At 41.0% G+C, this 46,716-nt stretch carries 41 protein-coding genes and 1 tRNA gene; 24 read left to right on the top strand and 18 right to left on the bottom strand.

Annotated elements, in window-relative coordinates; all coding sequences use genetic code 11:
* Window positions 1-11 precede the first annotated feature (11 nt).
* Window positions 12-87, top strand: a tRNA-Gly gene (locus AN393_RS15840).
* 440 nt (window positions 88-527) lie between these two features.
* Here the strand turns inward: AN393_RS15840 and AN393_RS15845 are convergent.
* The 3 genes from AN393_RS15845 to AN393_RS15855 form a co-directional block, all read right to left on the bottom strand.
* Complete coding sequence (locus tag AN393_RS15845; RefSeq protein ID WP_055016391.1) at window positions 528-956, bottom strand: secondary thiamine-phosphate synthase enzyme YjbQ; 429 nt, start codon at window positions 954-956, stop codon at window positions 528-530.
* Entirely contained in the window at window positions 953-1,420 is a 468-nt protein-coding gene (locus AN393_RS15850; RefSeq protein WP_055016392.1) for a chemotaxis protein CheX, read from the bottom strand. Before AN393_RS15850 ends, AN393_RS15845 begins: the two co-directional genes overlap by 4 nt.
* Window positions 1,421-1,492: 72 nt before the next feature.
* The gene (locus AN393_RS15855) at window positions 1,493-1,927 is read right to left on the bottom strand and encodes a transcriptional repressor (protein ID WP_055016425.1); all 435 of its coding nucleotides are present in this window, start codon (window positions 1,925-1,927) and stop codon (window positions 1,493-1,495) included.
* A gap of 94 nt (window positions 1,928-2,021) precedes the next feature.
* Between AN393_RS15855 and AN393_RS15860 the strand changes: the two genes are divergently transcribed.
* The 8 genes from AN393_RS15860 to AN393_RS15895 all read left to right on the top strand — a co-directional run bounded on the left by AN393_RS15860 (window position 2,022) and on the right by AN393_RS15895 (window position 7,560).
* Complete coding sequence (locus AN393_RS15860; RefSeq protein WP_055016393.1) at window positions 2,022-2,642, top strand: MarC family protein; 621 nt, start codon at window positions 2,022-2,024, stop codon at window positions 2,640-2,642.
* An 81-nt stretch (window positions 2,643-2,723) separates the two neighbouring features.
* A complete protein-coding gene (gene dusA, locus AN393_RS15865) occupies window positions 2,724-3,713 on the top strand; it encodes a tRNA dihydrouridine(20/20a) synthase DusA (protein ID WP_268796327.1) in 990 nt (329 codons plus the stop codon).
* A gap of 241 nt (window positions 3,714-3,954) precedes the next feature.
* Complete coding sequence (locus tag AN393_RS15870; protein ID WP_055016394.1) at window positions 3,955-4,647, top strand: PspA/IM30 family protein; 693 nt, start codon at window positions 3,955-3,957, stop codon at window positions 4,645-4,647.
* 10 nt (window positions 4,648-4,657) lie between these two features.
* Entirely contained in the window at window positions 4,658-4,864 is a 207-nt protein-coding gene (locus AN393_RS15875; RefSeq protein WP_055016395.1) for a PspC domain-containing protein, read from the top strand.
* Window positions 4,865-4,873: 9 nt separating this feature from the next.
* Window positions 4,874-5,200: a hypothetical protein gene (locus tag AN393_RS15880; protein WP_055016396.1), complete on the top strand. Its 327-nt coding sequence runs from the start codon at window positions 4,874-4,876 to the stop codon at window positions 5,198-5,200.
* 78 nt (window positions 5,201-5,278) lie between these two features.
* Complete coding sequence (locus AN393_RS15885) at window positions 5,279-5,791, top strand: copper chaperone PCu(A)C (protein ID WP_055018586.1); 513 nt, start codon at window positions 5,279-5,281, stop codon at window positions 5,789-5,791.
* A gap of 8 nt (window positions 5,792-5,799) precedes the next feature.
* Entirely contained in the window at window positions 5,800-6,786 is a 987-nt protein-coding gene (locus AN393_RS15890; RefSeq protein WP_055016398.1) for a DUF2333 family protein, read from the top strand.
* A 3-nt stretch (window positions 6,787-6,789) separates the two neighbouring features.
* Entirely contained in the window at window positions 6,790-7,560 is a 771-nt protein-coding gene (locus AN393_RS15895; RefSeq protein ID WP_055016399.1) for a TIGR04219 family outer membrane beta-barrel protein, read from the top strand.
* A gap of 24 nt (window positions 7,561-7,584) precedes the next feature.
* On the opposite strand, the gene AN393_RS15900 is transcribed toward AN393_RS15895, so the two are convergent.
* Complete coding sequence (locus AN393_RS15900) at window positions 7,585-8,472, bottom strand: TIGR03899 family protein (protein WP_055016400.1); 888 nt, start codon at window positions 8,470-8,472, stop codon at window positions 7,585-7,587.
* Window positions 8,441-9,022 (bottom strand): SRPBCC family protein, encoded by a 582-nt coding sequence (locus AN393_RS15905; RefSeq protein ID WP_082422765.1) that lies wholly within the window; start codon window positions 9,020-9,022, stop codon window positions 8,441-8,443. The genes AN393_RS15900 and AN393_RS15905 overlap by 32 nt, the downstream gene beginning before the upstream one ends.
* Window positions 9,023-9,164: 142 nt before the next feature.
* Here AN393_RS15905 and AN393_RS15910 point away from each other — a divergent pair, with 142 nt between their 5' ends.
* Together AN393_RS15910 and AN393_RS15915 are read left to right on the top strand one after the other, a co-directional pair.
* On the top strand, window positions 9,165-11,366 hold the full coding sequence (locus AN393_RS15910) for an EAL domain-containing protein (protein ID WP_055016401.1): 2,202 nt from the start codon (window positions 9,165-9,167) through the stop codon (window positions 11,364-11,366).
* Window positions 11,367-11,475: 109 nt separating this feature from the next.
* Window positions 11,476-13,662, top strand: a complete 2,187-nt coding sequence (locus tag AN393_RS15915; protein WP_055016428.1) for a YgiQ family radical SAM protein — start codon at window positions 11,476-11,478, stop codon at window positions 13,660-13,662.
* A gap of 79 nt (window positions 13,663-13,741) precedes the next feature.
* On the opposite strand, the gene AN393_RS15920 is transcribed toward AN393_RS15915, so the two are convergent.
* The 7 genes from AN393_RS15920 to lptD form a co-directional block, all read right to left on the bottom strand.
* Window positions 13,742-15,757 (bottom strand): methyl-accepting chemotaxis protein, encoded by a 2,016-nt coding sequence (locus AN393_RS15920; RefSeq protein WP_055016402.1) that lies wholly within the window; start codon window positions 15,755-15,757, stop codon window positions 13,742-13,744.
* Between the two features lie 112 nt (window positions 15,758-15,869).
* Window positions 15,870-16,688 carry a symmetrical bis(5'-nucleosyl)-tetraphosphatase gene (locus AN393_RS15925; RefSeq protein WP_055016403.1) on the bottom strand — a complete coding sequence of 273 codons (819 nt, stop codon included), beginning with the start codon at window positions 16,686-16,688 and terminating at the stop codon, window positions 15,870-15,872.
* An 11-nt stretch (window positions 16,689-16,699) separates the two neighbouring features.
* Complete coding sequence (gene apaG / locus AN393_RS15930; RefSeq protein ID WP_055016404.1) at window positions 16,700-17,089, bottom strand: Co2+/Mg2+ efflux protein ApaG; 390 nt, start codon at window positions 17,087-17,089, stop codon at window positions 16,700-16,702.
* Complete coding sequence (gene rsmA / locus AN393_RS15935; protein WP_004585856.1) at window positions 17,073-17,879, bottom strand: 16S rRNA (adenine(1518)-N(6)/adenine(1519)-N(6))-dimethyltransferase RsmA; 807 nt, start codon at window positions 17,877-17,879, stop codon at window positions 17,073-17,075. Before rsmA ends, apaG begins: the two co-directional genes overlap by 17 nt.
* Window positions 17,876-18,868: a 4-hydroxythreonine-4-phosphate dehydrogenase PdxA gene (gene pdxA, locus AN393_RS15940; protein WP_055016405.1), complete on the bottom strand. Its 993-nt coding sequence runs from the start codon at window positions 18,866-18,868 to the stop codon at window positions 17,876-17,878. Before pdxA ends, rsmA begins: the two co-directional genes overlap by 4 nt.
* Window positions 18,869-18,870: 2 nt before the next feature.
* Window positions 18,871-20,166 (bottom strand): peptidylprolyl isomerase SurA, encoded by a 1,296-nt coding sequence (gene surA / locus AN393_RS15945; RefSeq protein WP_055018587.1) that lies wholly within the window; start codon window positions 20,164-20,166, stop codon window positions 18,871-18,873.
* Between the two features lie 92 nt (window positions 20,167-20,258).
* Window positions 20,259-22,511, bottom strand: coding sequence for an LPS assembly protein LptD (gene lptD / locus AN393_RS15950; protein ID WP_055016407.1), 2,253 nt, complete (start codon window positions 22,509-22,511; stop codon window positions 20,259-20,261).
* A 101-nt stretch (window positions 22,512-22,612) separates the two neighbouring features.
* On the opposite strand from lptD, the gene AN393_RS15955 reads away from it, so the two are divergent.
* From AN393_RS15955 to djlA, 3 genes are read left to right on the top strand one after another with little or no spacing between them, the layout of a single operon-like run.
* Window positions 22,613-23,614, top strand: coding sequence for an aminoglycoside phosphotransferase family protein (locus tag AN393_RS15955; RefSeq protein WP_055018588.1), 1,002 nt, complete (start codon window positions 22,613-22,615; stop codon window positions 23,612-23,614).
* A complete protein-coding gene (murU, locus tag AN393_RS15960) occupies window positions 23,611-24,273 on the top strand; it encodes an N-acetylmuramate alpha-1-phosphate uridylyltransferase MurU (protein ID WP_055016409.1) in 663 nt (220 codons plus the stop codon). Before AN393_RS15955 ends, murU begins: the two co-directional genes overlap by 4 nt.
* A gap of 17 nt (window positions 24,274-24,290) precedes the next feature.
* On the top strand, window positions 24,291-25,151 hold the full coding sequence (gene djlA / locus AN393_RS15965; protein WP_055016410.1) for a co-chaperone DjlA: 861 nt from the start codon (window positions 24,291-24,293) through the stop codon (window positions 25,149-25,151).
* Here djlA and AN393_RS15970 read toward each other — a convergent pair.
* Together AN393_RS15970 and rluA are read right to left on the bottom strand one after the other, a co-directional pair.
* Window positions 25,134-26,084, bottom strand: coding sequence for a DUF3530 family protein (locus AN393_RS15970; RefSeq protein ID WP_082422764.1), 951 nt, complete (start codon window positions 26,082-26,084; stop codon window positions 25,134-25,136). The genes djlA and AN393_RS15970 overlap by 18 nt on opposite strands.
* A gap of 81 nt (window positions 26,085-26,165) precedes the next feature.
* Window positions 26,166-26,819 (bottom strand): bifunctional tRNA pseudouridine(32) synthase/23S rRNA pseudouridine(746) synthase RluA, encoded by a 654-nt coding sequence (gene rluA / locus AN393_RS15975; RefSeq protein WP_055016411.1) that lies wholly within the window; start codon window positions 26,817-26,819, stop codon window positions 26,166-26,168.
* A gap of 136 nt (window positions 26,820-26,955) precedes the next feature.
* Between rluA and AN393_RS15980 the strand changes: the two genes are divergently transcribed.
* Together AN393_RS15980 and AN393_RS15985 are read left to right on the top strand one after the other, a co-directional pair.
* Entirely contained in the window at window positions 26,956-27,183 is a 228-nt protein-coding gene (locus AN393_RS15980; RefSeq protein WP_055018589.1) for a hypothetical protein, read from the top strand.
* Window positions 27,183-27,470, top strand: a complete 288-nt coding sequence (locus AN393_RS15985; RefSeq protein ID WP_055018590.1) for a type II toxin-antitoxin system RelE/ParE family toxin — start codon at window positions 27,183-27,185, stop codon at window positions 27,468-27,470. Before AN393_RS15980 ends, AN393_RS15985 begins: the two co-directional genes overlap by 1 nt.
* Window positions 27,471-27,575: 105 nt before the next feature.
* Here AN393_RS15985 and rapA read toward each other — a convergent pair whose 3' ends face one another.
* Window positions 27,576-30,470, bottom strand: a complete 2,895-nt coding sequence (gene rapA, locus AN393_RS15990; RefSeq protein WP_055018591.1) for an RNA polymerase-associated protein RapA — start codon at window positions 30,468-30,470, stop codon at window positions 27,576-27,578.
* Window positions 30,471-30,776: 306 nt separating this feature from the next.
* Between rapA and AN393_RS15995 the strand changes: the two genes are divergently transcribed.
* From AN393_RS15995 to AN393_RS16005, 3 genes are all read left to right on the top strand, one after another.
* Window positions 30,777-32,174 (top strand): PhoH family protein, encoded by a 1,398-nt coding sequence (locus tag AN393_RS15995; protein WP_055016415.1) that lies wholly within the window; start codon window positions 30,777-30,779, stop codon window positions 32,172-32,174.
* 66 nt (window positions 32,175-32,240) lie between these two features.
* Window positions 32,241-36,032, top strand: coding sequence for a PAS domain-containing hybrid sensor histidine kinase/response regulator (locus AN393_RS16000; RefSeq protein WP_055018592.1), 3,792 nt, complete (start codon window positions 32,241-32,243; stop codon window positions 36,030-36,032).
* On the top strand, window positions 36,016-36,921 hold the full coding sequence (locus AN393_RS16005) for a diguanylate cyclase (protein ID WP_055016417.1): 906 nt from the start codon (window positions 36,016-36,018) through the stop codon (window positions 36,919-36,921). The genes AN393_RS16000 and AN393_RS16005 overlap by 17 nt, the downstream gene beginning before the upstream one ends.
* Before the next feature lie 90 nt (window positions 36,922-37,011).
* On the opposite strand, the gene AN393_RS16010 is transcribed toward AN393_RS16005, so the two are convergent.
* Window positions 37,012-37,392 carry a DUF3192 domain-containing protein gene (locus AN393_RS16010; protein WP_055016418.1) on the bottom strand — a complete coding sequence of 127 codons (381 nt, stop codon included), beginning with the start codon at window positions 37,390-37,392 and terminating at the stop codon, window positions 37,012-37,014.
* Window positions 37,393-37,606: 214 nt separating this feature from the next.
* Window positions 37,607-38,551 (bottom strand): D-2-hydroxyacid dehydrogenase, encoded by a 945-nt coding sequence (locus tag AN393_RS16015; RefSeq protein WP_055018593.1) that lies wholly within the window; start codon window positions 38,549-38,551, stop codon window positions 37,607-37,609.
* A gap of 429 nt (window positions 38,552-38,980) precedes the next feature.
* On the opposite strand from AN393_RS16015, the gene AN393_RS16020 reads away from it, so the two are divergent.
* Both AN393_RS16020 and AN393_RS16025 read left to right on the top strand, forming a co-directional pair.
* Window positions 38,981-40,120, top strand: a complete 1,140-nt coding sequence (locus AN393_RS16020) for a 1-acyl-sn-glycerol-3-phosphate acyltransferase (protein WP_055018599.1) — start codon at window positions 38,981-38,983, stop codon at window positions 40,118-40,120.
* 102 nt (window positions 40,121-40,222) lie between these two features.
* Window positions 40,223-40,468, top strand: coding sequence for a DUF1289 domain-containing protein (locus tag AN393_RS16025; RefSeq protein WP_055016420.1), 246 nt, complete (start codon window positions 40,223-40,225; stop codon window positions 40,466-40,468).
* Window positions 40,469-40,483: 15 nt separating this feature from the next.
* On the opposite strand, the gene AN393_RS16030 is transcribed toward AN393_RS16025, so the two are convergent.
* A complete protein-coding gene (locus AN393_RS16030) occupies window positions 40,484-41,182 on the bottom strand; it encodes an ABC transporter substrate-binding protein (RefSeq protein ID WP_055018594.1) in 699 nt (232 codons plus the stop codon).
* A gap of 157 nt (window positions 41,183-41,339) precedes the next feature.
* Between AN393_RS16030 and AN393_RS16035 the strand changes: the two genes are divergently transcribed.
* From AN393_RS16035 to AN393_RS16045, 3 genes are read left to right on the top strand one after another with little or no spacing between them, the layout of a single operon-like run.
* A complete protein-coding gene (locus AN393_RS16035) occupies window positions 41,340-41,543 on the top strand; it encodes a DUF3283 family protein (protein ID WP_055016422.1) in 204 nt (67 codons plus the stop codon).
* A gap of 1 nt (window position 41,544) precedes the next feature.
* Complete coding sequence (locus AN393_RS16040; RefSeq protein WP_055016423.1) at window positions 41,545-41,946, top strand: GNAT family N-acetyltransferase; 402 nt, start codon at window positions 41,545-41,547, stop codon at window positions 41,944-41,946.
* Between the two features lie 20 nt (window positions 41,947-41,966).
* A complete protein-coding gene (locus tag AN393_RS16045; RefSeq protein ID WP_055018595.1) occupies window positions 41,967-46,469 on the top strand; it encodes an EAL domain-containing protein in 4,503 nt (1,500 codons plus the stop codon).
* Window positions 46,470-46,716 lie beyond the last annotated feature (247 nt).

Raw genomic sequence — 46,716 nt, forward strand, 5'->3', positions numbered from 1 at the left:
CTAACTATAAAGCGGCACTAGCTCAGTTGGTAGAGCGCGACCTTGCCAAGGTCGAGGTCACGAGTTCGAGCCTCGTGTGCCGCTCCAATCTCTCTAAATACCCCACTAAAACAAAAACGTCTTAAAACAATATTTTTATCTTACCTACGCAATTTATTCATAATGGTTATATTGCATTGAGCTTTTAATCTAGCAGTACAAAAAATAATTAAAGAATGACAATGAGCAATAATACTTAATCATTTTGCGGTGCTAAACGTGCCACTACCAAAGTTAAAAAGACCTCATTTACGGCTGCATGGATGCAGAAGGTAGAGCAATGCAGGAACAATTGCCGAGAACGACTAAATAGCAAATTTTAGCCTAGCTATAGATATACTTTTTACCTAAAAATAGCTTAGTTGTTTTACGTAAGGTCCTATGAAGCCATTAAATATGCGTGGCAACATGCCGCCGCGCGGTATAAAGAATTTTAAATAATGCGAAGTGACGCGGGTAAAAGTAAGGGAGGGGAGGTCAATACAAGGTTAAAAGGTTTCGCCTTGCAAGGTCGCTATAATACGTCTTGCACCGCCAGCGTCACGATGCTCGCCTAAGTAAATACCTTGCCATGTACCTAGCGCTAAACGTCCGTTGCTGATAGGGATACTTAGCTCGCACCCTAGCGTGCTGGTTTTTATATGGGCTGGCATGTCATCGTCGCCTTCGTAATCATGGCGGTAATAAGACTGGCGCTCAGGTACAAAATGGTTGAAGTGGCTTTCCATATCCATGCGCACTGTTGGATCGGCGTTTTCGTTTATGGTTAAACTTGCCGAGGTGTGTTGAATAAATAAATGCAATAGGCCTACTTTATAGTTAGTAAGCTCATTTAATTGGGCAAGAATTTCATCGTCAATTAGATGAAATCCTCGGGCGCGCGGTTTTAAGGTTATTTGAGTTTGTTGCCAGCTCATAATTTATCAAAGCTAACTTCTATATTCGCATCACCCGCATCGCAGCTAAATGGCATAATTATTTTTTTGCCTTTACTTTTATGTGTGATGATGTGGCCTTTACCAGCGACAACAATCGGAGTTGCCATATCGAAATCATAGCCTTTTTCGCCGAGTAAATTTTTAGCGCCGCCAGTTACCATATTAGTAATTTCCCCAACCATATCAGTTACTTCATCATCAATACCGTCAGGGCGCTCACCAAGCATGCGTTCCATAATGGTTAGGGCTAAGTTTTCATCAAAGGTAATTGAAAATGAGCCACGTGTTTGCGCGCCCACCATGCCAATTAAACCTGAAACATCTCCACAGGCGACTTCGTCTGTTTTGATACGCGGTTTACCTGGTTTTAACTCGGTTTGTGCCATTGTAGATAACACATTGATCAAAGAAGATAAAAATGGATTAATGAACTCAACATTCATGTTAGGTACTCTTAAAATTGGTGCTAAAGTGGCTATCTGTATATGAGTATAGCTTTAAAACAAACTTTGGGTTTAGCTTCTACAAGACTCACACTTACCATGTGCTTCAATAGTTTGTCCTGATACAACAAAACCGCTTTCTGCTGCTAAGTTGTTCAGTTCGTGAGAAATAACGGTAGAGTGCAGCTCTTTTACAAAACCACAAGTGTCACAAATTAATAGCTGCACAGGATGAATATGATCAAAGTGATGACAAAGCATAAATGCATTGGTGCTTTCTATTTTGTGAATAAACCCCAGCTCTGATAAAAAGTCTAGTGCACGATAAATCGTTGCAGGTTTTGCGCCTGACTCTGTCATTTTTAATTGCTCGAGTAAATCGTATGCACCTACGCCACCTTGCGCGCTGGCTAACAAACGAAAAACTTTTTCGCGGATTGGCGTAAAACGCGCGCCGCGGTTGTCACAAACTTGTTTTGCTTTACTTACGAGTGATTCTATATTCATCATTCTCTTATCCTTACGCTACCGTGATATACTAACATACTGTGTTGTACTTGCAGCGTTTTTATTAAACACTTTTTATCTAGGAAGCCCATTAATGCATGAATTAATAGCTATATTTATTTTCTTTTTTGCGGTGATAGACCCGATAGGTACAGTGCCTGTATTTATTGCTGTGACACGCGGGGAGGATGAAAAGTTTAAACGAAAAGTTGTTTTCAAAGCGGTAGGCGTATCTGCAGTGGTTTTACTGTTTTTTGTTATAGCTGGCGAGCAACTGTTAAATGCAATTGAAATACCGCTCTCGGCGTTTCAAATAGCCGGTGGCATTGTATTGCTTATTTTTGCGCTTTCAATGATTTTTGGCGAAAGTAAGCCCGAGTCTGAAATTAAAAGTGTACGTGACAGCACAGAAACCGCTATTTTTCCGTTAGCAATTCCCTCTATAGCTAGTCCTGGTGCTATGCTAGGCGCTGTACTGATGACGCGCAACGAAGAATATACGTGGGTTGAGCAAGTTACTACATCGTCGATGATGCTGGCTGTACTTGTTGTTGTACTTGTACTTTTGTTACTCGCAAATCACGTGCATAAGTTAATCGGCGACAGTGGCGCAAGCATTATAAGTAGAATCATGGGGTTAATTTTAAGCTCCGTGGCTGTGACAAATATACTCAATGGTATTGCGCATTATTTTGGTTTACAAATATACAGCTAACATTGATGCTAATTAGGCTTTTGTGTAGAATACAGCGCCTTTTTATGGGCGCATTTACTTATAATCCCCGAGGCTTTTACATTGCAAAAACGCACATCAGGTAACCCTACGTTAAACAGGCGCTTTTCAGTTGCCCCCATGTTAGATTGGACAGATCGTCATTGCCGTACTTTTCATCGTAAGATGACTAAGCACGCTGTTTTATACACTGAGATGATCACCACAGGGGCTATTTTATTTGGGCGTGGCGATTACTTACACTTTAATCAACACGAAGGGCCGGTTGCTTTGCAACTGGGTGGCTCAGACCCCGATGCGCTTGCTAAATGTGCAAAACTTGCGGGTGAGCGTGGCTACGATGAAATTAACCTAAATGTAGGCTGCCCATCAGATAGGGTACAAAACGGGCGCTTTGGTGCTTGCTTAATGGCTGAGCCTGATCTGGTTGCACAATGTGTTGCAGCAATGAAAAGCGAAGTAGATATTCCGGTTACGGTAAAAACGCGCATTGGTATTGATGAACAAGACTCGTATGAGTTTTTATGCGCGTTAATTGAAGCTAGCCATAAAGTTGGCTGTGATGACTTTATTATTCATGCCCGTAAAGCGTGGTTGAATGGCTTAAGTCCTAAAGAAAACCGTGAAGTCCCGCCGCTTGATTACCCACGTGTTTATCAGCTAAAAAAAGACTACCCACAGCTCGATTTAAGTATTAACGGCGGTGTTAAAACGATTGAAGAAAGCCTTGCGCATTTAGCGCACATAGACGGCGTTATGATTGGCCGCGAAGCATATAGCAACCCATTTATGCTTAATGAAGTGGATGAAAAAATTTACGGTGAGGTGGCTAATACCCAAACGCGTCACGATGTGGTGCGTGCTATGTACGATTACATCGAAGAAGAAATGCGTTTAGGTGCTAATTTTTGGCATATAGCACGTCATATGTTGGGGATTTTTCAGGGGCAGCCTGGGGCGCGCGGATTTAGACGTCACCTTTCAGAAAATGGCCATGGTAAACAGGCTGATTTGTCGGTTATGGATAAAGCATTGAGTTTTGTACCCGAATAAACTTAAGCCGTATAAATTTTAAATTAAGCCACTTTTTAGTGGCTTTTTTGATCCTAAAATTTAGTCAAAAGATCAAAATATTAGTTAATTACACTTTTCTATGTTCAGCTTATGGTCACTTGCAATGACACCTTTTAAATTTTAAGTGTATGTTTTGAAAGTATAATATTTATTTTTTAAGAGTTTGGCATAACTCTTGGAATCGTCTTGTTGTTATCAATTAAAACAATGGGACAAAACAATGAGTGTATTTAATCGCGTAAATGACGTTATCAAATCAAATATAGCAGCCATGCTAGATAAAGCTGAAGACCCTGAAAAGCTTCTCAACCTTATGTTAAGTGAAATGCAAGAGGCATTAAATGAGTGCAGAAGCACTGCTGCTGCCTTACTGTGTGAAGAAAAAACGCTTAAACGCCAAATCGCACAAAAACAAAAAGATTTAACCTCATGGCAAACAAAGGCAGAGCTTGCCGTTGCTAAAAACCGTGATGATTTAGCCAAGTCTGCCTTGTTAGAAAAACAACAAGTACACGACAAAATTGCTGAAAAAAGCACGCAGCTAGATGAGCTTAAAGAGTCGATAAAGAAAATTACAGCGGATTGTGAACGTTTACAACAAAAAATGGCGCACGCTAAAACTAAACAAGCGCAATTAATAAAACGCCACGATATTGTTGTTGCACGTGAAAAAGTGAATATGCAATTACACAGCGACAATGTTGCCAATGCCTTGTCTCGCTTTGAAATGATAGAGCAAAAAGTGGAAGGCATAGAGGCACAAGTTGATGCTTATGAACTTACACATACGGCACGTTCAACCGCTGAGCAAATAGCGTCTTTAGAAAAAAATGAAAAAATAGATGCAGAGCTGGCTCGTTTAAAAGCCAGTGTTAAACATAATAATATCAATACAACAGTGCCAAACGCCTAGGGAGTTGAGTATGAATAACTTTAAAACACAGCGTGGTTGGTACAAAGACTCGCTTAATAAAAAAATATCGGGCGTTTGTAGTGGTTTAGCGCGTCGCCTTGATTTTCCGGTGTGGTCAACACGCTTAGTGACTATTTTATTATTTATAAGTTTTCCGTTTGCAGTGGCGCTTGGTTACTTTATAGCTCATTGTTGCCTTGAAGAGCGGGCGTATTAGGAGAGGGATATGAAAACCTTAGCAATATGTGTTGTTGTTTATGTATTACTTTTTACTGATGCGGTGTCGTTAATACATTTTGATTCATGGCAGTTCCCGTTGTGGATTGCAGATATGAGCTGGGTAGGACTAGAGTTGGCCGGCGTATTAGTTGCCATTATTGCTGTAGTAGCTGTTATGGCTTTAATAACCATGGGGTTAATTGGCGCAGGGGTTGTTGCATTAGTTGGCACCATTTTGGCGCTGTTATTTGGCTCGGTAATGATAGCGTGGCCTTTATTATTTGTAGCTGTACTGTGTTGGTTGGTGCTCGATAACAAAAAAGTAACCTCTTGAGCCTTAATTTAACTGACTATTATTAGTTAACTATGTTAAATTTAAAGTGAAATTTATGCTTTCACAAGGAACAAAGCGATGATGAAGCAGTGCTTTTTTATGGCCTCGGCGTTAATGTTTAATGTGTTTTCGTCATCGGTTGCTGCACATGCTGGGCACAGCCACGATACAGACGAAGTTAAACTTGAAGTAAGCCATGCGCAAGTAAGAGCGTTTTTGCCTGGCAGTAAATCGAGTGTTGGCTATTTAACAATTTCTAACCACGGTGGCGGTGTTGCTAAATTAACCAAAGCAACCATTGAAGGTTTAGGCAGAGTGGAGATTCATGAGCATACACATGTCAATGGTATGATGAAAATGCAACAAGTTAACGCTGTTACCATTAAGGGCCATGAAAGCTTAAGCTTTCAGCCTGGTGGTTACCATTTAATGGTATTTGATCCACAAGAACCACTAAAAGTAGGGCAAGAACGTAAACTCACGCTATATTTTAGTGACGGTAATCGCTTGTTTACTAATGCTCAGGTGGTCTCACTTGAAGCGCAAGCCGCGAATTCTAAGCCATCTAAAAAACAACACGCTCATCACTAGGAGGATAAATGTCGCAACACAAAGGAAAAATAGCTGGTGCATTGATTGCGCTGCTTATTATTTTTTACGCTATTGCTGTTTATTGGAGTATTGAGCCGGCACGCTTTAACGTGGTTACTCATGCAAAAGAGACGGCACAAGCGCGTAGTGAAAAAATGGTAACGGGCTACACAACAACCACAACACTCATTACTGTTGCTAGCACTTTACTTGATAAGCAAGGTGGCTATTTATCAAACGATGTAATGCCCCCAAGTGTGATAATGGATGATATGCCTGCATGGGAATATGGCGCGCTTGAAATGGTGCGTGATTTAGCCCTATCTATGCGTAAAGATTTTAGCCGTTCGCAGTCGCAATCAACCGAACATGAAGCGCTTAAAAAAGCGCAGCCGCAGTTTAATATTAGCTCTGAGGCATGGGCTTGGCCAAGTGCCGAGGGAGAGTACCAAAAGGGAATTGACTATTTAGTAGTATACCGCTCACAAATTGCTAACGAGCATGAGCGAGATAGTCAATTTTACTCACGTGCAGATAACCTACGTAGCTGGTTAAAAGAAGCCGAAAAGCGTTTAGGTAGTTTAAGCCAGCGTTTAAGTGCAAGTGTTGGCCAAGACAAGGTAAATACTGATTTAGCAGGTAACTCATCTAACACGCAGGCAACCTATTCACCACTTCAGCAACAAGTAAGGACGTCGTGGTGGGAAATAGACGATGTATTTTACGAGTCGCGTGGTGCAACGTGGGCGTTATTACACTTTTTACAAGCGGTTGAATACGACTTTGCAGATGTACTTGAAAAGAAAAACGCCCGTGTAAGCTTACAGCAAATTATACGTGAGCTTGAGGCAACACAAGAAACCGTGTGGAGCCCAATGATTTTAAATGGGAATGGCTTTGGCTTTGTAGCAAATCATTCTTTAGTAATGGCAAATTATATTTCAAGAGCCAATGCGGCTTTAATCGAACTTAGCGAACTACTAGCTCAAGGATAAAAAATGAAAAAGTATTGTTTAGCAGCTGCCCTTTCCATGGCATGTTTAGCCCCTGCAGCACAGGCAGACACTTTATTAGGTTTATATGTAGGTGTTGATGGCTGGCAGTCAGATAATGACGGTCAGTTTTCTTACAAAGATAACGCACCACAAGATTTTAATTTTGAAGACGAAACTTTTATTAGCTACTATGCGGCGCTAGAACACCCAGTGCCATTAGTTCCTAACCTAAAGCTTAAATATACAGAGCTTGAACTTAATGGTTCTGCAACCCTTACTGATACGTTTAGCTTTAATGGCTCAGATTATGTGGTTGGTACAACGGCAAACACATTAAGTGATTTAACTCATATTGATTACATTCTTTATTACGAAATTTTTGATAACGATTTAATTTCAATTGATTTAGGCTTAAACGCAAAGCAGTTTGACGGTGACGTTGTTGTCACTGGTACTACTCAGCAAGGTGGTACTAACTTCTCTGAAACTGTTGATTTTTCAGGCTTTGTACCACTTGCGTACGGCCGCGCTGAAGCAGGCTTACCCTTTACAGGTTTAAGTGTGTTTTTTGAAGGCAGCTTTTTAGCTATCGACGATAGCAAAGTACAAGACTATCAAGTAGGCGTAGCGTATGAACTTATTGATAACCTGGCTGTAGATGTTGCAGTTAAAGCGGGTTACCGTTCAATGACGCTTGAGCTTGATGATGTTGACGATATTAATACCGATATTGACGCATCAGGCCCATTTGCGGGTATTCAGGTTCACTTTTAATTAGTGAGCTTATAACGTGGTGTGCTATTTATTAGCATGCCACGTTAAATCAAACTCACCCTCCAGTGCATTATTAATTAATTGCTTATACACCTTATTTATAGGGTAGTTTATGAGTTTAGAAAGCTCATCGCCAGTTTGCGTAAACTTATAATAGCTTAATACCAAGTCACTGCTTTTAGCTTTTAATGTCACTTTTTGCGATAAAAACGACAGGGTGAGTTCTTGGCCTGCTTTTAATACGGCCGATTCTATCTCTTTTCTGTAGAGTAAATTAAGATCCATAAGCGTTAGAATATCAGGAAAGCTGATCCCCGTTTTTCCTAAATTAAGCGACACCTTATTACCTTTTCGTAACAAGTCAAAAAGCGATGGTTTTTTATAAAACCCTAATAAAATAAAGTGGCTGTCATCTTTTGCGTTGTAGCTGCTCAGCGATACACATTTTTGTAATGCATCTGCTTCACGTTGGGTCATGTGTTTGAGTGTTTGTAAGCTTTTTATAGAAAAAGTACCTGGGTTGAGTGTCTCACCAGTTAAAATTTTAGCCCACAATGTTTGCATTGACTCGTTAGAGGTGTCTTCACATAGGGCAATAAAGCGCTCAATCCAGTCGGCATCGGGTTGCTTATTACTTGCCACGTCGGGGCAAAATTCCATGGCTTTAGCTAAAATGGTTTCTATGTTTTGTTGCTGTTTTATAAGCAGTAAATCTTGGCGCTTTTGGGCGCGCGCTAAAATAGGGTTATCACTATTTATGTGATAAAGCGGGTTTAGATCGCCTTTCGAACCGTAACTTTGATTTGTACTTGGTTGCCCGGTATTGCTGGTTATTTTTTTTACAGGGTAGCCAAGTAAAGACTCAATTATATTAGCAAGATTAATTCTCGCTTGGGCTGATTTTACTGTCATTTGTATCCAGCTGAGTTTTTTGGTCGCGTAATTGCGCCACTGTTTGTAAGTTATTTAAGCCAAGCGACACCGTATTGTTTAATACGTACTCGCTTAAAATCGATAGATAACCTGAGATTAGCGGGGCGTTTGTTTGGCCATTAATTTTACAAGTTACATTTACCCTATCTTCTACTTCGTTAAAGGTAATTTCACCTTCAATAATATGTTCATTTTTTAAAAGCGCATTAAAGGTCATTCTATTTTTTGAAAGCGAAGTAATGGTCATTTCACCGTATCCCCAATCGCTTTGCCACGATTGATGCGCGCCTATACCTCTGATGGGCTCGCCGAGCGCAAAACGAATGCTTGGGTCTACTTTGCCCCAAGGTGACCATGTATGCCATAGGCTAAAGTCTGACACGAGCGATTTAACAGTTTCTACTTTGGCATTTATTTGTATGCTTTTATTGACGCTGTAATTTTGCGGAAGCGTTAAACCAATCAAAATAGCCGCTAAAATTAACAATGAGAGCGTTTTTATTAGGGTTTTAAAAAATTTAATATGCACACCTTTCACGAGTTTTTTAGTTTGAAATATAACAACTTTTTATTAATCGACTATAGTATGAATTAGCCTATAAACCAAAAAATATATTTTTAGTACATAGGTATGAGGTTATTTAAGCATTAAAACTGATAAAGGGAAGATAATGTCGTCAGAACAAAGCGATTTTTTATTTTTAGCGCCAGACAGCGAAGAAGAAATAACCCCAGAGGTATCTGACTTTTGGGATGTTTTGATCGTTGATGACGATCCTGAAATACATTCAGTGACTAAGCTCGCGTTGTCGGGCGTAGAGTTTTGGGGAGCAGGGCTACGTTTTCATGATGCATATTCCGGCAGCGAAGCCATCGAAATACTCAAAAACAATAATACAATATCTGTCATTTTTTTAGATGTAGTGATGGAATCTGATGATGCGGGTTTACAAGTTGTTAAGCGTGTACGCGAAGAGCTTAATAATCAACATGTACGAATTATTTTACGTACAGGCCAAGCGGGTAACACCCCAGAAGAAAAAGTAATTCGCGAATACGACATTAACGACTATAAAACAAAAACCGAGCTGACCCGTTCAAAGCTTGTGACATCGCTCATTACAGCGATACGCTCGTACGAGCAAGTATGCAAGCTTGAGTATCAAAGTGATGCGATGAACACTATTGTTTCGGCATCAAAGTCTATTTTAGGTCTCACCGATATTAAAGTACTGTGCAAAGAAATTATTAAACACTTAGGCATTATTTTAGAGTCCCAGCAGGTTGGGCTAGTGTGCAGTAAACTTGATGGCGAAAACCATATACAGGTGCTTGGAGGAAGCGGTCATTATGAAAGCTACTTTGGTGAAAAGCTTATTAATGTAGACAGTATGGCCTTAGAGCAAGTTGAGCAATGTTTTGAAACTGCAAAGCATACACAAAGCGACTCAAGCATGACCTTTATTGTAAAAAGTAAGCATCGTCAGGCTGCCATTTATTTAGCGTGTGAGCATAAACCAAGTGAAGCACAGCTACAATTTGCAGAGATTTTTCTTACTAATGTGAGTGTAGCCCTTGATAACGTTAGGCTGTTTGTAAAGCTTAGGGATGCAGCCTACAAAGATGTACTTACAGGTATTTCTAACCGTACTAATTTTATAGAGCGGGTGGAGCGTTATCAAAAACCACATGTGAATGACTATGTTTTTGTATTAATTGATATAATTGGTTTTGCAGATATCAATAATGGCTTAGGGCAAGAAATTGGCAACCATTTACTCATTGAAATCGTAAAAAGGCTTAAAGACGCTTACCCCGACGCAAAGCTACTATCACGTATTGGTGCGGATGTTTTCGGCTTTATTATTCGCCAAACAGAATTTAATCTCGAACAATTTAACGATGTACTGAATGTACCTTTTAAAGCTGGTGAGCATATTTTGCCCATCGATTTTAGAATTGGTTTATGTCAGCAGCAAGACTTTCAAAGCACAGGTTTAGACACACTCAAAGTTGCTTATATTGCGCTTAATCAAGCTAAAAAGCTTAAATGCAAAGAAGGGGTTTACTACGAAGTTGATATGCAAGATAAAATGGCCTGGCGCTTAGGTATTATTAGGCAGTTACGCCATGACTTTGCCAGAGAAAAGTTACAGGTTTGGTATCAGCCGCAACTTTCCCTCGATAATTTATCGTTAATTGGTTGCGAAGCCTTACTGCGTTGGCCATCAGAAGATGGCTCGTTTATATCGCCAGCTGTGTTTGTGCCATTAGCAGAGGACGCCGGTTTAATTGTTGATATTGGCCAATGGGTGTTAGAGCAAGCATGTCAGCAGCAAAAACGTTTAGAAGCGTTGGGTGAAGAAATTTGCATTGCTGTAAACGTATCTGTGCCGCAATTTAAGGTAAAGGGCTACGCGACAACAGTAAAAAACACTTTACAAAAGTATGACGTTAAACCTTGTAATATCGAATTAGAAGTCACTGAAAGTGTGGTGATGGATGAACTAGAAACCGTGATCAATACCTTAAAAGAGTTAAAAGAGTTAGGCGTTGAAGTAGCGATTGATGACTTTGGAACGGGCTTTTCTTCGTTGAGTTACTTACAAAGCTTACCGCTTGATAGACTTAAAATTGACCGCGCTTTTGTAAAAGACTTGCCCGATAACGACACCGGCGCTATTGCTGCTTTGGTGGTGTCGCTTGGCGCTAAATTAGGTCTGAAAACAATTGCTGAAGGTGTAGAAACACAGCAACAGGCAGAGTTTTTAAAAAACTTAGGGTGCGATGAAGTACAAGGTTTTATGTATGCTAAGCCCATGCCCGAGCAAGAACTGTTAGAGTTTATAAAAGAGCGAAATAAAAAAGACTAATATAAACAGATCACATACTAACAAGGCGCGATATACGCAGGTAATGTTGTATAAATAAGCAATGTATTAGGATATAATTCGCGCCTTTTGTTATTCAATGGCCAAAATTATGAGCTCTCTTAAAGCTGAACGCGCGCTATTCTCATACCCAAAATATTGGGCAGAGTGTTATGGCACTGCACCATTTTTACCTACAACTCGCGAAGAAATGGACGCACTCGGCTGGGATAGCTGCGATATTATTATAATCAGCGGTGATGCTTATGTGGATCATCCTAGTTTTGGTATGGCAGTGATTGGCCGTGTACTTGAAGCACAAGGCTTTAGAGTCGGTATTATTGCTCAGCCAGACTGGCAATCAAAAGATGCCTTTATGGCACTTGGTAAGCCGAATCTATTTTTTGGTGTAACCGCCGGTAATATGGATTCGATGATCAACCGTTACACGGCTGAAAAACGCATGCGCCATGACGATGCCTACACGCCAGGTAATGTAGGTGGCAAGCGCCCTGACCGTGCGGTGATGATTTACTCTCAGCGTTTACGCGAAGCATACAAAGGCGTGCCCATTGTGATTGGTGGTATTGAAGCAAGCCTGCGTCGTATTGCTCATTACGACTATTGGCAAGAAAAAGTGCGTCGTAGTATTTTATTTGACTCTAAAGCCGATATCCTTATTTATGGTAATGCAGAGCGCCCGCTTGTAGAAGTGGCCCACCGTATAGCCGCTGGCGAAACTATGGATACAATTCAGGATATTCGTGGCACAGCCGTTATTCGTAAAGAGCCAATACCGGGTTGGCGTGGCAGTGATTCAACTGCGATTGATAAAATAGGCAAAATAGATCCAATCCCTAATCCTTATGGCGCAGATGATGTAGGGTGTAGTAAATCAGAGTTTAAACAAGCCGGTATTGATTTAAAAGCTGAGGCTGCTAAACCTATTACTATTCAGCCAGCGCGCCCTAAACCGTGGGAAAAAACCTACGTTAAACTGCCTGCATTTGAGCAAGTCAGTGTTAATAAGCCTTTGTATGCCCACGCATCACGAATTTTGCACCAAGAGACAAACCCAGGCTGTGCCCGGGCATTATTTCAGCGCCATGGCGATCGCTATATTTGGGTAAACCCGCCTGCATTTCCGCTCGAAACCCATGAAATGGATGATGTATTTGGCTTACCTTATCAGCGTATACCGCACCCAAGTTATGGGGATGCAAAAATACCCGCTTACGATATGATTAAAACGTCAGTTAATATTATGCGTGGTTGTTTTGGCGGTTGTTCGTTCTGCTCTATCACCGAGCATGAAGGGCGTATTATTCAAAGTCGTTCGCAAGAGTCGATTATTGATGAAATAGAACAGATTCGAGATAAAGTGCCTGGTTTTACCGGGGTTATTTCTGACTTAGGCGGCCCAACAGCAAATATGTATAAGCTGCGCTGTACGAGTAAAAAAGCAGAAAGCACTTGTAGGCGGCTTTCATGTGTTTATCCTGATATTTGTAAACACATGGATACAGACCATACACCTACTATCGATTTGTATAAAAAAGCCCGTGAAGTGAAAGGTATTAAAAAGATTTTAATAGCCTCAGGCGTTCGTTACGATTTAGCCGTACAAGATCCGCGCTACGTTAAAGAGTTGGTGACACATCATGTGGGGGGCTATTTAAAAATTGCGCCAGAACATACGGAGGATGGTCCTTTATCTAAAATGATGAAGCCGGGCATGGGGGCTTACGATCAATTTAAAGAACTATTTGATAAGTACTCAAAAGAGGCTGGTAAAAAGCAGTATTTAATCCCGTATTTTATTTCTGCTCACCCAGGTACAAAAGACGAAGACATGGTTAACATGGCACTGTGGCTTAAATCTAATGACTTTAAGTTAGACCAAGTGCAAAACTTTTATCCATCACCTATGGCTAATGCGACCACTATTTATCATACAGAAATGAACTCACTGCGTAATATTAAAAATAACAAAGAGCAAGTGCCTGTACCAAAGGGAGCTCGTCAGCGTCGCTTACATAAAGCAATACTGCGCTATCACGATCCATCGGGTTGGCCAATGATCCGCGAGGCATTGCGTAGTATGGGGAAAGCCAATTTAATTGGTAAAGGCCCAAATTGCTTGGTGCCAGAAGAAGGCCGCGATGAAAAAGCACACAAAGGTGCAGGTAAAGGTAGAGGAGGGCGCCCAGCCTTAACGCGCCATACTGGCTTTAGCCAATTTAAAAAGGCTAACACTAAACCTAAAGTGGGCGGGAATCGCCAACGTGCTGCTAGGTAAGCGTTAAAATAAAAAACCCGATACTGTTACTCAGTATCGGGTTTTTTATTGCTCTGATTTTGGCGTAATACGATTGGTATTACACCTTAAAGTTTTCTACCGAGATTCTTAACTCTTCAGCGAGTTTAGCCACTTCTGAGCTTGAAATGTTGGTTTGGTTTGCGCCTTCTGCAGTTTGCTCTGCAATAGCAACAATTGATTCTAAACGTTCACTAATTTCTTGTGATACTTGTTGCTGCTCTTGCGCTGCGGTCGATATTTCTTCGCTTACGTCGTGCGCTTGCGATACGGCAAGTGTAATAGAGTCTAATGCGCTGCTTGCTAAATCGCTCTGCTCAACACACGATACCGCTTGCTGCTTACCTTTATCCATTGCTGTTACAGCCGCTTCTGCGCCACTTTGAAGCGATTCAATCATCGACTGTATCTCTTGGGTCGACTCTTGCGTTTTGCTTGCCAGTGAGCGTACTTCATCCGCTACTACCGCAAAACCTCGGCCATATTCACCGGCACGTGCCGCTTCAATTGCAGCGTTAAGTGCTAATAGGTTGGTTTGCTCAGCAATACCGCGTATAACATCTAAAATACTGCCTATAGAGGCGCTATCTTGATGAAGTTTATTAATAACACCGGCTGCATCGTCAACCTCGCGAGCAAGTTGCTCAATAGTCGCTTTGTTTTGATGAGAAATACCTTTTACGCGCTCAGCTTCTTTGTCAGCATTTTTAATTTCATCAAGGGCTTGTTGTGCGCTATTACTAACTGTTTGTGACGTGCTGCTCATTTCTGTTGTGGCAGTTGCCGCTTGTTCTACTTGGGCTTGTTGATTTCGGATAGCTTGGCTTGATTCACCGGTAATAGCCGATGTTTGCTCAGAGGCTGCTGCTAATTGAGTTGAGCGTGAAATAATACCCTTAATTAAGCTTCGTAGGCTATCTATTAAGGTGTTGCAGCTTCTTGATAGCTCGCCGAATTCATCTTTGGCAGAGTCATCTAAGCGTTGGGTCATATCACCGCTGGCCACAATATCTAAAATTCGATTCACTTCAGCCAGTGGCTTGGTAATTCTATTAACGGTAAGAATCGCTATTGCAATTGCAATCAACGTCGCGATGATCATTCCTGCCCACGTCCACAAAGTAGCTGAATCAACATCCTCACGGACGCCTTCTTGTAATTTGTAAGCGACAGCACTTGTCTGCGTGACTAAATCGTCAATTTGCGACAGGGCCATTGTGGTTGCCTGCTCTGACTGCGCAAGTTCTTTTTCGGTTAGTGCAATGGCGTCAATAAGACGTTGCTTGTTAGCTGCTAGGCTATTATTTCCACTTATATTTTCTACTAACGTATCAACGTACTCTTGTAAATCACTATATAAATCGTTGTTGTCTTGCTCTATAGCAGGCTTTATTAAAGCTAAGGTACGAATGACCTCTTCCAGATAGTAAGCCTGTTCATTTTTAACAATATCTAAGGTGTTCGTTGTTTTTACAGTAAGCATATCGGTACTGTTGCTAACTACCGACATAAAGTTGTTTTCTAGGTTATTAGCAGCTTGATAAGCGCGGGGGTGATTTTGCTCAAAGTTATCAATGTCAGTAATATCGAGCACAACTGAATTAGCATCTTCCGCAGCAATCTCTATTGTTTCTAGTTGTGCTATAAGGGTTTTATTTAGTGCTAGCTGCTTGTCTTTATCAGCCAATAAGTTTTCTACTGTACTTAAAAAGCTTAGGTAGGTTTTTTCTACTGCTTGGCTTTTTTGGCTCAGTGATGCATCGTTTTTTACTACGCGTTGCAGTTCAGCATGAAGTGAATCAAATTTGTCTTTTTGCTCAAGTACTTTTTGTTTTATAGGGGTGAGCTGTGCGCTTGAGGTGGTATAAAAACTGGCTTGAGCTGCTTTACTCATTAAAATAAATTCAGCTTGTAGCTCTGAGCTTTTATTTAGTGCAGGAAGTGATAACTGGTTTACCTGCTGAGTAGAGCGGTCAATGCTCGCAATTTTTATTAAAGAGTTACCACCAATGATTATGAGTAATAAGGTGATAAATATAAAACCACACCAAATACGTTGGCTTACTGTCAGATTCATACGGATTTCCAATTAAAGTACTTCAATCACATCTTATCGGCTTTTTAACCAATAAGTTAAGCAATTAATTTCTATTAATTTAAATTTAACATATGTAGTGGGTTTTTACAGTTTATTTAGGTAAATGCGCAGGTTTTTCTACTATTTTTTGCTTAGTTTGTAAGTCCATCATTGTTAAAGCCCCGCCCCATACGCATCCAGTATCAAGCGCGTGCACATGACTCAGCTGAGTAACCCCTTCAAGAGCGGCCCAATGGCCAAAAATCAAGTTTTTTTCTAATGCTTTTATATTAGGATGTTCAAACCAAGCTGTTAACGATTTATTGTCGTTAATTGCACCTTTCGCATTAAGCTCTAACGTGTTGTTACTGGTTAAAAAGCGCATACGGGTAAAATAGTTAACTATGTACCTAAACTTATCAAAGTCGTTTAAATCGTCATCCCACAGAGCAGGGTGTGGCTGATACATTTTTTTAAAAAAGTGGGCAGCATTAGCTGATTGATAACAACGCTTAGCAAACTGTGCATGCTTAAGTGCGGTTTTTATAGACCAGTCAGGGTTTAATCCTGCATGCGATATAAAGCTGCGGTGCTGCGCTAAATAAAGTGCAAGCGGTTGGGTTTGCAAATAGGCGATATAGTGAGGCAGTTTTTTACTATTAAAAATAGCATCGAGTTTGTCTTTTGGATTTATCGGCTTATTAAGGTAATGGCAGGCAATCATGTGTAAATCATGATTGCCTAACGTTACACTCATACTGTCTTGATGGCGGTAAATGTAATCTAGGCAAGCCAGCGAGTCAGGGCCACGTGCGACTATGTCGCCAACTAAATAAAGGTGATCTTTACTTGGGTTAAAATCAACCCGTTTTAGTAAGCGACTAAACTCTTCAAAGCAGCCTTGTAAATCACCAATTGCGTAATCAGCCATTGTGCTTTTTACTAATGTAAAATATTAGGACACGCTAAACGGAATACGTTTATAGGTGCCTCAAACTCAGAGCCAAACTCATTGCGCAATGTGTAGTGCCCCTGCATTGTACCTACGGGGGTGTCTAATATTGCGCCACTGGTGTATTTATAAGTTTCGCCAGGACCTATCACAGGGGTTTCGCCCACAACGCCTTCGCCCTCCACTTCAACTTCTTTGCCGTTGGCATCGGTAATTAACCAATAGCGACTTAAAAGCGTGGCACTGCAAAGGCTGTGGTTTTTAATTGTCACTGAGTAGGCAAAAACATATTTATCTAGCTCAGGCTGAGATTGCCCTTCAACATAAAAAGTCTCTACAGAGACCTTTACAGGAGAGCCAATATTACTGCTTGTTGTCATAAATCCAATTAGCTATATCAATAAATTGTTGTAATGTTAGGCTTTCAGCGCGCAAGGTAATATCTATACCAATGCTAGTAAGCTCATCAGCGGTGAGTAAATTGCCTAAGCTGTTACGCAGTGTTTTACGGCGCTGATTAAACGCTTCTAAACACACGGTGTTTAAAATTTTCACGCTTTTAGCGGTTCGTTGTTCGGCTTTTTTGGGAATAAGACGAATAACTGCTGAGTCTACTTTAGGAGCTGGTTTAAAACATTCTGGTGGAACTTCAACCACAGGCATTGCGTGGCAGTAATATTGTGTCATCACACTTAAGCGGCCAAATGTTTTGCTGCCTGGACCTGCAACCATACGTTTTACAACTTCTTTTTGCAGCATAAAGTGCATGTGCTCAATATGATCAGCAAACTCAAAAAGATGAAACAGTAATGGCGTAGAAATATTGTAAGGCAGGTTACCAAACACTTTTAATTTTTTGTCATCGCGTACAAGGCTTGCAAAGTCAAACTTCATTGCATCGCCTTGGTTTACGTTTAATTTAGGCCCTAAAAATGGGTGCTCAATTAAGCGCTGGGCTAAGTCTTTATCTAGCTCTACAACGGTAAGTTGGCCGCTTAAATCGGCAACAGGCTCTGTAATAGCGCCTAAACCTGGGCCAATCTCTACTAGGTTGTCTTGTGGCTTAGGATCGATTGCAGTGACTATTTTATCAATGATAGATTCATCAAATAAAAAGTTTTGCCCAAAACGTTTACGGGCGCGGTGTCCTAAATGTACTTTATCGGTCATTGATTTTGTGCTTTTTCATGGGCGAGCTTAATTGCTTCGCGGATCGCTAATTCAAAACTGCCAACTTCAGCGTCACCAGTGCCTGCTAAATCAAGCGCAGTACCGTGATCAACCGAAGTGCGGATAAATGGTAAACCTAAGGTTATATTTACCGAGTTACCAAATCCCTTGTATTTTAGCACAGGTAAACCCTGATCGTGATACATAGCAAGCACGGCATCGGCTTGAGAAAGGTATTTATCTTGAAACAGGGTATCGGCAGGAAGCGGTCCAATTAAATTCATACCTTGGCTGTTTAAAAGCGCAAGCGTAGGTGAAATCGTTTCTATTTCTTCTGTACCTAAATGGCCGTCTTCGCCAGCATGGGGGTTTAATCCACAGACCAAAATTTTTGGTTGTTCAATACCAAATTTCGTTTGTAAGTCATGATTTAAAATACTAATCACTTTGGTTAGGCGCTCTTGGGTAATCGCACGCGATACATAAGCCAGCGGTATATGTGTTGTTACAAGGGCAACACGTAAACCTTCGGTCGCTAGCATCATGACAACATCTGAGGTGCCAGATTGCTGAGCAAAGTACTCAGTGTGACCACTAAACGAAATACCGGCTTTATTAATAATCCCTTTGTGAACAGGGCCGGTGACAACGGCATCAAATGTACCGTCCATGTTTTTTTCGCTAGCAATACGTAAGGTATCAAGTACGTATTGGCCGTTTAAGTCGTCTAATTTACCTAGCTTAACCTCAGTGCCTAAATCAACTTGGTGAATATAAATGCTACCTGCAGGCGCAATGGCTGCAGGGGCATTTTCATCAAAATCAATTAGTTCAATATTAAGGCCTAAGTGTTGGGCGCGTTCTTTTAATAACTGTTTGTCGGCGATAGCGACCAGTTGAGCTTGCCATGGTTGCTGCGCTAATCGCAGCAGTAAGTCAGGGCCAATCCCCGCAGGTTCCCCCGGGGTAATTGCAATTCGTAATGTCATAATTACTCGTCTATAGGGAAAATTTCAACATGGGCTTGTTCGCGCATTTCTTGCTGCCAGTTAAAACTTTCTTCTTTAAATTTACGATTAAACAACATGCCGTGCGCACGGTTACGTTTAGCTAGCTCAGTTTTATCTGCTACACGTTTATCTAAAAGTTGTACTATGTGCCAACCAAATTGTGTTCTAAATGGTTCACTAATTTGATTTTTATCAAGTGATAACAAAGTATCTTTAAACGCGGGTACATACGTTGTAGGGTCAGTCCAATCATACTCACCGCCTTTAAGGGCAGAGCCTGGATCTTCTGAGTATTCTTTGGCAAGTTCTGCAAAGTCAGCTTTTCCTGCGCGTAAATCTTTGGCAAACCCTGCAAGCATGCTGCGCGCTTTTTCTTCACTTAAAATAATTGAAGGTTTGATAAGAATATGACGAGAGCGAACCTCAGTGGTTTCTACTAATTGACGACCACGTACATCTTGCACTTTAATTATATGAAAGCCAGCACCTGAGCGAAGAGGGCCAACAATCGCGCCTTTCTTTTGACCTTTTACAGCCTCAGCAAATAATGAAGGCATTTCGTTGATACCCATGTACCCTAGTTGTCCGCCTTCGAGTGCTTTTGAACCGCCAGATGAAGAAATTGCAATACGTTTAAACTCTTGGCCATCGTTTAATAGCTCAATAACTTTGTCTGCACGGGTTTTTGCGCTGGTGATTTCATCGGGCGTTGCATCGTTTGGAATATCAATAAGGATATGACCAATATCGTACTCTTCAGCATTTTGACCTTGGCTTTCCATTATTTTTAACAGGTTATCTACTTCTTGTTGGCTAATATAGATACGGCGGTCTACATTGGCGCGAGTCACTTGCTGTGTGGTGATCTCTTTACGAATTTCTTCTCGGTAAGCCTGAAAACTCTCGCCTGCGGCTTCAATTGTACGACGAAGATCGGCAATCGTGCCGCCTTGATCTTTTGCCATATTAGCTAAAGTTTGGTCTAACTGGCTGTCTGAAATTTCAAGGCCCATACGCTCAGCCATTTGCATCATAAGCGTTTGGTTAACTAAACGTTCTACTGCTTGTATGCGAAGCGTTTCGTCTTTAGGAAGTTGCTGGCCTTGTTCTGCGGCTTGGTTTTTAACACGATTGATTATGGTGTCTACTTCACTTTTTAAAATAACGCCTTGGTTTACAACGCCAATTACTCTGTCGATTTCCTGTGGGGCGGCAAATGCGCCATGGCATAAGCTTAAGCTTAAAATAGCTGTTGATAATAGTTTTTTTAAATTCATATTCTTTTTACTACTCTTCTAATAGTACTGCTTTAAAACAGGGCGTACTGCATTTTAGGGCTTTAAAGTATCACCTTAATTGCTCGTTTGCCTTAATTATTAAGAAAATACGGTCTACGGTAGCCAAAAATACCTTGTTGCAATAATTTTTGTGCATCGTAACGGCTCTTACTGCCCAGCCCTTTTAATACAAAGTTTAAACTAATACCTGAATCAAAAGTGGCTTGTTGCTGCCCAATAGATTGATTTAAATCGGTTTCAATCTGACGGTGGCCAGTAATTTGGATTGCCCAACAGCACGACTCATACTGTAATCCGCTTAAAAATTCGATGCTTCGATTATTTTCAAGGTCCCGATGATAGCTTGCAATAAATTGCCACTGTTCACTAATTGGGATACTTGTAAATACACCCGTTTGCTCGATTGTATTTCCTGAGACATCATTTGCATAGCGATGGTTCAACTGAACTAGCTCATTATTGTCACCTTTGTAATCAAGAGTGACATTTGACTGAATCATTTGCTTGCCATCAGAGTCGTATTGCATACCCGCAGATAAATACCAACGGCGATGCCAATGTAACATTGTTTGTGCGGCAAACAGCGCGTTGTAGTTAGTTTGCGAGTCTAAACCTTGCTCAGTAGGTTTAGCCGAATCATTTAGGTAAAAGATTTGACCCGCGCTAAAGTTAAATACTTCTTCTTGTTTGCTATCAAATAATCGGGTTGTTGCACCTAGCGTAAATTGGTTAGCTGCAGCTATACGGTCCACGCCTGAAAATCGTGTATCTCTAAATAGGCCAAAAAAGTCATCTTGTAAGCGAGTCGTATCAAACAGACCAATTTCTGATTGATCCTTATTCGGTGTGTATAAATATTGTATTTGTGGCTCAAGGGTTTGAATGCCATCTTCAAAAAAGTATGAGGTGTCGCGTTCAAAGTTAAGCTGCGAATACAAACGTACTTTTGGTAAAGTACGCGAAACGCTATCACTGTATTGCGTACCCGTTAAATCACCGCTTTGTTTGTAATTTGTTTGCAATAAACTCACTTCTGAGAGAAACGACCACGCATGCGTTGCGTAATTAAATCGCGCTTTTGGCTCTACATGTACGCGGGTAGCACTGTCTATGGCAATTTCTGAAGAGTCGTTAGTAAAGTGGCTTACTTCACCAGACAAACTAAAGTCAAAGTGATCAAAGCGCCAAGGTGCGGTCTGCGTAAAGCTAATTTGTGGAACTGCGGCATATGACTCTAAGTGATCACCCAGTACTTCGAAGTTTTGAAACTTAATATCGGTACGCCATGTGTCACCAAGGTGAGTCACCGACCCGGTACGATAAAGTTGGGTATCGGTTTTATTGGCGTAGTTAGAGCTTAAATCGGTGATGTAGTTATCATCACTGACGTTGGTGACGTCCACATTGGCTCGCCAGTCTTCACTTAAATAGCTTTGTTGTTGCCAATGAAACATGTAGCGCTCATCAAGGCTTGGCTCCGAATCATCACTATCTAAATATTCAATACCGACTAACCCTTCATGCTGCTCGCTCAGGTATCTAAACTCAGTTTGCAACTGTAAGCCTTTGCGCGACATATAACGTGGCGTAATGGTGGCGTCAAAATTAGGCGCAATGTTCCAATAATAGGGGGTAACAGTTTCAAGGCCATAACGGTCGGAGCTTGAAATACTCGGTGTTAATAAGCCCGACTTGCGTCGCTCATCCAGCGGAAATGTGAAATAAGGCAAATATAAAACAGGGGTATCAAGGATACGTAACACGGCGTTATAGGTTTCGCCCCAGCCTTCTTCGCGAGAGAGGTTAATTTCATCGGCTTCTATTTCCCAAACCGGTTTATCACTAGGGCAGGTAGTAAAGCTTGCATTCATTAACAATAAGCCAGACTCATCAACAGTGAGTTTTTCAGCGCCACCTTTGCCTTGTTGCGCGGTTAAACTGTAATCGGCACCGAGTAGACTTATTTGAGAATTATTTAAATCGGCATTTAAACCTGAGCTGTTTACTTGGCTTACGCGGTCTTGGTATGTAATTGGGCCTGTTGCATTGAGTAAACCGCGCTGTTTGTCTATAAGCGCAGTTTGTGCGGACAAACTCATATCAAGGGTGTTAATATCAACATTGCCGGTAAATTCAGCGCTTTGAGTGCCTAGGAGCTCTACATCGTCAGCTTGTATATCAACCGATCCTACCGCTAAATTTGGTAGAGGTTGCCAAGCTCTGGTTTGCATTGAAATGCCACATAAGTTGTGTGCCAGTTCAGTTTCGGCAAGCGATGGTGCGCTAATTACGCCTAGCATCAATATGCCCCAGGTTTTGCTCATTTATCGACCTTAATGCTCTTTGGTTTATTATAAGCTAGACATAATAAAGGAAAACAATGGCAAATACAGTAATTGACCTATAAAAATAGACATCTTATATAATGACACGCTTTGATAATTTACAACTATTTATAAATACGCACTTTGATGCTAAACCACACTCCTTAGTAGCCATTACTGGGGATGCCAGCTTTCGCCGTTATTATCGTTTAAGCTGTGCTGGAAAAGCGTTTATAGTGATGGACTCCGACCCACAAAAAGTAAATAACGCGCCGTATATCTCTTTAAATAAAGTATTCACCGACAACGGCTTTTTACTACCCGAAATAATAGCAAGCGATGAAGAGCAAGGCTTTTTTGTGTTAAGTGACTTAGGAAATACCCACTTAGCCGATAAGCTTGATGAGCCAAATAGAGATGAATATTACAAGCAATTAATTTGTTTAGCGGCAAGCTGGGCCAACACGCCTGAATCAGCAGCTATGCAAAATTATAATAAAGAATTTATACATCTTGAGCTGAATATTTTTAGCCAATGGCTGGTGACAGATTTTATTGGCTTAACACTCAGTGCAGAGCAGCAAGCAATTTGGCAGCAAAGCTGTGAGCTATTAACGAACGCTATGCTAGCACAGCCTACGGTCACGGTTCATCGCGATTACCATAGCCGTAATATTATGTATAGCAATGAGCAGTGGGCAATTATAGATTACCAAGATGCCGTGCGCGGCCCGTTGTGTTATGACTTAGTGTCGCTGTTACGCGATTGCTATTTTAAGTTGCCACAAGCACAGCTTGATCAGCTGCTTGAGTACGGGTATGAAGAATTTACAGCGCAAAAATTAATAACAGATACTTCTTTTGAGCAGTTTAAACAGTGGTTTGATTTAACGGGTATTCAGCGTCATTTAAAGGCGGCGGGAATATTTTGCCGCCTCTATTTACGCGATGGAAAAACCGGTTACCTTGATAATATTTTACCTACGTTGGATTACATTGTTGATGTTGCCAAGTGCTACCCTGAGCTTGCAGCATTAAGTGAATGGGTAAGTAGCACTGTAATACCAAAGGTGACATTAAAACTTGCAAAGGAGCGCACATGAAAGCCATGATTTTAGCTGCCGGGCGAGGCCAGCGAATGATGCCGCTTACTCAAGCTATGCCTAAACCTATGCTAAAAGTGGCGGGTAAACCGCTGATTGAGCATCATATTAATAACCTCAAAGCCGCTGGCATTACTGACATTGTTATAAACCTAGCTTGGCAAGGGGATAAAATAAAAAGCTACTTTAGAAATGGCGCTGAGTTTGGTGTGAGCATTGAATATAGCCAAGAGGCTGAGGGCGGACTTGAAACCGCAGGAGGGATCATTCAGGCGCTGCCACTGCTTGGCGAGCAATTTATTGTAATTAATGGTGATGTATACACAGATTACGATGTGAATGCGCTTACACAATTGCACCTGCAAGATGGCGAGGCCCACATTGTGTTAGTCGAAAACCCTCCTCACAATGAAAAAGGGGATTTTGCGTTAAGCCACTTATCGGCTGAAAGTCAAAAGTATACATTTTCGGGAATCAGCCGTTACCAGGCAGATTTTTTCAAAGGGCTAGCGCCAGGTGTGCGCCCACTTGGACCAATATTGCGAGAAAAACTCGCTCAACATGTTATCTCAACTGAGCTTTATATAGGTCAATGGGACGATATCGGCACACCACAGCGACTCGCGCAGCTCAACGAGCGCATACAAAGCACACTTTAATAGAGGCAGTTAATTAGATGTGGGGAAAAATACTCGGTTTTTGTTTTGGCTTTATGTTTGGCAAGATTTTTGGTGCCATTTTAGGTTTATACCTCGGCCATTTATTTGATAAAAGCTTAAAAAACGATTTTGATAAAGCCGGGGGCTTTTCAGGTTTGTTTAAAGGTGATGATGTGAATGAGCGTCAGGCGTTGTTTTTTTCGAGCTGTTTTGCAGTTATGGGGCATATAGCAAAGTCGAACGGTCGCGTAAGCGAAGTGCACATAAAAGCGGCAAGTATGTTTATGGACGAAATGGGGCTAAAAGGCGACGAACGTCGCGAAGCTCAACATGCATTTCAATCTGGTAAAGACAGCGACTTTTCGATTAAAGAAACGGTACATGACTTTAAAGAACGTTTTGCAAAACGTTACGACTTACTGCAATTGTTCTTAGAAATTCAAATTCAAATGGCATTTTCAGATGGCGTACTCGCAGAGCAAGAAAAACAGCTGTTACAAGAGGTAAGTAAACAATTGGGTATTTCTAAAACCCATTTTGCTTTTATTCTTAAGCGCTACCAAGCTGAATTTAGTTTTAGACAGCAACAACAACAGTATAAGCAACAGCAGCAAGGTCAAAGTAGCAGTTACCGTGAAGGAACTGGCCATCATGTGCCCCCTAATAACAGCATGAACCGCTCCCAGGCCTTGGCTTTATTAGGGTTAAGTAGCGACGCGACGCAACGAGATATTAAAGTCGCGTATCGTAAATTAATGGCGCAGCATCATCCTGATAAATTAGTCTCTCAAGGGCTGCCTAAGCACATGATGGAAGTAGCTGTTAAAAAAAGCCAAGATATTCAAGCGGCTTACGAGTATTTAAAAAAGGCGGCGTAAAAAGCCGTCTATTATTTTGCTTAAGCGAGCATGCTGCTCTGGCGCATCGCGTAGGCCAAACAGTTGGCGCTGACGGTAATCAAATTTAGCATTACGATTTACCCAGCGCTGACGGTTTTTAAGGCTCATAAGTATATCGGTATTATCATTTGCATAGTAAATATCAAGCAAAGCGGGGGTCACTAGGGATGACGTTTGCGCTAAACCCTTATTGCGCTGTGTATTGGGTAAATAACTACTTAAACTTATAAACGCATCTATTCGCGAGTCAGGAAAGTTTGCATAGTATTCTAGCAATACTCCCGCACTGGTACCTTGTGCTATAACGACAATATTATTTGGCTCGCTCATCGCGTTTTGATAGAGCGCCTCATAACGCATTATTAAATTAGTTTTGTAGTTACTTAGTACCTCATCACTCACCAAATCAATGGCATTAACAAAATGTGGCTCTTGGGCTGCTGTGGCTGCATCGTCGCTGTTATTTTGCGCCGTTTCTGTAGGGGCTTCATTTTGCGCGGGCTTAGTTGATTGGGTCGCTGATTGTGCAGGCGCAGCCATGTTACTTGCTTGCCAATCTATATCGGGTACTGTCATGGCGTAGGTTGTGTAACCTAAATTAGTAAGCGCTTTTCGCAGGTAACTCATGCCAGCATTGCTGGTGGGGGTCGAGTTCCAATCAGGAATGAGTAATACAATGCCTCTAAACTCGCGGCTCATGTATTCGCTATACAAGCTTAAAAACTCTGTATCACCAGCAAGTATGGGTTTAATTTCATCATTGGGTAGTAGGCGTTTTATATCGCTATTTTCGATACTTGATAAAGCAGGCGGTGATATATGCTCTGCAGCACTGGCATAGGCGCTTAAGCATAACGCCGAGCAACAACATACACTGTGTAGTGTTTTTTTGATTAGCCGCGCAAATATCATAGTAAGCCCAAAACATAAGTAATAACTAAGTATCGGCGCGCTAAGGTAAAAGTTTAGTACTAACTTTGTGAGCTTTACCTATTAAAAATCGGGCTCTACCTCAAAGGTCATTACTTGCTCGGTCACGGGGTGTTTTAGTTGCAACATTTGTGCATGCAGTTGTAAACGTGGTGCCGCGGCTAGGGCCTCTTTATGGGCATAAAGTCTATCGCCCAGTATTGGGTGGCCAAGGCTTAGCATGTGCACGCGTAATTGGTGTGAGCGCCCTGTAATTGGCGTGAGCTCTACACGTGTTGCGTGCGCTTCTTTTGCCAGTATTTTAAAGTGAGTGAGCGAGGGCTTACCGTTTTCATGATCAACCATTTGCTTAGGGCGATTAGGCCAATCACATATAAGGGGTAAATCAACCGACCCAGTATCTTGCTCAAGTTGGCCGTAAACACGTGCAATATAGCGTTTTGCCGTTTCACGCTCTTGAAACTGCATACTTAAATGCCGATGCGCAGCCTTATTCATAGCAAGGCAAAGTATGCCTGAGGTTGCCATATCTAGGCGGTGCACTATTTTAGCTGTAGGAAAAACACGGTTAACGCGATTAATTAAGCTATCGGCATGTTTTGGATCTTTACCTGGGACGGTTAAAAGTTCGCTGGGTTTATTAACGATGAGCAAGTCGTCATCTTGGTGCAGTATTGTTAAATACGGACTCATTGGGGGATTGTAATTAACTAACACGGCCGACCTCAGTAATTTTGCAGGGCGCTATTTTAGTGGAGCGAGCGCAAAGCCTCAAGGGAAAAGGTAAAAGTTTAATTGCATGCTTTTTAATCTGGTGTAAAATTACACCAACCTAAAGTTATGGGAACATATTATGGCAAGGCAAAGTATTTCACTTACTGAACAAAATGATTTATGGCTACGTAATCACGTTGAAAACATAGGTGATTATGCTAATAAAAGTGAATTGGTGAACGATTTAATTCGCCGTGCAAGAAGGGCTGAAGCTATAAACAGTAAGCTTGCTAACGCAGAAAAAAGCGATTTTAACGCTCAATCTGCCGATCAAATGTTAGTAGAATTTAAAGCAAGCATTAAGTAGTGCGCACATTTAAACTTTCAAACGATGCCAAAGAGGATTTACGTCGCATTTATCAATATGACTGTCACGCATTTTCACAACAGCAAGCGGATAATTATTTTTATAGTTTCTTCTCTATGTTTGAAAAACTAGCAGCAAATCCTTATTCATACCAATCAGTTGATCATATACGCACAGGCTATCGACGTGCCGTTTGTGGCTCAGATAGCATTTATTACAGAATTACAGAAACTGATGTTGAAATAATGGCTATATTAGGTGGCCAAGATACTGATGAGTGGTTCTAGAGGTGAATGTAAAAAGCACGGCCTGTAAACCGTGCTTTTAAAATTGTAGTTTAGCTACACCTGATCTAACGACTGACAGCTATAAACTGAAAGCTCAAAAAAACCTTAGTGCGAAACCACAATTAAACGTATTGCATCAAGCTTTAACTGGGCTTTTTGAATATGCGTTGTCAGCTCGCTGCGCTGCTTATCGAAGAAGGTAATTTCTTCTTGGCGAATATTAGGGTTAATTTGCTTAAGCGCTTCAAGGCGGGCTTGTTCTTCGCCTAGGGTGCTTTGCATTTTTTCAAGAGATGCACTGCGTATAACCTCAAGCTGCTGCTGCGCCATGTCTTTTGCGGTGTTGATCATTGGATGAACCGCACCTTGTAAAGCACCTGCTAATTTACTTGCTGTTTGGCGACCAACGGCTGAAAGCTGCTGGTTAAAGCTATCAAACGCTACATTTTCACCTAGGTTATTACTGGCTTTATCAAGCAATATGCGAATAGGCGTTGGTGGTAAAAAGCGTCCTACTTGCAGGGCTTTTGGTGCCATAGCTTCGGCTACAAAAATCAGCTCAACAAAAAAGGTGCCTGGCGGCAATTTTTTGTTTTTAAGCAAAGCAACCGATGCGCTACCAAAGTCATCATCACAAATCATATCCATGGTGCCCTGCACCATAGGGTGATCCCAGCTAATAAAGTGGACATCTTCTTGCGAAAGGGCGGTGTCGCGGTCAAATGTCACCGTCATGCCATCATCTTTTAAGCTTGGGAACGATGCACTTAGCATATGCTCTGTTGGCTTTAAAATAATGGTGTTTTCGCCTTTGTCTTCTTGGCTTACGCCAAATGTGTCGAATACGTTGATCATGTAACTTGGTAACTCAAATTGGTTATCAAGTGCTTCAATTTCTTCTACCAATGAATCAGCTGCACCTTGGCCAGATGAATGTAGCTCTAATAGGCGGTCACGGCCACTTTCCATTTGCTTGCGTAGCACGGCATTTTGTTTGGCTACTTGCTCAAGTAGGGGGTCGAGCTCTTCTTCATCACAATTATGAGCAGCAATGTAGTCAAGTAGGTCTTCACTAAATTCTTTATACAATAACTGGACAGTGGTTGATGTGCTTTCAAATGCATCAAGGCCTTCGTTGTACCAACGCAGTAATACTTCTTGCGCTGTATTTTCAAAATACGGCACATGAATATTAACATCTTTTGTTTGCCCAATACGGTCTAATCGACCGATACGTTGTTCAAGTAAGTCAGGGTTTAGTGGTAAATCAAATAACACTAAGTGATGTGAAAACTGGAAGTTACGTCCTTCTGAGCCAATCTCTGAACAAAGCAGTATTTGTGCGTTGTCGTATTCATCAGCAAAAAAGGCTGCCGCGCGGTCGCGCTCTATAATCGACATGCCCTCATGGAACACAGAGGCTTTTATTGCTTCACGCTCACGCAAAATTTGCTCAAGGCTGATAGCGGTTTCGGCTTTGGCACAAATAAGCAGTACTTTTTCGTGCTTTAGGGTCTTAAGTGTGTCGATTAACCAATCTACACGTGGATCAAATGCACCCCAGCTAGCACTTTCACCTTCAAACTCTTGAAATATTTTTTCAGGGAATAGCGCGCGTTGTGCGCTTAGCTCTGCACTTTGTATACCGCTCATGCTGCCAAGTACTGACATGGCTGTTTTATATTGCTTTGGCAGTGCCATTGGATAAGCATGTAATTTACGGCTAGGGTAGCCATCAATTCCGCTGCGGCTGTTTCTAAATAAAATACGACCTGTGCCGTGACGGTCAAGCAGCATGTTAAGTATTTCTTTACGCGCCGGTAAATCACCTTGCTGCGCTTTTTCAAGCACATCGGTAATATCGGTTTCTTTTAATAGCTCAATGAGTGTGGCTTTGGCTGCATCATCAAGGGCCTGCGCTTGCAGTAGCTGATTAGCCGCTTCGGCAACGTCTTTATAGTTTGCTTCTTCTTCTTTGAATACGTCGTAGTCGTAAAATCTATCTGGGTCGAGTAATTGTAAGCGGGCAAAGTGGCTACGGTGGCCAAGTTGGTCAGGCGTTGCTGTTAATAAAATAAGCCCCGGAATATCTTGGCTAAGTTCAGCCATGCGTTGATATTCGGTGCTTGGTTTTCCGTTATTAATGCTTAAGTGGTGCGCTTCATCAACAACGAGTAAATCCCAATCAGCCAATGTGGCTTGTTCAAACCAGCGTTTTTTCTTGGTTAAAAACTCAAGGCTGGTAAGGACTAACTGCTCGGTATCAAATACGTTTGGTGAGTCGGCAAAGGCTTCATCGCAACGCTCTTCATCAAAAATAGAAAAACGTAAATTAAAGCGGCGTAGCATTTCTACTAACCATTGGTGTTGCAGGTTTTCTGGCACCACAATAAGTACACGGCTTGCTCTGCCGCTAATGATTTGTTGGTGTAGTATCATGCCTGCTTCAATGGTTTTACCAAGACCTACTTCATCTGAGAGAAGTACACGTGGGGCAAAACGTTTACCTACTTCTTGTGCAATATAAAGCTGATGCGGAATAAGGTTAGCACGCTGGCCAATTAAGCCCTTTATAGGCGATTGCTGGCGTTCAAATTGGTGTTGCCAAGTTTGGTAACGTAAGGTGTAGCGATCAAAACGATCTACTTGGCCTGCGAATAAACGATCTTGTGGCTTATTAAACTTAATAAAATGATCTAAAAAGGTCTCTTTTAGCTTTGCTTCTTCGCCGGTATCAACGCGCGTACCCACGTAACAAAGTAGTTCACCTTGCACTTCAATAGACTCTACTTCTAATTCCCATTCTTCAACGCTTTTGATCACATCACCTGGATTAAATGCCACACGGGTAACCGGTGCTTCTGCTGTAGAATAAACACGGTTTTCACCACTGGCAGGAAATAAAATGCTGACCTGGCGGCCTTCAATGGCAACTACTGTGCCTAATCCTAAATCTGACTCTGTATCACTGATCCAACGCTGACCTAAGGAAAAATTCATGTATGTCTCGTCTATGAAGAAAAAGGCGGCTATGTTACCTGTTACATAACACCACTGCAAGGCGCTATTTGGCTCACTTTTAATTAATTTTATAAGTGCGAATTAATCCCATTAACAGTGCTAACAAATGGCTCTTTTTTAGGTAAATAAAAACTATATTGTGTTTGTAATAAAACGGACTTTTATGACAAATAGACTAAACTTAGATTATGCCTTAGCAATTAAGTATTGCAGGTTTGAATTAAGGCCCGTTTTACTTAGTTATTTTGGTATAGCATAAAAATCATAAAACGTAAGGAAAGTGCTATGGAAAAAGCTTCGAACCTTGAAAGTAAAATGTATGTGCTAGACACCAATGTATTACTCCACGAACCCCTCGCTTATTTGTCTTTCCAAGAACATAACGTTGTTATTCCCATGACTGTCTTAGAAGAGCTTGATCACATTAAAGACAGAAAACACGACGTAAGCCGCGATGCACGAGTGGCTATTCGTGGTTTAGATGAGGTATTAAAAAATGCCACACCAGAGCAAATGTTGCAGGGTGTTGCGTTGCCTAGTAATAAAAAGGCAAAGGCTGATTCAACCGGCACGCTCATTATTGTAAATGACCACCTTTTTGCAGATTCTATTTCTGGTTTACCGGGGGATGAAAACGACCACCGCATTATTAACTGTGCCGTGTATTTACAAAAGCAGCACAGCGATTCAAAAATTGTATTGGTGACAAAAGATATAAATATGCGCCTTAAAGCCAAGGGGGCAGGCCTTAAATATGTTGAAGATTACCGTACCGACCAGCTCATTGATGATATTGCTTTATTAACCAGTGGCTATAAAAAAATAGAAGGAGACTTTTGGCAGCATGTAGGGCAATGCGAAACTCTGCAGCATGGCCGTGATACTTTTCATTATGTGGCTAAAAACTTAATCCCAGATGTGTTTTGCAATGAGTATATACTTGATGGCAGTGAGCACTTTGCTGCGCGGGTCAAATCGTACGATAACGAACGTATTAAATTAAAAGATATTAGTGTTGAGCGTTTAATGCACCAGCAAGCGTGGGGAGTTAAACCTAAAAATATTTACCAAGGTATGGCACTCGACGCCTTATTAGACCCCAGCATTGAGCTGGTTATTTTAACCGGCCCAGCAGGGTGCGGTAAAACATTACTGGCACTGGCCAGTGCGCTTGAAATGGTGATTGAACGTGGGATTTATGACAAGGTTATCGTTACGCGAAATACCCCAGAAATAGCGGAGTCTATCGGTTTTTTACCAGGAACCGAAGAAGAGAAAATGGCGCCATGGTTAGCGGCAATTACCGATACGCTTGAGGTGTTACACAAAGGCGATGAAAACCCAATTTCTAGCCGTAACTACATAATGGAAAAAGCTAATGTGCAGTTTAAGTCGGTTAACTTTATGCGTGGCCGTAGTATTCAAAACGCGGTGGTAATTTTGGATGAAAGCCAAAATTTAACTGCATCTCAGCTTAAAACCATTATTACCCGTTGTGGTGAAGGAACAAAACTAATCTGTAGCGGTAATTTAGCACAAATAGACAGCAATTATTTAACCCCTGTGACCTCCGGTCTTACTTATATTGTGGAACGCTTTAAAGACTTTGAAGGCAGTGCGACGGTGAATTTAAATGGCGTAGTGCGCAGCCGTTTGGCCTCCTTTGCAGAAGAAAATTTATAACTTGCGCAGAACAATTTGGCCCGATAGTCTAGTGGCTGACTATCGGGCCAAAACTTAGGCAAAACGTTGAAATTTTTACCTCTAAAAGACTATTACCGCTCTTTATCTGTAGCGTTGTTTGTTCCCTTATTTGTGGCATTTTTATTGTGCTTGCATTTGTATAATATAAAAGTTGATCGCGCCATAGAAAAACGTCAAGCCGATTTTGAGCAAGTGTCAGCTCAAGTTAGTCATATCATGAGCTCGGTAAATGACTTTTTCGACAATGCCTTTATATCGTATCAACAACTGGGTGTTGAGCAATTTAATCGAAACTTACTTGAAGGTATAAATCAATACGACAATTACTACTACCGCCATTTTAGCGAACGCCGAGGTGAAATAGTGGGTAAAGGGCAGTTTGCTTTTTCTAACCGTGCGTTGATTCAGTGGCAGCAAGCTACAACCCTTAGTCCGACTTTTAATACTGCCTTATCGCTTATGCAATCCTTATCAGCCGTTGCCTATGTCGATGAAGCGGGGTTTGCGTATGTTGTGAGGCGTAACAAAAGCCAAAGCACCATGCTTAATAAAATTTTAAATGGGAGTTTTAAGCCCGCATTTTCACCTGATCAGCTTACCTCCAGCCCCATAGTAAAAATACGCGATAGCGCCTACTTTGCTATTGGCCGTAAAAAGCAGCCTAACTCGTCCAGCTACATCATTTTAATTTATGATTTAGAAGCTATGTCTGACTGGCTTAAAAAAGTAGCACCAAGCGAAGGCGAATATGTATTTATGAACCAGTCGCATCAAGTTATAGCCAGCTCAGTAAAACAATTAAACGAAGCCGCAGCATTAAAAGACTATTGGCCTGAGCTTGCTCATGATAATGAAAAAATAAACCTAGCCAATAACACACACGCACAGTTTTTTATGCAAGCAATGGGGAATTTGCCCATTCATGCCGCCTTTTATGAGCCGCAAATAAACGTCATCACGCCAATTAAGTATGAGGTACTTTTGGAGTTTGTATTTTTAACGTTATTTTTAAGCTTAATGTTTGCTGTGTTTTTTTGGCTAAGCCAGCGTATTTTTGTAAGGCCAATGACGCATTTAATGCAATATTTTGAGCAAAATGATGCCCCCAAAGCCGCCCTTTCTAATTATCCCATTCCTTTAAATTGGCAGCCTTGGTTTTCTCGGGTTAAATATGTATTTGATAAAAATGCACAGTTAGTCGAGTCGTTACAAGAGGCTAATAAAGAGCTCGATGAGCAATTACAGCTGCAATCACAAAAGCTAAAACGCAGTTATGAAGCAAAAGAGCGGCATTTGGCATTATTAAATACCATGCTAAATAGTGTGCCTGATCTTATTTACTTTAAAAATATTGATGGTTCTTTTTTAGGCTGTAATAAAGCTTTTGAAGCTTATGTAGGAAAAGAGCAAGCAATTTTAGTCGGTAAACGTATTGAAGATTTAGACAGCGACGATTTACAGTTAAGCCTACTTGAAAAGCAAGTTTTGCAAACAAAAAGTAGCATTGAACAACGCATAGATAGCACCGACAAATCTTATCAATTAACGATTGCGCCATTTTATAATGAGCACCAACATTTATTGGGCACTATGGGGATTGGGCGAGACATTACTGAACAGCAACAAACTTTATCGGCTTTAAAAGCCTCAGAATCTAAGTTTAGAAGCGCGATAGAATTTGCAGCAAACAGCGTGGTGCTGCTCTCGCTTGAACACACCATATTGCAGGTTAATAAAGCGGCTCGTAAGTTGTTTTCACAGCAAGATATTTTAACTGGTGAGCCACTAAAAATGTTATTTGATGAAGCGCAGTGGCAAGAAATAAAAAATGCGCTTTGCCATTTATTAGATGATAAAAAGCGGGTCTACCATTTAACGCTCTCGCAAGGAAAACTAACAAATTGGCTGCAGCTAAGTGTGTCGTTGGTGTGGGATGAAAATCGGGACCCTTCTTATTACGTTATTCATATTCAAGATGTCAGTGCGCTGACTAAAGCAAAGCATGATGCAGAGCGTGCAACAATAGCCAAAAGCCGCTTTATCGCTAACTTAAGCCATGAGATACGCACGCCTCTAAACGCTGTGTTAGGGCTATTAGATATGATAGTGGAACAGGGATTAACAAATAAGCAATTGCAACAAACTAAGCAAGCTAAAAACGCGGCGCAAAGCTTATTGTTAATGCTAAACCGGATGCTTGATTTTGCCCGTGTTGAGAGTTCGCAAGCACAAATTAAACCGGTGCCTTTTTGTTTAGTTGAACTGATTGATATTTGTGAGAGCTTAACAGCGCCCCTGTGTGAAAATAAAGGGTTAAGCTTTAATATTGAAGTAGACCCACTCATAACTCCCGCGCTCGTTGGTGACTCGATCCGTTTACAGCAAATATTAGGTAACTTACTCACTAATGCCGTTAAGTTTACTAATAAAGGCAGTATTACCTTAAAATTGGTACTTGAAGAAGATGATGCTTTAGATAGGCAGCGTATATCTTTTCATGTCATAGACAGTGGGGTGGGGATTGCCAAAGCAGACCAACTGCGACTGTTTGATGCGTTTACTCAAGGGGATGAATCATCTACACGTATCCACCAAGGAGTAGGGCTTGGTTTGGCCATAGTAAAGCATGGCGTTGCATTGATGGGCGGCGAAATTGCTATTAATAGTGATAAAGGCCATGGCTGTGAGTTTTACTTTACTTTATCGCTTGCAGTAGATACGGCTAAAAATAGTGTATTTATGCCTGATACATTAGCTGTTGTGAGCGATGAGACAGCACAACTAAACGAGGTTGTTAATGCTTATTCGCAAGTGGCTGCTATTCACTTAGAAGAGGCAATACGCTACCCAATAAAGCTTGCTGACGCCCAGCAACTGATTATTGATGAAAGTACGTTGAACGATTTATTAAATGTTGAATCTATAAACGAAACGCTCAGCGCCAACGCATACCCTGTGGTTGTCGTTAATCATGAGCACACATTAGCATTGCCTTGTACTACCCAAATCAACGCACAGCATGTTAAAGCCTCAGCGTTAGCACAACGATTAATGAGCTTAAACGCGAATGCGGGGGATGAACACGTTGCATCAGCCAGCAATCATGAAGCGCTAAAAAAAGATATATCGGGTTTACTTATCATGGCGGTTGATGATAACCCACTTAACTTAGACATTATTAGCAGTGTATTAAAGCAAGCCCAAGTTAATGTAGTTACAGTCACCAATGCCCCCGAGGCAATAGAGCTGCTACAAATATTAAAGCCGGATTTAATTTTGATGGATGTGCAAATGCCGCATATTGACGGTTGCCAAGCAACACAATTAATTCGCCAACAGTTTGACGCACGCCAACTGCCTATTTTTGCTTTAACAGCACATTGTGAGCCTGCAGATGTTGAGCGTTCTCTTAATAGTGGTATGAATAAGCATTTAACAAAACCTGTGGTAGCTAAGGTTTTGATAGATGCAATTAGGGACGTAGACTTTACAAAACCTAAGTTTTACGACCAAAACTTTGCGCTTACCCAGTTTAATTTTGATGAAACTTTACTGGCAACTATGGTCGGGAAGTTTGCAAAGTTATGTGACACCCAATTACAGCAAATTGAGGAAAATACCCAGCGGGATGAAGTGGTACGCTTAGTGCATAGCATAAAAGGGGTTGCGGGTAACTTAGGGTTTATTAGGCTTTCACTGTGTGCAAAACAATGTGAAGCGCATCTTAAAACAACTAACGAGCCTGTTCAGCAAAGTTTAAAAGAGCTGATCACACAGCTAAAACAAGTGATTATATTTATTGAAACCTTAGGGGGACGGGATGCCGAAAAAAGCTAAAATACTGATTGTGGATGATGATCCTCTTAATCGGCTTGTGCTTGAAAAAACACTGGGCACGGAGCATGACGTATTTTTAGTCGAAAGCGGCGAAAAAGCGCTCACCTTTATTAAATTAAATCAGGTCGATTTAATTATTTTAGATGTGGTAATGCCAGGCATTGATGGTTACGAAGTGCTTGTGCAGCTTAAAGAAAACCCTATTACGCAATCTATCCCTATCGTGTTTATATCGGCTAATAATAGCCACACCGATGAAGCCAAAGGGCTTGAGTTAGGTGCAATGGATTACATCACTAAGCCCTTTAATGCATCTATAGTAAAAGTGAGAGTTCGTAATCAATTACTTATTAAGCAAAAAAATGATTTGCTTGAGATGCTTGCCTCCATTGATGGCTTAACAGAAATACCCAACAGGCGTTATTTAGACGAAAACCTCTCTCGCGAATGGCGCAGAAGCAAACGTAATGGCTCATGCTTATCTGTTTTATTAATGGATATCGATCACTTTAAACGCTATAACGACTGCTATGGACATCGTGCTGGTGATGAGTGTTTAAAGCAGGTTGCGCAAGCCTTAGCAGCGCAATGTGAGCGTAGTACTGACTTTATAGCGCGTTACGGGGGGGAAGAGTTTGCAGCGGTCTTACCCGATGTTAATAAACAACAGGCATTAGCCTTTGCACAAAAGCTAAGAAAAGCGGTAAACAATTTAAATATAGAGCACAAAGCATCTTTAAATGCAGATCATATTACAATTAGTATTGGTATTGCGAGTATGGAAAACGGCAACGCCAGTGCCGAGCAGGCTTTACTTGAACAAGCTGACCTAGGGCTATATGCCGCAAAAGATGCAGGTCGTGATCAGGTGGTTGCGCTTAACTTGTAATATGGCTGTGTTTTCACAAAGCCTTGTTTAAATCGGCCCCACACATTATGTTATTACCGAGCGGGGCAACTATATTTTACTAGCACGTTGTTATTTGGTGATCATACCCAGCGCGCTTTCACCAATACCCACCAATTTATCATTTTTAAACACCAACGGTGTGCACTCATCTTTTGTTGTTTTTCCATCAGAGTGAATACTATGCGTCATGTAATAAAGTACCTGATACACATCACCGTCTTTTTTTAACAGTTCGGTAAAGCTTGGCGTTTTTAATTGTGCTAAAACAGATTGGTAGCTGCTATCCATTTTTAGATCGGCAATTGCTTCGCGGTTTTTTTTATGATGCTGTTGCCAACTTGATGAGTCATTCCCTGCCCAGTGCGTTTCTGCTTCGCCATCTGATACGGCAATAACACAACCGGTTAGAAACGGGGCAATAAGTGCTGCAGCTAAAAGTGATTTTTTCATTGTTATAGTCCTTGATGAGTTTTAATTTAATTATTTACTCATTCAAGGCAAGTAATAGGCCAATATAACAAAGAGTTAAAATTCAATAGCTTATGATTTTGTGACTATTTTTAAATGATGAATTATAAAAATCATTAGTAAAAACAGCCACTTTTTAGTTTTTTTAACGATTAGGCTAATTTAGGTCAATTAAATATAGTATAGCCAAAATACGTTACACTAAACGATTACGAGATTCACCGTTAGTAAAGGCTGCTATGTTTAAGCTCACCTCATTAATTAAGCGTACGATTGACTCTGTGCTTGCCCAGGCTATGTGAGGGGTAAGCAGCAAGTTTTCGCCGGTGTAATTTGCTAGTGGGTTGGTGAGCTCTGCTGGCTCTTTTGTTAGTACATCAACGCCTGCTCCAGCAATTAAATTTTGCTCAAGCGCTGTTACTAGGTCGGCTTCGTTTATAATGCCACCGCGGGCGGTATTAATAATAATACTGCTGGGTTTCATCATTTTTAGCTCATCTAACGAAATTAAATCGCGTGTCTCATCAGTTAGCGGGCAGTGCACGCTAATTATATCAGCGGTTTTTAATACTTCTTCGAAAGGTGTGCGGTCTTTCCTACAAGGCGCACCATTACGCTCTGCCACCACTACATTTGCGCCAAATGCTTGTGCTACTGTGGCTACACCTTTACCCAGCGTGCCGCCACCTATAATGGCAAATGTTTTACCTTGTAAATCATTAAAGCTGTAGTCTAATCTGCAAAACATCTCGCTTTTTTGCCATGCACCTTGCTGACAATCGCGTTGATAGCGATGCGTATTACCTAATAAATTAGTTACCAACGAAAACGTGTGCTGTACAACCGAAGGGGTTGAGTAGCCTGCTACGTTGGTAACGGCAATACCAAATTCTTCAGCGGCGTTTAAATCAACATTATTAGTGCCTGTTGCACTTACGCATATAAGCTTAAGTGTTTTAAGTTGGCTTATCGTATCGCGATTTAGCACAACCTTGTTGGTAATAAGGACGTCCGCGCCTTGGCTGTGAGCAACAACTTGCTCAGGTGAGGTAAGTTCGTAAGTCGTTAGCTCACCTAGTTCTTCAATGCAAGTTAACGAGGTTTTAGCTAAAGTAGCGTTATCGAGAATGGTGATTTTCATTGTGTGTCCTATCTAAATGCGTACCGTAAAATGACAAGAGTGTTTAAGGTACTACGAATACACACTTATGTTAATGCTATTACTACCAAATGCTTAGTACAAAAAGTCAGGCTATTGATAAAAGTCTAAATTGGCTGGTCTGCCCACTCAAATATAAATAACATGATATTTTAGCGGGCTATATCGCTGGGGCCTGTTTTTCTTTTGAGGTTGAACTTACTTACCCATGAAAGGTCAGCAAGCCTTATTAAAGTTGATAAGACTAAAAAACAATGCACCAACTTCTTTTTGCGTGGTCATAAACTGAAATGGCTCGCAAATAAGCATAACCAATTGGCTATTTCTTATTTAAGAGTGGCTGAGTTATAATCAAAATTATATATAAACGGTACGTTTTGCGTGCCGTTTTTTAACATTGTAGATGCAGTAATGAGTGAATTAGAAGATAAGTACGCAGACATAAGACCTTACAACGACGACGAAGTTGCGGCCTCGCTAGCGCGTTTAATTAACGATAATGCGTTTATTGATGTAATAGCAAAGTACAACTTGCCGCGCTTTATATCGGCTATACCTTTTATTGCTCGCGCACTGGTGAGAAGCCAGTTACGAAAAAAATGGGGTAAATTTACGAGCGTTGAAGATGTGCAAAACGAAGTTGCAGAGTATTTAGATAAACTTATAAAACGCACTACCTCAAAAGTCACCTTTTCGGGTTTAGATAAATTAGACCCACAGCAGGCGTATTTATTTATATCAAACCATCGCGACATAGTGCTGGACCCTGCACTAGTGAACTGGGGGTTGTATCAGCACAATATGAAGACGGTGCGCATAGCAATTGGCGATAATTTATTGCAAATACCCTATATCACCGAGCTGATGCGTTTAAATAAAAGCTTTATCGTTAAGCGCTCAGCCAAAGCACCTAAAGAGATGCTTAAGGCGCTTACGCAGTTATCATCATATATTTATGACTCGTTAGCGGCAGGAAACTCTATTTGGATTGCCCAAAAAGAAGGCCGTGCAAAAGATGGATTTGATCAAACAGATCCTGCGCTTCTAAAAATGCTGCAACTGAATGGCCGTAAACAAAAGAAAGAGTTTGGTGAGTACATTAAAGAGTTAAAAATTGTTCCGGTGTCTATTTCTTACCAGTATGAGCCTTGTGCAATTTCTAAAGCAAAAGAGCTTTACCATAAACAGCAACATGGTGAATACGTAAAATCAGCTGGCGAAGACATTGCAAGTATTGTTGAAGGGTTTAGCTCTGCCAAAGGGCATGTACACTTAGCTTTTGGAGAGCCAGTGCAAAGCGGCTGCGATGATGCCGATGAGCTAGCGCAAACAATTGATAAGCACATTGTTGAGTCTTTTTACTTACACCCAGGTAATTACATTGCCGGTGGTTGCAAGCAAGCAGTAATTAATGAGCCGGATACCGCCACCTTTGAGCAGCGTTTAGCCTTGGTGCCTGAAGAGCTAAAGCCACTTGTTTTAGCCATGTATGCAAAGCCATTTCAACGTAAAGCTGAAATCACAAACAAAGCATGTGAGGAAAGCCATTAGGCAGCTTTGTTGGCGTAAAAAAAGCAGCGTAAACGCTGCTTTTTTTTTGTACATAAATAACGCTATACTCGTACAAAGTAATTAATCTACTTAGGGGGCACAATGCAACAAATTGAAATATTTGATATTCCAAGCCCCTGTAAAAGTATTTGCCAAGTAAATAACCGAGGCTATTGTAAAGGTTGCTACCGAAGCCGGGATGAGCGCTTTAATTGGAACACATTAACCAACGCGCAAAAAAAGAAAGTACTTAGCTTATGCCAGCAGCGCTACAAACGGTATTTGCAAAAGCGCCAAGCAGCCCAATCTCAAACTACTTTGGACAAACAACAAGGCTTTGAATTTTAAACCTAGTGTGACTTATTAATATTTTAAATTATACTTTGCACGCAACGCGCGAGCAGTACCGTTATTGTGCAATTTATTTAAAGCATTCAATAATTTACTTACCAAAGCCGCGTGCTTTTTATGTACATAATGATAGAGCGAAAACGTACTTAGCAGCTGGGTTTGCATGCACGTCTCAGGCAGGGCAAAGTTATCGGCTTTAAGTACAAAATCGAGCATAATTACCCCCTCAACTTTATGTTGGGCTAGTAGGTTAAGTTGGGTTGTAATATTTTTTACTTCAATAATATTGCCGTTAAATTTTTGCTCTTTCAAATAATGGTGTTGAACCGGATAACCCGACAAAACCGCAATACTATCGAGCTTATCGAGAGTATTGGGTTGGCAGTTTTTAAATAGCAAAAGCTTATAGTCAAACAGCGGATAGTTAATTCTAATTAGGTTTTGATTATCTGCTTCTATGCTTATGTCACGCCCAAGTTGGCCGTCTAACACCCCATTATTGGCTGCTAATAATGCATTTTGGCGATTAAAATCAATTATGTGTACTTCGTAGTTAAGTTCTTTATAGGCTAATGTGAGTAAAGCGAGCGCATAGCTTGCTTGAGCTGAGTCGGCGGGGCGGTTAAATATAACGCTATTGTGATTGGCGAGTGTGATTTTACTAAAAAATAAAACGACTAATAAAAACAAAGCATTGGGTTGTATCTGCAAGATTACTTCCGTTTAAAATGGGGATAGGGACAAATGATCGTCGCAAATAATAACAAAATAGTCTGCTTTTTGCCCATGTTTGTTGCTTTTTAAACAGTAAATAGTATCAAATATACGTATAATAAATGCGGATAATTAACCGTACTTAGGAGTGGTTGTGAGTTTTAACTTATGTGCTTTACCTCGAGAGCAAAAATACCAGATTCAATTAGATTACGAGGCATCATTTTGGGCTTATCAAATTAAACGTAATAAAAAAACACGTGAACAAGTTTACAACACCATTCATAGCCGCCCGGTGGCTGAGCAAGCATTTTTAAAGCAACAGTTTGAGCAGTATTTGGCGTTAATGCTAAGCTAGTATGTACACAGTACAAATATTAGACGCACTTAAAACTCCATTAGTTAATAAGTTTTATGCACAGTATAGCGTAAGAGGGCGTGCCAATAAGCAAGATCAGGTTTGGGTTGTTTACAAAGGAATGCACATAGTTGCGGCGTGTCGGATTCAAAATAAACACGACTTCTTATTTTTATCGACCGTATTTGTTGCCCCTCAGCATCGTAGTAAAGGGCTGGCAACACAACTTGTAAGTGCTGCAGTAAAACACCAGCCCCTACCACTTTACACCTTTGCTTATAAAAGTATTACAGCTTTATATATGGGCCTTGGTTTTAACCAGGTATTAACATATACTCCTGGTTTAAAAGCACTTTTTGATATTTATGCTCATCGAAATATAGTTGCTCTCGAATACCTATAACAAAAACAACGGACCAAGCCATGAGTAAAGGCGTTAACGGGATCATTAGTTGCTTTATAGCTTTAATTGCTATATTTAGTTGCCAAGTGGGCGCACAAGTAAAGCGTTTATCTCCCAGCGAGGGCCTTTCGCAAAGCTATGTGAATACTATGCTGCTTGATAATAACGGTTATTTATGGCTCTCTACGGAAGGGGGGTTAAATCGTTACGATGGCTACCAAGTTGTTTCAATTAACGGCCCTAATGGCGAGCTTGAAGAAGCTATTATTGATTGTGTTTATCAAGACCCCGCGGGCAATATTTGGATAGCTTCTTTACTCGCTGGTTTATTCAAATATGACCCCACTACTGATACCTACCAGCAGTTTATTTCCCAGCCTACCAGCGAAAAACAAATTTTAAGCCAATCGGTATTTAGTATGGTCGCTGTTGATGACAAGACTTTGTGGATTGGGCGTGGACGCGATTTTGCTAAATTAGATATCGAAACAGGTAAAATAACGAGCTTATTTGAGTTGCCTAAAGAATACGAAAACACCTTAGTAAGAGAGCTTTTTCATCATAATGGGTATATTTTTATAGGTACTAGCCATGGCGCGTTTGTATTTGATATTGCTTCTGAGCAAATTAGAGCGTTGCAGCATTTAAAAAGCAAAGCTGAACATATTTACCAAAACAACGTAAAGTCGTTTTCTGTAATAGAAAACAACCAGTTGCTAGTTGGTACCGTCAAGGGGTTATATCAAGTTGATATTAGCGATTTGCCGGGCATGTTTGAACGCCCCGACTTAGCATTTAAAAACAAAGCCATTATTGCCGATTTAAATGTATGGCGCATTATTAACGAAGGCGAAGAGCTAGATCTAGCGACCAATAAAGGGCTTTTTAGATTTAATTTAAATACGAAAGAGTTAGTAAAAAACACCCGTATAACGCAAAGTAAATACAGCCTATCTGATACCAGTATGATAGACATGGTTAAAGATAAATCGGGTGGCTATTGGCTAGCTACAAAAACCGATGGTGCATTTTATCTGTCTAATAATACCTACCACTTTAGCAATATAGATGGTAGCCAACTGGGGGGGGATGGCCTTTCTCATCCTTCGGTTTGGGGCATTACGGAGTACGATAACAGTCTGTGGCTTGCAACACACAATGGCTTAACTGAAATTGACTTGAGTACTCACACCAGCAAGGTTTACTTAAAAGACTATAAAGTCGACTTATTGACTACTGAATTTAGCATTTATGAAGCTATTCCCTACAAAGATAAGTTATGGTTACATACAAACAGAGGGTTATTTGAATTTGACCCTGTAACCCATCAAATTAACGAGCCAACCTTAAGTAATCCTAGCAATAGAGACTTTATACAGGGTTGGGTGCATGGTGTTACTTTAATGCCAAACGGTGATTTATACTATGTGCACTCAGATCATGGCATGTTTAGATACAATATCGACACCCAGAAAGTCACCCGATTAGAAGGGGCTTTTAGCAAAATAGAACCGTTTTTGGCGCATGGTTTTTCGCCAGCGCTGGCAACCAAGCCCGATATGCCACTGTTTTTTAATGCGGGTATTTTGTACCAAGTAAATCCAACCACATTAACGTTAAACACCATTTATAAAGTGCCAAAACAACACGACAATGTGGCTATTAATGTGCTTTCTTACGTGGTAGATAACAATGGTATTTTATGGATTTCGCTTTCTAACTTTGGCTTGATAGGACTTGATGCTAAAAGCTATGAGTTAGTGCACACCGTTGATTTAGAAAAAAACAAGCTAGGTACCTTACTTTACGACATGGTACTGGATGATGATGGTATGATTTGGATGAGTAGTCATAAAGGTATATGGCGACTAAACCCAGAAACACTTCATTTTCAGCAGTTTTCTACATCAGAAGGACTGCTTTCAGCTGAGTTTAACAGCAGTGCTATGGCGCACCTAAAAGATGGCCGAATTGCCTATGGTAGCTTAAAGGGCATTACGTATTTTCATCCAATGGAAAATCAAAATTACCATTCATTAATTGACCACGTAAATATCACTCGGGTTGATTTAATGTCGCGTGATTTATCTATCGATTTAAAACAGCCACTCAATGAAATAGTACTCAATCATGATGATATCGGTTTAGAAGTGGCGTTTTCAGCAATGGCGTTTAGCTATCAAGAGCGCATAATTTATGAGTATCAGCTTGATGATGGGCAAAAAACGTACACGCGTAATAATAATCGGGTGTTATTTCCAAAATTAAACCCAGGTAATTACCAATTAAAGGTATGGGCTAAAGACCCGCTTACAGGCGAGTATACTCCGCCTGCAGTATTAAAAATTCGTGTTAAGTATCCACTGTGGCGAGCACCGTATTTTATAGTGCTTTATGCTATTTTGTTTATAGCATTTATTGCTTTTTGGGTAATGCGCCGCAACAAAGTTCAGCGCATCTTATTAGCGGCAAATAAAGAAAGTAAAGAAAGTGAAGCGCGCTTAAAATTAGCCTTAGAGGGAAGTGAATCAGGTATGTGGGATTGGCAGTCAACATCCAGTAGTATTTACCAACCTCGCTTATGTAATGAACTTGGGTATGATCAAGAAAGTGTAAGCCTAGATGATTACCTCGCTAAAATTCACCCGCAAGATAAAGCGCTTTTTAGATTAGAATGGTTAGAGTTTCTATCAACCGACAAAGGCTACTTTAATTGCACCTATCGCTTACGCCACGCTAAAGGCTATTGGCGTTGGTATAAAGATTTTGGCAAAGTGGTGGAGTGGAGCGGTCAGGCTCCTAAAAAAGTAGCGGGTACTTACACCAATATGACCCGCGAGATGGTGTTTGAAGAGCATGCGCGTTTGTTTACCGCAGCATTTGAGCAAACACGTGATTGGGTGTTTATTCTTGATAAAAACTTTACGGTTCGCGCCTCAAACAAATCATTGCAAACGGCCTTTAACTTTCCGAGTGAGCCACGCTCTAGCCGTGCCCTTAATTTAGGTATATCGCGAAGCAACCGCTTTGACTACCTGCGGATAATGCAAAAACTTAATGTAGGTGAGCACTTTTCGTGTGAAGACTTAGTTACCCTCGCCAGTGGCGAGCAGCGCCATGTATTAGTAAAAATCAGTGCAGTGGCCGACACAGAACATCGCTTAAGCAGTTACGTTATTATTTTAACCGATATTCATGCACAAAAATTGGCCGAAAATGAGCTACATATTTTAGCTAATTACGATTCCTTAACCGGTTTACCTAATCGCATGCTGTTTAACGACAGGGTTGAGCATGCTATTGAGCAAGCACAAAATCATCAATGCAAAGTCGCTATGCTGCATGTAAATATTAAGCGGTTTAAATACTTTAATGATTCATTTGGACGTGAAGCGGCGGATGAGCTAATAAAGCAAGTGGCTAAGCGCATTAAACGCGCATTACGCCCATCAGCCAGTGTGGCCCGCTTTGGCGGCGATGAATTTGTTGTGCTGGTGGAAGATGTGCAACAAATTGAAGAAGTGCTACTTATTTGCTCTAAATTGATAGACTCTGTCAGCCAAAATATGGAATTTAATGGCCAGGTGGTAAACGTTAATTTAAGCATAGGTGTTGCAATAGCACCTGATGACGCTCTCGATCACGCAGCGCTTTTAAAAGCTGCGAGTATCGCGCTGTATCATGCAAAAGAGTCCCTCGAAAGTAGTTATAAGTTTTACAAGCAGGAGATGAACCAACATGTACAAAAAGCACTGCATTTAGAGTCGTTGCTCACTAAAGCATACCAAGAAGAACAGTTTTGTAATTATTATCAGCCCATAGTGAATTCGCGCACTCAGCAAACCGAAGGCTTTGAAGTGTTATTACGCTGGCCTGAAAACACGCTAGTGCCAACGCAAGAATTTTCTTTAGCGGCTGAGAGCATTGGCTTAATAACAAAAATAATGCTGCAGACCTTTACCCGTGCGTTACAAGCGCTTAAACAATGGCGAGAAATATCGCCACAATTGTACTTGTCGATTAACCTCTCTGCGCTTGATTTTGAATACGAAGAGCTGGTAACTGAAATCCATAAGGCACTTACAAAGGCTGATGTACCTTCAGACGCGATAGTGTTTGAAATCACTGAGTCTATTTTAATGCGCGACTCAAAACGAGCACTACATAGCATGGAAATGCTGAAAAAACTTGGCTGTAAACTCTACATGGATGACTTTGGTACAGGCTATGCCTCACTCACGTATTTAAAACGTTTTCCTATTGATGTATTGAAAATAGATAGAAGCTTTGTGCAAGATATTGGTGTGGACTCTGATGATGAAGCGATTATTCAATCAACGCTCACCTTAGCGCATAGCCTAGGTAAAGAGTGTGTGGCTGAAGGCATTGAAAACACACAACAACTACAGTTTTTAAATCAGTTAGGCTGTAGGCATTTTCAGGGCTATTTATTTAGTAAGCCAGTACCAAAAGAAGCTGTTCCCGCACTGATCAAACAAGATTGGAGTAACATATTTAATTAGGGCGTGTTGAACTTTGGTGGTTGAATTTTCAGCAGTTGTTTGGTTTTTAGGCAAGCCAGAGCCTATGAAGTGTGGTTACTCCCCATAAATAGGCGATAACGCAGCATAAATGCCAAACATGCGCTGCCCTTCGGGTTCTGCCTAGGGTCGATAAACTCTTTGTTGCCTACATGGATGTAGGTAAGGGGCGTGAGCAGGACGCGGAAGCTTTACTCGGTTTTTACTTATTCTTACATGGATGTAAGTC

Origin of the sequence: Pseudoalteromonas sp. P1-25, assembly GCF_001401805.1 — a bacterium.
In the GTDB taxonomy this organism is placed as follows: Bacteria; Pseudomonadota; Gammaproteobacteria; order Enterobacterales; family Alteromonadaceae; genus Pseudoalteromonas.

Coding starts and splice junctions, on each gene's coding strand:
- AN393_RS16040 (WP_055016423.1), top strand. CDS start 41,545: ATGTACACAGTACAAATATTAGACGCACTTAAAACTCCATTAGTTAAT.
- AN393_RS15855 (WP_055016425.1), bottom strand. CDS start 1,927: ATGAATATAGAATCACTCGTAAGTAAAGCAAAACAAGTTTGTGACAAC.
- AN393_RS15880 (WP_055016396.1), top strand. CDS start 4,874: ATGAAAACCTTAGCAATATGTGTTGTTGTTTATGTATTACTTTTTACT.
- AN393_RS16020 (WP_055018599.1), top strand. CDS start 38,981: ATGAGTGAATTAGAAGATAAGTACGCAGACATAAGACCTTACAACGAC.
- AN393_RS15995 (WP_055016415.1), top strand. CDS start 30,777: ATGGAAAAAGCTTCGAACCTTGAAAGTAAAATGTATGTGCTAGACACC.
- AN393_RS15885 (WP_055018586.1), top strand. CDS start 5,279: ATGATGAAGCAGTGCTTTTTTATGGCCTCGGCGTTAATGTTTAATGTG.
- AN393_RS15900 (WP_055016400.1), bottom strand. CDS start 8,472: ATGACAGTAAAATCAGCCCAAGCGAGAATTAATCTTGCTAATATAATT.
- AN393_RS15845 (WP_055016391.1), bottom strand. CDS start 956: ATGAGCTGGCAACAAACTCAAATAACCTTAAAACCGCGCGCCCGAGGA.
- surA (WP_055018587.1), bottom strand. CDS start 20,166: ATGAATTTAAAAAAACTATTATCAACAGCTATTTTAAGCTTAAGCTTA.
- AN393_RS16010 (WP_055016418.1), bottom strand. CDS start 37,392: ATGAAAAAATCACTTTTAGCTGCAGCACTTATTGCCCCGTTTCTAACC.
- AN393_RS16005 (WP_055016417.1), top strand. CDS start 36,016: ATGCCGAAAAAAGCTAAAATACTGATTGTGGATGATGATCCTCTTAAT.
- AN393_RS15870 (WP_055016394.1), top strand. CDS start 3,955: ATGAGTGTATTTAATCGCGTAAATGACGTTATCAAATCAAATATAGCA.
- AN393_RS15925 (WP_055016403.1), bottom strand. CDS start 16,688: ATGGCTGATTACGCAATTGGTGATTTACAAGGCTGCTTTGAAGAGTTT.
- AN393_RS15980 (WP_055018589.1), top strand. CDS start 26,956: ATGGCAAGGCAAAGTATTTCACTTACTGAACAAAATGATTTATGGCTA.
- AN393_RS15920 (WP_055016402.1), bottom strand. CDS start 15,757: ATGAATCTGACAGTAAGCCAACGTATTTGGTGTGGTTTTATATTTATC.
- AN393_RS15910 (WP_055016401.1), top strand. CDS start 9,165: ATGTCGTCAGAACAAAGCGATTTTTTATTTTTAGCGCCAGACAGCGAA.
- AN393_RS15875 (WP_055016395.1), top strand. CDS start 4,658: ATGAATAACTTTAAAACACAGCGTGGTTGGTACAAAGACTCGCTTAAT.
- AN393_RS15955 (WP_055018588.1), top strand. CDS start 22,613: ATGACACGCTTTGATAATTTACAACTATTTATAAATACGCACTTTGAT.
- AN393_RS16015 (WP_055018593.1), bottom strand. CDS start 38,551: ATGAAAATCACCATTCTCGATAACGCTACTTTAGCTAAAACCTCGTTA.
- rsmA (WP_004585856.1), bottom strand. CDS start 17,879: ATGACCGATAAAGTACATTTAGGACACCGCGCCCGTAAACGTTTTGGG.
- AN393_RS15850 (WP_055016392.1), bottom strand. CDS start 1,420: ATGAATGTTGAGTTCATTAATCCATTTTTATCTTCTTTGATCAATGTG.
- AN393_RS16025 (WP_055016420.1), top strand. CDS start 40,223: ATGCAACAAATTGAAATATTTGATATTCCAAGCCCCTGTAAAAGTATT.
- AN393_RS16045 (WP_055018595.1), top strand. CDS start 41,967: ATGAGTAAAGGCGTTAACGGGATCATTAGTTGCTTTATAGCTTTAATT.
- lptD (WP_055016407.1), bottom strand. CDS start 22,511: ATGAGCAAAACCTGGGGCATATTGATGCTAGGCGTAATTAGCGCACCA.
- rapA (WP_055018591.1), bottom strand. CDS start 30,470: ATGAATTTTTCCTTAGGTCAGCGTTGGATCAGTGATACAGAGTCAGAT.
- djlA (WP_055016410.1), top strand. CDS start 24,291: ATGTGGGGAAAAATACTCGGTTTTTGTTTTGGCTTTATGTTTGGCAAG.
- pdxA (WP_055016405.1), bottom strand. CDS start 18,868: ATGACATTACGAATTGCAATTACCCCGGGGGAACCTGCGGGGATTGGC.
- AN393_RS15890 (WP_055016398.1), top strand. CDS start 5,800: ATGTCGCAACACAAAGGAAAAATAGCTGGTGCATTGATTGCGCTGCTT.
- apaG (WP_055016404.1), bottom strand. CDS start 17,089: ATGACAACAAGCAGTAATATTGGCTCTCCTGTAAAGGTCTCTGTAGAG.
- AN393_RS15970 (WP_082422764.1), bottom strand. CDS start 26,084: ATGATATTTGCGCGGCTAATCAAAAAAACACTACACAGTGTATGTTGT.
- murU (WP_055016409.1), top strand. CDS start 23,611: ATGAAAGCCATGATTTTAGCTGCCGGGCGAGGCCAGCGAATGATGCCG.
- AN393_RS15860 (WP_055016393.1), top strand. CDS start 2,022: ATGCATGAATTAATAGCTATATTTATTTTCTTTTTTGCGGTGATAGAC.
- AN393_RS15895 (WP_055016399.1), top strand. CDS start 6,790: ATGAAAAAGTATTGTTTAGCAGCTGCCCTTTCCATGGCATGTTTAGCC.
- AN393_RS15915 (WP_055016428.1), top strand. CDS start 11,476: ATGAGCTCTCTTAAAGCTGAACGCGCGCTATTCTCATACCCAAAATAT.